The organism is Hydrocarboniphaga effusa AP103 (genome assembly GCF_000271305.1).
Classification (GTDB): domain Bacteria; phylum Pseudomonadota; class Gammaproteobacteria; order Nevskiales; family Nevskiaceae; genus Hydrocarboniphaga; species Hydrocarboniphaga effusa.
On record NZ_AKGD01000002.1, the window covers coordinates 912894 to 968187 of the forward strand.

At 67.1% G+C, this 55294-nt stretch carries 52 protein-coding genes and 2 pseudogenes (2 of these 54 only partly in view); 25 read left to right on the forward strand and 29 right to left on the reverse strand.

What is annotated here, in order from left to right; all coding sequences use genetic code 11:
• A protein-coding gene (gene parC, locus WQQ_RS15415; protein WP_007186150.1) for a DNA topoisomerase IV subunit A crosses the window boundary here: on the forward strand, positions 1 to 787 show its final stretch. The gene continues 1439 nt to the left of window position 1, outside the view; the window shows 787 of its 2226 coding nt (coding positions 1440-2226); the start codon falls outside the window, past its left edge; its stop codon occupies positions 785 to 787.
• Between the two features lie 103 nt (positions 788 to 890).
• Complete coding sequence (gene htpX / locus WQQ_RS15420; protein ID WP_007186151.1) at positions 891 to 1772, forward strand: protease HtpX; 882 nt, start codon at positions 891 to 893, stop codon at positions 1770 to 1772.
• Positions 1773 to 1835: 63 nt separating this feature from the next.
• Here the strand turns inward: htpX and WQQ_RS23155 are convergent, their stop codons facing one another.
• The 7 genes and pseudogenes from WQQ_RS23155 to epmB all read right to left on the reverse strand — a co-directional run bounded on the left by WQQ_RS23155 (position 1836) and on the right by epmB (position 10175).
• Complete coding sequence (locus WQQ_RS23155) at positions 1836 to 3407, reverse strand: hypothetical protein (protein ID WP_007186152.1); 1572 nt, start codon at positions 3405 to 3407, stop codon at positions 1836 to 1838.
• A gap of 163 nt (positions 3408 to 3570) precedes the next feature.
• Complete coding sequence (locus tag WQQ_RS15440; protein WP_007186153.1) at positions 3571 to 4866, reverse strand: hypothetical protein; 1296 nt, start codon at positions 4864 to 4866, stop codon at positions 3571 to 3573.
• A 16-nt stretch (positions 4867 to 4882) separates the two neighbouring features.
• A complete protein-coding gene (locus WQQ_RS15445; protein WP_007186154.1) occupies positions 4883 to 5425 on the reverse strand; it encodes a RidA family protein in 543 nt (180 codons plus the stop codon).
• Positions 5426 to 5435: 10 nt separating this feature from the next.
• The gene (locus WQQ_RS23820; protein WP_007186155.1) at positions 5436 to 6461 is read right to left on the reverse strand and encodes a flavin monoamine oxidase family protein; all 1026 of its coding nucleotides are present in this window, start codon (positions 6459 to 6461) and stop codon (positions 5436 to 5438) included.
• Positions 6394 to 7017 (reverse strand): annotated as a pseudogene (locus WQQ_RS25270) (flavin monoamine oxidase family protein); the annotation flags it as partial. The pseudogene WQQ_RS25270 and the gene WQQ_RS23820, both read right to left, overlap by 68 nt.
• Before the next feature lie 105 nt (positions 7018 to 7122).
• Entirely contained in the window at positions 7123 to 9171 is a 2049-nt protein-coding gene (locus WQQ_RS15455; RefSeq protein WP_007186156.1) for an EAL domain-containing protein, read from the reverse strand.
• Positions 9168 to 10175, reverse strand: a complete 1008-nt coding sequence (epmB, locus tag WQQ_RS15460) for an EF-P beta-lysylation protein EpmB (protein WP_040454223.1) — start codon at positions 10173 to 10175, stop codon at positions 9168 to 9170. The genes WQQ_RS15455 and epmB overlap by 4 nt, the downstream gene beginning before the upstream one ends.
• A gap of 94 nt (positions 10176 to 10269) precedes the next feature.
• Here epmB and efp point away from each other — a divergent pair, with 94 nt between their 5' ends.
• Genes efp through recR form a run of 3 tightly spaced genes read left to right on the forward strand, consistent with a single transcriptional unit; the run spans position 10270 to position 12480 of the window.
• A complete protein-coding gene (efp, locus tag WQQ_RS15465) occupies positions 10270 to 10839 on the forward strand; it encodes an elongation factor P (protein WP_007186158.1) in 570 nt (189 codons plus the stop codon).
• Positions 10839 to 11831, forward strand: coding sequence for an EF-P lysine aminoacylase EpmA (gene epmA, locus WQQ_RS15470; RefSeq protein ID WP_007186159.1), 993 nt, complete (start codon positions 10839 to 10841; stop codon positions 11829 to 11831). The genes efp and epmA overlap by 1 nt, the downstream gene beginning before the upstream one ends.
• A 49-nt stretch (positions 11832 to 11880) precedes the next feature.
• Complete coding sequence (recR, locus tag WQQ_RS15475; RefSeq protein ID WP_007186160.1) at positions 11881 to 12480, forward strand: recombination mediator RecR; 600 nt, start codon at positions 11881 to 11883, stop codon at positions 12478 to 12480.
• Between the two features lie 9 nt (positions 12481 to 12489).
• On the opposite strand, the gene WQQ_RS15480 is transcribed toward recR, so the two are convergent.
• From WQQ_RS15480 to WQQ_RS15490, 3 genes are all read right to left on the reverse strand, one after another.
• Positions 12490 to 12828 carry a 4a-hydroxytetrahydrobiopterin dehydratase gene (locus WQQ_RS15480; protein WP_007186161.1) on the reverse strand — a complete coding sequence of 113 codons (339 nt, stop codon included), beginning with the start codon at positions 12826 to 12828 and terminating at the stop codon, positions 12490 to 12492.
• A 185-nt stretch (positions 12829 to 13013) separates the two neighbouring features.
• The gene (locus WQQ_RS15485) at positions 13014 to 14210 is read right to left on the reverse strand and encodes a trans-sulfuration enzyme family protein (RefSeq protein WP_007186162.1); all 1197 of its coding nucleotides are present in this window, start codon (positions 14208 to 14210) and stop codon (positions 13014 to 13016) included.
• 33 nt (positions 14211 to 14243) lie between these two features.
• The gene (locus tag WQQ_RS15490) at positions 14244 to 15644 is read right to left on the reverse strand and encodes a pyridoxal-phosphate dependent enzyme (RefSeq protein WP_007186163.1); all 1401 of its coding nucleotides are present in this window, start codon (positions 15642 to 15644) and stop codon (positions 14244 to 14246) included.
• Between the two features lie 86 nt (positions 15645 to 15730).
• Here WQQ_RS15490 and orn point away from each other — a divergent pair, with 86 nt between their 5' ends.
• Positions 15731 to 16285, forward strand: a complete 555-nt coding sequence (gene orn, locus WQQ_RS15495; protein WP_007186164.1) for an oligoribonuclease — start codon at positions 15731 to 15733, stop codon at positions 16283 to 16285.
• Positions 16286 to 16430: 145 nt separating this feature from the next.
• Here the strand turns inward: orn and WQQ_RS15500 are convergent, their stop codons facing one another.
• The gene (locus tag WQQ_RS15500; protein ID WP_007186165.1) at positions 16431 to 17354 is read right to left on the reverse strand and encodes a DnaJ C-terminal domain-containing protein; all 924 of its coding nucleotides are present in this window, start codon (positions 17352 to 17354) and stop codon (positions 16431 to 16433) included.
• Positions 17355 to 17600: 246 nt separating this feature from the next.
• Here WQQ_RS15500 and WQQ_RS15505 point away from each other — a divergent pair, with 246 nt between their 5' ends.
• From WQQ_RS15505 to WQQ_RS15525, 5 genes are all read left to right on the forward strand, one after another.
• Positions 17601 to 19130, forward strand: coding sequence for a PilZ domain-containing protein (locus WQQ_RS15505; protein ID WP_083844587.1), 1530 nt, complete (start codon positions 17601 to 17603; stop codon positions 19128 to 19130).
• A 153-nt stretch (positions 19131 to 19283) separates the two neighbouring features.
• On the forward strand, positions 19284 to 20804 hold the full coding sequence (locus WQQ_RS15510; RefSeq protein WP_007186168.1) for a glycosyltransferase: 1521 nt from the start codon (positions 19284 to 19286) through the stop codon (positions 20802 to 20804).
• A 118-nt stretch (positions 20805 to 20922) separates the two neighbouring features.
• Positions 20923 to 21627 (forward strand): polysaccharide lyase, encoded by a 705-nt coding sequence (locus WQQ_RS15515; protein ID WP_157534710.1) that lies wholly within the window; start codon positions 20923 to 20925, stop codon positions 21625 to 21627.
• A gap of 29 nt (positions 21628 to 21656) precedes the next feature.
• Positions 21657 to 23006 carry a class II 3-deoxy-7-phosphoheptulonate synthase gene (locus WQQ_RS15520; RefSeq protein ID WP_050997703.1) on the forward strand — a complete coding sequence of 450 codons (1350 nt, stop codon included), beginning with the start codon at positions 21657 to 21659 and terminating at the stop codon, positions 23004 to 23006.
• A gap of 7 nt (positions 23007 to 23013) precedes the next feature.
• Positions 23014 to 23421: a TfoX/Sxy family protein gene (locus WQQ_RS15525; protein WP_007186171.1), complete on the forward strand. Its 408-nt coding sequence runs from the start codon at positions 23014 to 23016 to the stop codon at positions 23419 to 23421.
• A gap of 117 nt (positions 23422 to 23538) precedes the next feature.
• Here the strand turns inward: WQQ_RS15525 and WQQ_RS15530 are convergent, their stop codons facing one another.
• Both WQQ_RS15530 and WQQ_RS15535 read right to left on the reverse strand, forming a co-directional pair.
• Complete coding sequence (locus WQQ_RS15530; protein ID WP_007186172.1) at positions 23539 to 24558, reverse strand: AI-2E family transporter; 1020 nt, start codon at positions 24556 to 24558, stop codon at positions 23539 to 23541.
• A 25-nt stretch (positions 24559 to 24583) separates the two neighbouring features.
• The gene (locus WQQ_RS15535) at positions 24584 to 26353 is read right to left on the reverse strand and encodes a permease (protein WP_007186173.1); all 1770 of its coding nucleotides are present in this window, start codon (positions 26351 to 26353) and stop codon (positions 24584 to 24586) included.
• A 106-nt stretch (positions 26354 to 26459) separates the two neighbouring features.
• On the opposite strand from WQQ_RS15535, the gene WQQ_RS15540 reads away from it, so the two are divergent.
• The 3 genes from WQQ_RS15540 to WQQ_RS15550 all read left to right on the forward strand — a co-directional run bounded on the left by WQQ_RS15540 (position 26460) and on the right by WQQ_RS15550 (position 28297).
• On the forward strand, positions 26460 to 27503 hold the full coding sequence (locus WQQ_RS15540; protein ID WP_050997723.1) for an NAD-dependent epimerase: 1044 nt from the start codon (positions 26460 to 26462) through the stop codon (positions 27501 to 27503).
• Positions 27504 to 27531: 28 nt separating this feature from the next.
• Positions 27532 to 27894 carry a hypothetical protein gene (locus tag WQQ_RS15545; protein WP_007186175.1) on the forward strand — a complete coding sequence of 121 codons (363 nt, stop codon included), beginning with the start codon at positions 27532 to 27534 and terminating at the stop codon, positions 27892 to 27894.
• A 70-nt stretch (positions 27895 to 27964) separates the two neighbouring features.
• Complete coding sequence (locus tag WQQ_RS15550) at positions 27965 to 28297, forward strand: hypothetical protein (RefSeq protein ID WP_040454228.1); 333 nt, start codon at positions 27965 to 27967, stop codon at positions 28295 to 28297.
• A gap of 182 nt (positions 28298 to 28479) precedes the next feature.
• Here the strand turns inward: WQQ_RS15550 and WQQ_RS15555 are convergent, their stop codons facing one another.
• The 3 genes from WQQ_RS15555 to WQQ_RS15565 all read right to left on the reverse strand — a co-directional run bounded on the left by WQQ_RS15555 (position 28480) and on the right by WQQ_RS15565 (position 31225).
• Positions 28480 to 29079 carry a DUF938 domain-containing protein gene (locus WQQ_RS15555; protein ID WP_007186176.1) on the reverse strand — a complete coding sequence of 200 codons (600 nt, stop codon included), beginning with the start codon at positions 29077 to 29079 and terminating at the stop codon, positions 28480 to 28482.
• A 192-nt stretch (positions 29080 to 29271) separates the two neighbouring features.
• Positions 29272 to 30738: an MFS transporter gene (locus WQQ_RS15560; protein WP_040454638.1), complete on the reverse strand. Its 1467-nt coding sequence runs from the start codon at positions 30736 to 30738 to the stop codon at positions 29272 to 29274.
• Positions 30739 to 30823: 85 nt separating this feature from the next.
• Entirely contained in the window at positions 30824 to 31225 is a 402-nt protein-coding gene (locus tag WQQ_RS15565) for an MAPEG family protein (RefSeq protein WP_007186178.1), read from the reverse strand.
• Positions 31226 to 31323: 98 nt separating this feature from the next.
• Here WQQ_RS15565 and WQQ_RS15570 point away from each other — a divergent pair, with 98 nt between their 5' ends.
• Positions 31324 to 32298, forward strand: coding sequence for a 2-hydroxyacid dehydrogenase (locus tag WQQ_RS15570; RefSeq protein WP_007186179.1), 975 nt, complete (start codon positions 31324 to 31326; stop codon positions 32296 to 32298).
• A 319-nt stretch (positions 32299 to 32617) separates the two neighbouring features.
• Positions 32618 to 33538, forward strand: coding sequence for a DUF72 domain-containing protein (locus WQQ_RS15575; RefSeq protein ID WP_040454230.1), 921 nt, complete (start codon positions 32618 to 32620; stop codon positions 33536 to 33538).
• A gap of 3 nt (positions 33539 to 33541) precedes the next feature.
• On the opposite strand, the gene WQQ_RS15580 is transcribed toward WQQ_RS15575, so the two are convergent.
• The 5 genes from WQQ_RS15580 to WQQ_RS15600 form a co-directional block, all read right to left on the reverse strand.
• Positions 33542 to 34447, reverse strand: a complete 906-nt coding sequence (locus WQQ_RS15580) for a pirin family protein (protein WP_007186181.1) — start codon at positions 34445 to 34447, stop codon at positions 33542 to 33544.
• Between the two features lie 28 nt (positions 34448 to 34475).
• On the reverse strand, positions 34476 to 34880 hold the full coding sequence (locus WQQ_RS15585) for an OsmC family protein (protein WP_007186182.1): 405 nt from the start codon (positions 34878 to 34880) through the stop codon (positions 34476 to 34478).
• Between the two features lie 90 nt (positions 34881 to 34970).
• Positions 34971 to 35684 carry a 23S rRNA pseudouridine(2604) synthase RluF gene (gene rluF / locus WQQ_RS15590; protein WP_040454232.1) on the reverse strand — a complete coding sequence of 238 codons (714 nt, stop codon included), beginning with the start codon at positions 35682 to 35684 and terminating at the stop codon, positions 34971 to 34973.
• A 233-nt stretch (positions 35685 to 35917) separates the two neighbouring features.
• A complete protein-coding gene (locus WQQ_RS15595; RefSeq protein ID WP_007186184.1) occupies positions 35918 to 36664 on the reverse strand; it encodes an alpha/beta fold hydrolase in 747 nt (248 codons plus the stop codon).
• Complete coding sequence (locus WQQ_RS15600; protein ID WP_007186185.1) at positions 36661 to 37710, reverse strand: M14 family zinc carboxypeptidase; 1050 nt, start codon at positions 37708 to 37710, stop codon at positions 36661 to 36663. The genes WQQ_RS15595 and WQQ_RS15600 overlap by 4 nt, the downstream gene beginning before the upstream one ends.
• A gap of 168 nt (positions 37711 to 37878) precedes the next feature.
• Here WQQ_RS15600 and WQQ_RS25120 point away from each other — a divergent pair, with 168 nt between their 5' ends.
• Positions 37879 to 38004, forward strand: a complete 126-nt coding sequence (locus WQQ_RS25120) for a hypothetical protein (protein ID WP_007186186.1) — start codon at positions 37879 to 37881, stop codon at positions 38002 to 38004.
• Positions 38005 to 38097: 93 nt separating this feature from the next.
• On the forward strand, positions 38098 to 39240 hold the full coding sequence (gene rlmC / locus WQQ_RS15605) for a 23S rRNA (uracil(747)-C(5))-methyltransferase RlmC (protein ID WP_007186187.1): 1143 nt from the start codon (positions 38098 to 38100) through the stop codon (positions 39238 to 39240).
• Here rlmC and WQQ_RS15610 read toward each other — a convergent pair.
• Entirely contained in the window at positions 39237 to 40490 is a 1254-nt protein-coding gene (locus tag WQQ_RS15610; protein WP_007186188.1) for a TIGR03862 family flavoprotein, read from the reverse strand. The genes rlmC and WQQ_RS15610 overlap by 4 nt on opposite strands.
• A 106-nt stretch (positions 40491 to 40596) precedes the next feature.
• Between WQQ_RS15610 and WQQ_RS15615 the strand changes: the two genes are divergently transcribed.
• Positions 40597 to 41625, forward strand: a complete 1029-nt coding sequence (locus tag WQQ_RS15615; protein ID WP_007186189.1) for an alpha/beta fold hydrolase — start codon at positions 40597 to 40599, stop codon at positions 41623 to 41625.
• 22 nt (positions 41626 to 41647) lie between these two features.
• Here WQQ_RS15615 and WQQ_RS15620 read toward each other — a convergent pair whose 3' ends face one another.
• Positions 41648 to 42022: a YchJ family protein gene (locus WQQ_RS15620; RefSeq protein WP_007186190.1), complete on the reverse strand. Its 375-nt coding sequence runs from the start codon at positions 42020 to 42022 to the stop codon at positions 41648 to 41650.
• A 34-nt stretch (positions 42023 to 42056) separates the two neighbouring features.
• Positions 42057 to 43208: an acyl-CoA dehydrogenase family protein gene (locus tag WQQ_RS15625; RefSeq protein WP_007186191.1), complete on the reverse strand. Its 1152-nt coding sequence runs from the start codon at positions 43206 to 43208 to the stop codon at positions 42057 to 42059.
• 226 nt (positions 43209 to 43434) lie between these two features.
• Here WQQ_RS15625 and WQQ_RS15630 point away from each other — a divergent pair, with 226 nt between their 5' ends.
• Entirely contained in the window at positions 43435 to 44403 is a 969-nt protein-coding gene (locus WQQ_RS15630; RefSeq protein WP_040454235.1) for a TonB family protein, read from the forward strand.
• 117 nt (positions 44404 to 44520) lie between these two features.
• Here the strand turns inward: WQQ_RS15630 and nth are convergent, their stop codons facing one another.
• The 5 genes and pseudogenes from nth to metG all read right to left on the reverse strand — a co-directional run.
• Positions 44521 to 45183 carry an endonuclease III gene (gene nth, locus WQQ_RS15635; protein WP_007186193.1) on the reverse strand — a complete coding sequence of 221 codons (663 nt, stop codon included), beginning with the start codon at positions 45181 to 45183 and terminating at the stop codon, positions 44521 to 44523.
• A 12-nt stretch (positions 45184 to 45195) separates the two neighbouring features.
• A complete protein-coding gene (locus WQQ_RS15640) occupies positions 45196 to 46674 on the reverse strand; it encodes a 3-deoxy-7-phosphoheptulonate synthase class II (RefSeq protein WP_007186194.1) in 1479 nt (492 codons plus the stop codon).
• A 180-nt stretch (positions 46675 to 46854) separates the two neighbouring features.
• Entirely contained in the window at positions 46855 to 47520 is a 666-nt protein-coding gene (locus WQQ_RS15645; RefSeq protein ID WP_007186196.1) for a hypothetical protein, read from the reverse strand.
• Positions 47521 to 47591: 71 nt separating this feature from the next.
• Positions 47592 to 48176 (reverse strand): RnfABCDGE type electron transport complex subunit B, encoded by a 585-nt coding sequence (locus WQQ_RS15650; RefSeq protein WP_007186197.1) that lies wholly within the window; start codon positions 48174 to 48176, stop codon positions 47592 to 47594.
• A gap of 8 nt (positions 48177 to 48184) precedes the next feature.
• A pseudogene (metG, locus tag WQQ_RS15655) lies at positions 48185 to 50332 on the reverse strand (methionine--tRNA ligase); the annotation flags it as partial.
• A gap of 116 nt (positions 50333 to 50448) precedes the next feature.
• Between metG and WQQ_RS23160 the strand changes: the two are divergent.
• The 5 genes in view from WQQ_RS23160 to apbC are tightly spaced (at most 45 nt apart) and all read left to right on the forward strand, a layout consistent with a single transcriptional unit that may run on beyond the window.
• Entirely contained in the window at positions 50449 to 50955 is a 507-nt protein-coding gene (locus WQQ_RS23160) for a MarR family winged helix-turn-helix transcriptional regulator (protein ID WP_007186199.1), read from the forward strand.
• Positions 50956 to 50979: 24 nt separating this feature from the next.
• On the forward strand, positions 50980 to 52320 hold the full coding sequence (locus tag WQQ_RS15665; protein ID WP_007186200.1) for a TolC family protein: 1341 nt from the start codon (positions 50980 to 50982) through the stop codon (positions 52318 to 52320).
• A 13-nt stretch (positions 52321 to 52333) separates the two neighbouring features.
• Positions 52334 to 53422, forward strand: coding sequence for an HlyD family secretion protein (locus WQQ_RS15670; protein WP_007186201.1), 1089 nt, complete (start codon positions 52334 to 52336; stop codon positions 53420 to 53422).
• Positions 53419 to 54984: a DHA2 family efflux MFS transporter permease subunit gene (locus tag WQQ_RS15675; protein ID WP_202800673.1), complete on the forward strand. Its 1566-nt coding sequence runs from the start codon at positions 53419 to 53421 to the stop codon at positions 54982 to 54984. The genes WQQ_RS15670 and WQQ_RS15675 overlap by 4 nt, the downstream gene beginning before the upstream one ends.
• Positions 54985 to 55029: 45 nt before the next feature.
• Positions 55030 to 55294, forward strand: the beginning of a protein-coding gene (apbC, locus tag WQQ_RS15680; protein ID WP_007186203.1) for an iron-sulfur cluster carrier protein ApbC. 812 nt of this gene lie beyond the right edge of the window; the window shows 265 of its 1077 coding nt (coding positions 1-265); the start codon lies at positions 55030 to 55032; its stop codon lies off the right edge, out of view.

Genomic DNA, 55294 nt, shown 5'->3' on the forward strand with positions numbered 1-55294 from the left:
GCGTCGTTGCCCGATCAACGCCAAGCCGCCGGCCGTGGCGATGACGCAGGCCGAGATCACACCGGCCGAAGCGGTCACCGTGGTGATTTCGAAGGCCGGCTGGATTCGCGCGGGCAAGGGTCACGAGCTCGATCCGACCGCACTGTCGTACAAGGCCGGCGACGAGTATTTCGCGCACGCGGTCGGCAAGACCAACCAGCTGCTGATCCTGCTCGACAGCAAGGGGCGCTGCTACACGCTCAATCCGCGCGAGCTGCCGAGCGCGCGCTCGCAGGGCGAGCCCGTGACGACCAGGCTCGACCTGCAGGACGGCGCGCGCATCGTCGCGCTGCTGATGGGCGAGGAGAGCGATCGCTACGTGCTCGGCGGCACCGACGGCTACGGTTTCCAGACCCGGCTCGGCGAGCTGCAGGCGCGCAACAAGGCCGGCAAGGCGGTGATCACGCTCGAAGGCGCTCCGCTACCGCCGGCGATCACGCGCGACGTGGGCGATCGCTTCGCACTGGTGACCGCAGAAGGCCGTCTGCTGGTGTTCGCGATCGGCGAGCTGCCGGAGCTCGCCAAGGGCAAGGGCAACAAGCTCGTCACCTTGAAGGGCGAAGATCGCATCGTCGCCAGCTGCGTGGTGCCGGTCGGTGCCTCGATCGTCGTCACCAGCGGCAAGCGCACGCTGACGCTCAAGCCTTCGGACGTTGCGGCCTACACCGGCGCGCGCGCCTCGCGCGGCAACCATCTGCCGCGCGGTTACCAGACCGTGGAGCGCATCACGGCGGAGACCAAATCCTGAACCGGATTCCGGGCGCGATCTTGATTGAGGCGTTCCAGACCCCAAGACAGGGAAACCCGGACTCCTCCGGGGCCGCCTTCCACGTTCACAGCCTTCCAACGCCATGAAACGCATTGCTCTGTTCCTGATCACCAACCTGGCCGTGATGCTCGTGCTGTCGGTCGTCGCCTCGCTGCTCGGCGTCAACCGCTACCTGACCGCCAACGGACTCAACTTCGGCGCCCTGCTGGCCTTCTGCGCCATCTTCGGTTTCGGCGGCTCGATCATTTCCTTGCTGATGTCCAAGTGGGTCGCGAAGCGCTCGGTCGGCGCGCAGGTGATCACCGAGCCGCGCAATTCCGCCGAAATGTGGCTGCTGCAGACGGTCGAGCGCCAAGCGCGCGCGGCCGGCATCGGCATGCCCGAAGTCGCGGTCTACGACGCGCCGGAGCCCAATGCTTTCGCCACCGGCGCGAACAAGAACGCGGCCCTCGTCGCGGTGAGCACCGGTTTGATGCGGAGCATGAACCAGGACGAAGTCGAAGCCGTGCTCGGCCACGAAATCAGCCACATCGCCAATGGCGACATGGTGACGCTGACGCTGATTCAGGGCGTGGTGAACACCTTCGTGATGTTTCTGGCGCGCGTGATCGGCTACTTCGTCGACAGCATGCTGTCGGGGCGCAACCAGAACGAATCGCGCAGCTCGATCGGCTTCGGTTACTACATCACCGTGTTCGTGCTTGAAATCGTGTTCGGCATTCTTGCCAGCATGATCGTCGCCTGGTTTTCGCGGCAGCGTGAATTCCGCGCCGACCGCGGCGGTGCGCATCTGGCCGGCAAGCGCAAGATGATCTCGGCGCTGCAGAAGCTCGGCGGCGCCGCCGCCTCCACCTTGCCGCCGCAGCAGATGGCCTTCGGCATCGCCGGCGGCGTCAAGGAATGGTTCTCGACGCCCCCGCCGATCGAAAAGCGCATCGCCGCGCTGCAGGCGGCGACGGGCTGAGCGGTTCGACGATGCGGTAACGAAAAAGGCGGCCTTTCGGCCGCCTTTTTCGTTACCGCGCGACTACTGCCCGAGGCCGGCTTTGACCTCCGCTTTGAGCGCCGGGGCCTGGCCGAGGTTCGAGACCGTCGCCGCGTTCTTGAGCCCGGACGGCGGCACGATCGGTCCGGCTCCTGCGAGTGGGCTTTGCGGCGCCTGGGTCGGAGGCGTGCGGCCGCTGCTGTCGGTCGGTCCCTTGGCTCCGCCGCTGCCCTTGAGGCCCAGCTCCTTGAGATCGCGATCGGTCACCACGACGCCGCCGAGCTTGTCGCGGTTCGGGTTGATCAGGCCGCCGCCGGTGGCCATGCCGAGCCCGCGACGCGCGTCGTTCTGCTCCTTGGTCGTCAGCAGCACGCCGCTGCCTTTGTCGGACTGAGGATCGGGGTTCACGGTGCCGCCGCCATTGGCCTTTAGATCCACACCGCGTCGGGCGTTGGCCGCTTCTGTGCCGCCGAGCCGGCCGCCGGTGGCGGTCGACAGCTCGACGCCGCTGCCGCGCTCCTTCTCCATGCCGGGCGCTCTCGGGGTGCCGCCGGTCGATGCGGTGGGATGGCGCTCGCCGTTCATTTCGAACTCGCCATCGAGCCCGAGATGTTCGATGGGCTCGTCGTCGGCTGCCGTTTCCGTGCCGCCGCCATCGCCTCCTTTGTCGTTGCCCGAGTCGCTGTCGGATGAACTGCTCGACGACCCGCTCGAGCCGCTGCCACCACCTCCGCCACCGCCGGTGTCATCGGCCGGGCCGCCGGGCTCTCCGCCGCCGCCTCCATCGCCATTGCTGCTGGTGCCGTTGCCTCCGCCGTCGCCGGGGCGACGGCTGCCCGATCCCGTCCCCTGGTAACGATCGCTGGCGGCGGTCCTGCCGGATTCGCGGGTTCCCGCGCTCCCGCTTCCGATGCCGGCCGAACCGGGTTTGGCCGCGGCACGCGCGGCGGCCGACTGGGCGGCGGTGTGCTGATCGATGATGGGTTGGATCGTGTCCCGGATCAGGCGATCGGCCTGCAGACCGCCGGTGCCTTGGCGGACGATGCCGGCGAGCAGCGCGTCACCGATCGCGCTGCCGTCTTCGCCGACCAGCTGCAGTTCGCCTCTGGCCTTGACCACCGCGCGGGCGACCTGTCCGGCGCGCCCCGCCGCATTCGCCGGCAGCTGGGCGACGATCTTGGGATCGAGCACGGCCTTGAGTTCGGCTGCCCCGACCAAGGCATCGGCGGCTCCGCCGTTGGTGCCGTCGGTCAGTCGACGCCGGGCGATTTCTTCCGCGATGCGGCCGAAGTCTGCTTCTTCGGCTCCAACCGTTTGCAGGCGAGCGGCCGAATCGGCGATCAGCCGTCCGGTCGCCAGGGCTTCGGCGTCGCCGGCGACGATGCGGGCCGCCAGCTTTTCGGCGCTGGCCCGGCTCATGCCCACGCTTTCGAACTGCGAAATCAGCGTCGCCAGCTCGTCCTTGGACGACTTGGCATTGGCGCTCGAATCGTTTTTGGCGGCAGAAGCTGGGTCAGTCCAGGCTGCTGACAGGCAGCCCAAGGTGGCGAGCGCCATCACGCCAAGCAGGCGGCGAGGGCGAATGAAGCGGTGGTTGCGAGGGCTGCGGTCCATGCGGTTCTCCTGATCGAATCGGATGACCGCAGGCTAGGGCGGCGGAGTTCGGCAGTCCGGACGGAATCCCGACCGTTTTACGACCAATGACGATCGACGCTTCGCGGCAATAAAAAGCCCCGCGTAGCGGGGCTTTGATCGACGCTCGGAGCCGACCGCCATTTCAGCCGGGCGGCAAACGATCGGCGGCGGGTAGCGGAACCGCATCGGCGCTTTTGGCGGCCGGCACGTCGGGCGATGCAGACAGATTCGTCGTCCACGATTCACCCGGCCGCATCGGCGTGGGCGCCGGCAGGTTCGCGAACTGCGCCGAATAATCCGTGCCCGGCAGCAGGCGCTGGAGCACGAACTGCGCGGCGGCCGCCACGCGCGGTTCGCGCACGCGGCCGCGCACGCCCCAGGCGACGATGTAGTCGTCGCCGGACGCTCCGCTGTTGGCCGGGCGGTTGGTGAAGGCGATGTCGCGCTCGATGCCGTAGTGGAACTGCATGAGCGCCTCCTCGGCCATCATCGCGATGTCCTCGGACTGCGTGGAATAGTTGTAGGCGTCGGACGCGCGGTCGGGCGCGAAGGCGTCGGCGACCTCGGACGGCGTCATCGCCCGCTGCGCACTCGACGCCGTGCTGCCGCGATACAGCACGTCGGCGAGCGCTTTCCAGGTTTGCGAGGCCAGGGGATTGCCGGCGACGAGCTCGTCGGAGATGCGATGGCCGCGCTGGGCGTCGATCGCCTGCCTGAGCGTCTGGTTGCGCGCGAGCCCGTCCAGCGCCGCGGGCGGCATGTAATCGCCCGCATGCGTGAGTTCGTGGAACAGCAGCCGGGCGATCGGCAGCCTGATGTCGTAGACCGAGCGCGTGCCGGTGTAGCTGTCGGCGTAGGAGTAATAGGCGTAGCGGTTGTTGCTGACGTAGCGCCACAGCGAGACGAACTGCAGCGCGTTGCCGAAGCCGGCGCGATAGTCCTCCTCGTCGCTGATCGTGGCGCGCTCGGCCTGCGTGAGCCAGAGATATTCGGGGTCGAGGTAGATCGCGCCGGTGGCGGTCGTGTAGAACGAAGGCCGGATCTTGCTGCCGATGACCACCGCGGTCAGCGAGCGCGTCATCCGCAGCGCCGGCTCCGGCAATGTCTGCAGCACTTCGCGAAAGCGCTGCGCCATCCACGGATGCGAGGTGACGACGCGCTCCATGAGCTTGTCGACCGTCACGCTGCCGGTTTCCTGGCCGAGAAACGGCAGGCGTTCGAGCGTGCAGCTGTCGTCGCGCGCTTCGTTGAACGCGCAATCGGCGAGCACCGGCGCATACGGCGCGCCGGCCACCGCGGGCGTGACGGCTTCGTAGATGCCTTCGGTGACCTGCGAATCGGGCTCGCCGTCGCCACCGCCGCCGCAGGCGCTGATCAGACCGAACAGGACGAGCGCGGCCGGCAGACGCCAGCGGCAAGGCGGCAGAAGGGTCTTCATCTGTGAGCGGGAAGGATCAGGGACGCGCGACGATGACTTCGATCTCGACGAGCATGCCCTGCGCCGCGAGTCCAGCCACCTGCACGGTCGTGCGAGCGGGCAGCTTGGGCTGTTCGGCGGTGCCGAAGAACTGCGTGTAGCCCTCCATGAAGCCGGCGAAATCCATCGCCGCGCCGGGCGTGGGCGCGACGACGTAGGCGGTCATCTTCACCACGTCGCCGAGGCCCAGGCCAAGGCTTTCGAGCGTGGCCTTGGTCTTGGTCAGCACCGAAACCGTCTGCGCCTTGGTGTCGCCCCAGTATTCGGCGCTGAATTTCTCGGCCTCGGGATTCGCCGGATCGGGCGTGGTGCCGCTCGGAAACACCAGCACCTTGCTCGCCGGCACCTCGACCGCGCGGGCGATCGGGAACGTGGAATTGGGGATCGGGTAGCGCTGGACGGCCTGCTTTTCCGTCGCCGGCCCGGTCGCCTTGGGGTCGCAGCCGGCGACGCCGAGCAGCAGGATGGCGCAAAGGCTCAGGGCCAGCGGGCGCAAGGCGAAGGGCACGGTGGAAGTCACGCAAGTCTCCTCAGTCGCCGCTGGCGACACGGTGATGGATGTGTTCGACGGCTGCATGAGCCGAGCGTACCGCACCTTCCTGCCAGCCCGAGACGAAGCTCATCTGGTCGCCGACGAGGTAGTGGCGCTGGTTCGGGGTCTGCAAGGTGGGGAAGTGCCTGGCCCGGTCCTCGGGTGTGAATTCGGGCGAGCAGCCCATCTGATACGGCACCTTGCCCCAGGCGATCGAGATGCCTTTCTCGACCAGTTCGCCATAGCCCGGGTGCAGCTTCTCGCCCTGCGCGATCGCCGCGGCGAGCCGCTGTTCGGGCCGCAGCCGGCCCCAGGCCTCGCCTTGCTCGGGATCCCAGGTGTAGCTGCCGAGCAGGATGCCCTTGGCCTTGTGGAAGCCGTGAGCCGGATACCAGAGCTGCATGATCGGCTGGTCGGTCCAGCTGATGCCGCCGTAGATGCGGTCGTCCTCCTCCCAGAAGCGGCGCCTGCCCTGGAAGGCGATCTTGAACAGCTTGCCGGGATGCACCACGGCGAGCGCGTCCCGGTAGGCGCGGCTGAAGTTGTTGCGGATGTCCTTGACCAGGTAGGCCGGCGCGCAGTTGATGCAGAAATCGGCCGTGATCTCGTGCTCCGCGCCGTTATGCCGATACCTCACGCGCACCTTCCTGTCGCCATCGACGATGCGCGTGACCGGCGCCTTGCGGACGATCACGCCGCCGAGCCGCGACTCGAAGCCCTTGACGATCCTGTCCATGCCGCCGACCGGCTGCATCATCGTCGGATGCTGCTCCCAGCCTTCGGCGAATTCCATCTGGAACTGCCAGAACTCCGAGCGCAGCAGTTCGGAAAGATCGATCGGCGGACGCGGCTGGCCGGCCTGCAGGATCTCGTCGCCCAGGTGCCCGCCGCGCGCCGAGCCCTTGTAGAGCAGGTCCGCGTCGAGATCGCCCCAGGCGCGCAGCATCTGGCGCAGCAGCTCGGCGTCGTCGGCCGTGAGCCTGGAATCGAGCGCCGAGGTTTGCGTGGCCTTGGCCAGCAGCATCGGCGATGTGCCCGCGCGAATCGGCCTGGATGGTCTCGCCGCGTATCGGCTTGCCACCGAAGGCCTTGCTCGAATGGAAGTAGCTGCCGCGGTTGTCGTTGATGAAGGGTTCGAGCGCGATGTCGAAGGCTTTCACGTAGGCCAGGATCGCCTCGTGGTGGTAAGGCAGCCGCGCCGGGCCCGCGTTGAAATACAGGTGCGGCTCGGCGTCGAAGCCGCAGACCTGCTCGCTGTCGGTCTCACGGATCACATCACCCGAACGCAGCGTGCGATTGCGCCCGCCCGCGCGCTCGCTGGCTTCGAGCAGCGTGCAGTCGTAGCCGGCCTTGCCGAGTTCGTAGGCGGCGGACAGGCCGCCGATGCCGGCACCGATGATGACCACCTTCCTGCCACGCCCGGAATCCGCCGGCAGCTGCGGCGGCCCGCCCCAGGCGGTCGGAAACGCCAGCAGGCCCATCGCCCGGTAGACCGCGCCGCTGCCGGCGGCCTGGCCCAGGTGCATGAGGAAATCACGACGGCTGAAACCGGACGGCCCCGGACCTTGATTGCGTCGCATCGTCGAACTCCCCCAAGCCGATGTTGCGGTGGTGAAACGAGCCGCGGGTTTCCGGTTCTGCCCGTCGTTCCCGCCGTGGGCGGCGCGACGGGCAGAACCCAGGAATCAGCGGCGGACGGCGTCGGTCGCCAGCAGCACCACGTCGGGCTCCTGGATGTAGTAGCCCTGGATGTAGTCCACACCCATCTGCCACATCCGTGCCATCAGGTTGGCATCTTCGACGTGGCTGACGATGGTCTTGATGCCGCGCTGCTTGGCCGCGCGGATCAGATCGGTCATGCGCTGCTGCGTGTTGGGCTCACCGAACAGGCGCGTGAGCTGGGGAGCGAAGCGCACGAAGCGCAGCGGCAGCTCGTCGAGCAGCGGCACCGACTGCGCGCCGAGCCCGTAATGCTCGAGCGCCAAGCCGGCGCCAAGCTCGTCGAGCGCTTGGGCGAGCTGGGCCGCCTTGCCGAGCTGTCCCTGGGCGACGCTCTCCTGCAGCGTGAAGCAGAGCTCGCGATGCAGCAGCTTGCGCGGCCCGAGCGCGGTCGGAATCCACTCCAGAAAAGCGTCGGCCTCGCGCAGGGTTTCCGCCGAGAGACGGATCAAGAGCAGGGCTGGCAGCGGATTGATCTCGCGCTTGGCCAGCACGCCCAAGGCGCGACCGACGACCCAGCGATCGATCTCGGCCATCAGCCCGAGCTTCTCGGCGGTCGGCAGGAATTCGCTCGCGTGCAGCTCGCGGTTGTGCTCGTCGACCATGCGCACGAGCACGTCGGCGTGCATGCGCGCGTCGCCTTCGAGGCTCGCGATCGACTGGTAGGCGAGGCGCAGGCGATGGTGTTCGAGCGCGGCACGCAGCTGATCGCCGCGCTCCGCGAGGTCACGCGCCTCGGCGCTGTCGCGCGCGGTCTGGCCGAGCATGACCATCTGGCCCGGAGTTTCGGTCGACAGCCGCCGGCCTTCGCGAACCAGCGGCTCGATGACGGCGACCGCGTTCTCCTTGAGCCCGATCGGGTACGCGCAGACCGTCAGCGTGATGCGCGTCTGGTGCGAGCCCGCAGTGTAGAGCGGGGCGGCGAGATCGCGGCACAGGCGCTCGGCGAGCTGCTCGATGTCCGACACGCTGTCGCGATGCAGGATCGCGAGCCACTCGTCGTTCGAGAAGCGGAACAGCGTGTCGCTGTGGCCGAGCAGCGCGGTGATCGCCGAGCCGACGTGGCCGACGAGACGCTCGGCGTCTTCGAGCCCGAGGCTGGCCTCGAGCGCGGAAAAGCCGTCGACGACCAGCAGCAGCGCGGCGCGCGGGCGGCTGTCGGCGGCCGGCACGCCGAGATGGCGGAACAGCGCCAGCCGATCGCCGAGCACCGCGCGTCCGGTCTTGACCGGCGATTCCGGCAGCACGCGCCATTCGACGAAGTCTTCGCCGTCCAGCGAACCGAGCGCGATCTGCAGGCGCACCGGCAGGCTAGCGCCGCTCACGTGCAGCAGCGCGGTGTCGAGACTGCGATCGACGCGATGTCCGCGCAGGAACTGGCGCAGCTCCTCCTTCACGCGCGGCTGCTGTTCGACGGCGACCAGATCGATCAGCGGGCGTCCGAGCAGGCTCGCCGGATCGGCCTCGCCGATCAGCTCGGCGAAGGCCTCGTTGACGAGCGTGACGAGCCCGTCGCTGGCCTGCACGGCCGCGTCGACATTGAGCAGCAGCTGCTCGCGGTGGCGGGCTTCGAACGCGGCGAGACGTGGCCGCAGGCGCTGCAGTTCGCGGCCGAGCCGGCCGCGCTGCGATTCGCGGCGATAGACGTGGTCGAGGTGCTCGAGCGCGTGATCGTCTTCGAGCGTGACGCGGTCCGCCGCGCCGAGCGTGAGCGCGGCCAGCGTCGCGCTGGCGCTGGCCGACGGGCCGAGCGACAGCATCGGCAGGCCCGGCGCGAGGCTGGCGCACAGCGCGATGGATTCCTTCAGCAGGTCGCCGGGCAGGAATTCGAAACAGAACAACAGGTCCGGCAGGCCGCGGCCGAGCGCGTCGCCGAGCTCGTCGAGATCGGCGATCCAGCCGACGCGTATCGCGAGGCCGGCCTGGCGCAGGTCGGCCTCGATGATGCGGGTGTTTTCCTCGGGGCCGCCGAGCACCCAGGCGACGGCCGTGCCCTGGGCGGAAAAGGCGTTCAAGCCAGCACTTGCTTGGCCGCGTCGCCGGCGGTTTCGCGCGCCAGCCGGGGCATCAGATAGCCCGGCAGCTCGGACGCGAGCTCGCGCATGAGGCCCCGGGCGGTGTCTTCGTCGACTTCGAAGTGCGCCGCGCCGTCGACGCGGTCGAGCAGATGCAGGTAATAGGGCAGCACGCCGCATTCGAACAGGCGCTCGGACAGCGCCTTGAGCGCGTCGACGCGATCGTTGACGCGGCGCAGCAGCACCGCCTGGTTCAGCAGCGTCACGCCGATCTGGCGCAGCCGGGCGCAGGCATCGGCGACTTTGGCGTCGAGCTCGTTGGCGTGATTGGCGTGCAGCACGATCACGGTGTCGAGCCGCGTATCGGCGAGGCGCTCGACGAGGCCGTCGTCGACGCGCTCGGGCAGCACCACGATCTGCCGCGTATGCAGGCGCAGCCGTCGCACATGGGCAATGCGGTCGAGGCCGTCGATGAATTCGCCGAGCTTGTCGTCGGACAGCGACAGCGGATCGCCGCCCGACAGGATCACCTCGGTGATCGAGGTGTCGGCCGCGATCTGCGCCAGCGCCTCGCGCCAGTGATCGCGCGCGGCGAGGGCTTCGGAATACGGAAAGTGGCGGCGGAAGCAGTAGCGGCAATGCACGCCGCAGGCGCCGGTGGTCATCACCAGCACGCGGTGCTGGTACTTGTGGACGATGCCGCCGGGCTTGAGCTTGGCCATGTCGCCGACCGCGTCGAGGCCGAAGCCTTCGACCGCGAGCGCCTCGGCACCGCGCGGCCAGACCTGCAGGAACAGCGGATCGTCCGGGTCGCCCTTGCGCATGCGCTCGGCGAAGCCGCGTGGCACCCGCAGCGGGAAATCGGCCAGCCGCTCGGCGTCGAGCACGGGCAGGGCGGGGTCCAGGTCGAGGAAGGCGAGCAGTTCGGCGGGCTTCGAAAAAGCGCCCCTGAGGGCGTGCTGCCAGGCGGGAGCCTGCCGGATTGTGTGACTAGGGGTTATCATGCGCGCCGCATTTTGGCCGCCAGGGTCTCCCCGGGCAACCGGCCAGACAAAACCAAACCGATTTGTTCCTCTTTGAAAGAAAGTGTGACTCGCCATGGCAAACGTCAGCACCAATGAAATGAAGTCCGGCACCAAGGTTCTGGTGGACGGAGAACCCTACGCTGTCGTCGACAACGAATACCGCAAGCCCGGCAAGGGCCAGGCGACCAACACGATCAAGATCCGCAACCTCAAGAACGGCCGCGTTCTCGAGAAGACCCTCAAGTCGGGCGACACCTGGGAGCTCGCCGACATCGAGGAAACCGACATGCAGTACCTGTATTCGGACGGCGAGTTCTGGCACTTCATGAACCCGTCGAGCTTCGAGCAGGTGCAGGCCGGCGCCACCGCCGTCGAAGACGCCGCCAAGTGGCTCAAGGGCGAGGAAAGCTGCAAGGTGCTGTTCTGGAACGGCGTGCCGCTGTCGGTGACGCCGCCGAACTACGTCATCCTGGCGATCACCGAGACCGATCCGGGCCTGCGTGGCGATACCTCGGGCGGCGGCGGCAAGCCGGCGACGCTCGAGACCGGTGCCATCGTGCGCGTGCCGCTGTTCGTGCAGCAGGGCGAGATCGTCAAGGTCGACACCCGCACGGGCGAATACCTGGGCCGCGCCAACAAGTGATGCCGGGAGACGGGGAACGGGGGACGGGAGACGCAAGCTCCTGGCGCCCTTCCGCCGGTCTCGAAACCATCAAGGCGCGGGCGGAGCTCAACGGCTCCGTCCGCGCCTTTTTTGCTGCGCGCGAGGTGCTCGAAGTCGAAACGCCGATCCTGTCCGCGCATGCGACGGTCGACCGGTACATCGACAGCTTTTCGACCCGCGACGGCCAGTGGCTGCAGACCTCGCCCGAGTTTCCGATGAAGCGCCTGCTCGCCGCGGGCTTTGGTGCGATCTTCCAGATCGCGCGCGTGTTTCGCGTCGAGGAGCAGGGGCGGTATCACAACACCGAATTCTCGATGCTCGAGTGGTATCGGCCGGGCTTTTCGATGCACGCGCTGATCGACGAGGTCGAGGCCCTCGTGGAGACGCTCGCGGGCCTGTCCGGGCGCTTCGAGCGGCTCAGTTATCGCGAGGCCTTTCTGCGCCATGCGGGGCTCGATCCGTTCTCGGCCGATGTGGCGAAGCTGCGCACAGCGGCAATCGGATTCGGCCTGATCCAGAGCGTTGATTTCACCGACGAGGTCGAGCCCGATTTCTGGCTCGACCTGCTGATGTCGCTGCGCGTTTCACCGCGGCTCGGTCAGCAAAACCCGAGCTTCCTGTACGACTTCCCGGCCTCGCAGGCGGCGCTGTCGCGCATTCGTCCGGCGCAGGGTAGCGAGCCCGCGGTCGCCGAGCGCTTCGAGCTGTTCTGGCGCGGGATCGAACTTGCCAACGGCTTTCACGAACTCACCGACGCCGACGAACAGCGCGCGCGCTTCGTCGCCGACCAGAACTGGCGCCGTACGCAGGGCAAAGTCGTTCCGCCCTACGACGCGCATCTGATCGACGCGCTCGCGGCCGGCCTGCCCGATTGCAGCGGCGTCGCGCTCGGGCTCGATCGCCTGCTCATGCTCAAGCTCGGCCTGCCCGAACTCGCGGCGACCCTGGCCTTCGATCGCAGGCGCGCCTGATCGCGCGCGGCCCGCTGCACTCGCCGGCGGCGCCCCCGATAATGGGCGCATGAACGTCTATTCCCCCCGCCTGAGCCGACTGATCGATGCCCTTCGCCGCCTGCCCGGCGTGGGCCCGAAATCGGCGCAGCGCATGGCTTTCCACCTGCTCGATCGCGATCGAAACGCAGCGCGCTCGCTCGCGCAGGCGCTCGGCGAGTCGCTCGACCACATCGGCCGCTGCCCGAGCTGCCGCATGTTCTGCGAGGACGAGGCCTGCCGCTATTGCAGCGCCGCGCGCACCGCGAGCGGGCAGTTATGCGTAGTCGAAGGGCCGGCCGATCTCATGGCGATCGAAGGCGGAACTTCGTATCGCGGACGCTACTTCGTGCTGATGGGCCGGCTGTCGCCGCTCGACGGCATCGGCCCCGACGAACTCGGGCTCGACCTGCTGCAGAGCCAGCTCGCGAGCGGTGATTTCAATGAGCTCATCATCGCCACCAATCCGACCGTCGAAGGCGAAGCGACCGCGCACTATCTCGCCGAAATGGCGCGCGCGCAGAACGTCGCGGTGTCGCGCATCGCGCACGGCGTGCCGATGGGCGGCGAGCTCGAATACGTCGACGGCGGAACGCTCGCGCATGCGCTGAGCGGCCGCAGGCCGGTCTGATCGCGGCGCTTATTCGGCCAGCAGGCGATCGATCTTCGCCGCGCAGATGAAGTCGTTCTCGGACAGCCCGTCGATCGCGTGCGTCCAGTAGCGGATGCGGACTTCCTGGTAGCCGAATTCGATCAGCGGGTGATGGTCTTCCTGGATTGCGATCCAGGCCACCGCGTTGGTGAACGCGAGCACGCGCGCATAAGTGCGGAACTCGATTTTGGTTTCGATCGCGCGGCCCTGGTCGACGATCTTCCAGCGCTCGTTCAGTTGCTCGTGAAGGCGAATGGCGGCGGCGAGGTCGAGCGGCGGAACGCCGCCTTCGCAGGGCACGCATTTCTTCTCGGACAACTGGGCCATGGCGCCTCCGCGGGGCCGACGCGGGAAGGCGTCGGGGCGCGCATGCTGCCGCGTCGTCCGGCGGAAGTAAACCGGGTCACGATCTGAGCCGGGTCTCTCGATGAAACGCTCCCGCATGCGCGTTACCGAATGCGCGAGCCGCGGGTGCCGGTTCGAGTTTCCCATCCGACCGGACCGCTGCCGACTCAGACCGCGCTCAAGGCCCGTTCGAGGTCGTGGCGCAGGTCGGCGATGTCCTCGATGCCCACCGAGAGCCGGCACAGCGAGTCGCTGATGCCGAGCGCGGCGCGATTCTCGGCCGGCACGCTCGCGTGGGTCATGATCGCCGGATGCTCGATCAGGCTTTCGACGCCGCCGAGCGACTCGGCCAGCGAGAACAGCGAGCAGGCTTCGAGAAAGCGCCGGCTGCCGGCCAGGTCGGTCGCAAGCTCCACCGAAATCATGCCGCCGAAGGCCGGCTCGCCGCTGCGCGGATCGCGCATCTGCCGGCGCGCGAGCTCGTGCTGCGGGTGCGAGGCCAGCCCTGGGTAATGCACGCGCGCGACTTTCGGATGCGCTTCGAGCCAGCGCGCGAGTTCGAGCGCGTTTTCGCAGTGGCGCTGCATGCGTACCGACAGCGTCTTCACGCCGCGCAATGCGAGAAACGAATCGAACGGCCCGGCGACCGCGCCGACCGCGTTCTGCAGAAACGCGAGGCGCTCGGCGATCTCGGGCCGGTCGCCCGCGATCAGCAGGCCGTTGACCACGTCCGAATGCCCATTGATGTACTTGGTCGCCGAGTGCATGACGAGGTCAAAGCCATGCTCGATCGGCCGTTGCAGGTAGGGGCTCGCGAAGGTGTTGTCGGCCGCCGCGAGCACGCCGTGCCGGCGCGCGATGGCCGCGATCGCCGAGAGGTCGGCGAGCTTGAGCATCGGGTTGGTCGGCGTTTCGACCCAGATCATGCGCGTGCGCGTTTCGATGGCGTTTTCGATCGCGGCCGGATCGCGCATGTCGACGAACGAAAAGCGCAGCCCGGCCGATTGATGGCGCACGCGCGCGAACAGGCGATAACTGCCGCCGTAGAGATCGTCGCTCGCGATGATGTGATCGCCCGGCGCGAACAGGTCGAGCAGGGTCGAAGTGGCCGCGAGGCCCGATGCGAACGCGTAGGCGCGCGAGCCGTGTTCGAGATCGGCGATGCAGCGCTCGTAGGCGAAGCGCGTCGGATTCTGCGAGCGCGAATACTCGAAGCCCTGGTGCACGCCCGGCGAGGACTGCACGTAGGTCGAAGTCGCGTAGATCGGCGGCATGATCGCGCCGGTCGAGGCATCGGGCTGCTGGCCCGCATGGATCACGCGCGTGGCGAAGGCCTGGGCCTGTGATTGTTTGTCGTTGGACATGTCGTGTGTGCGTTGTTTATTCGGGTATGCGCATCAAAGCTGCTTGCGCAGGTAGTTGAGCAGGTCGATCTTGGTGATCAGGCCGACGAAGCGCGAGCCGTCGGCGACGATGGCGACGTGATCGCGCTGGAACACGGGCAACAGGTCGGCGATCGGCGCATTCACCGCGATGGTCTCCACGCGCGTGACCATCGCGGTCGAAACCTTGTCGTTGAAATGCGTCGGGTCGGCCTGCACGTGCACGAGCAGATCGGATTCGTCGAGGATGCCGACGACGCGATCGCCGATCATCACCGGCAGCTGCGAGACGTCGAACAGCCGCATGCGCCGATACGCCTGCAGCAGGCTGTCGTCGGGCGCCAGCGTCACCGCTCCGCCTTCGTGATAGCGACGCACGATCAGGTCGAGCAGATTGCCTTCGTGCGGACGCGCGAGCAGGCCGTGCTCGAACATCCAGAAGTCGTTGTACATCTTCGTGAGGTACTTGTTGCCGCTGTCGCAGACGAAGGTCACGACGCGCTTGGGCGTGGTCTGTTCGCGGCAATAGCGCAGCGCCGCGGCGAGCAGCGTGCCGGTGCTCGATCCGCCGAGCAGGCCTTCCCTGGACAGCAGCTCGCGCGCGGTGTGGAAGCTCTCGGCGTCGTCGATCTCGTACGCATGCTTCACGCGAGCGAGATCGCAATTGGGCGGAACGAAATCTTCGCCGATGCCTTCGACGAGCCAGCTCCCGGCCTCTTTACGCGGCGCGCCGGTCTGCACGATGTCGGCGAGGATCGAGCCCTTGGGATCGGCGAGCACCATCTGCAACTCGGGCGCCACGCGTGCGAAGTAGCGCGACAGCCCGGTCAGCGTGCCGCCGCTGCCGACGCCGACGACGACCGCATCGAGACGCTGCTGCATCTGCTCCCAGATCTCGGGGCCGGTGGTGGTTTCGTGCGCGAGCGGGTTGGCCGGATTGGCGAACTGGTTGACGTAGAAGCTGCCCGGAATCTCGCGCGACAGGCGCTCGGCGATGTCCTGGTAATACTCGGGGTGGCCCTTGCCGACGTCGCTGCGCGTGATGTGCGTCTGCGCACCGAGCGCGCGCAGGTGCAGGATCTTCTCCTGCGACATCTTGTCGGGAATCACGAGGATCAGCTTGTAGCCTTTCTGCGCGGCGACCAGCGCGAGCCCCAGCCCGGTGTTGCCGGCGGTGGCTTCGATCAGCGTGTCGCCGGGCTTGATGCGGCCTTCGCGTTCGGCGCCCTCGATCATCGACAGGCCGATGCGGTCCTTGATCGAGCCCGTGGGATTCTGGTTTTCGAGCTTGACGAACAGCTGGCAACAGCCGGTGTCGAGCCGCGTGAGTTCGACGAGCGGCGTGTTGCCGATGGCGGCCAGCGCGCCCTTGGCGGCAGTGGCTGCGGTCTCGTGCGCACCTGGGGTTTTTCGCATCGCTGCTTCTCCTCGGGGTGTGCGGGCACGGTAGCACGCTCGCCGATCGGCAGGCTTTGTTATTGTTCGGCCCCAAAAGGAGCCTCATGAGCGCACACGCAAGCCACCTGATCTGGATCGATCTCGAGATGACCGGGCTGATTCCCGAGCGTCATCGCATCATCGAGATCGCGACCATCGTCACCGACGTGCACCTGAACATCCTCGCCGAAGGCCCGGTGATCGCAGTGCACCAGAGCGAGGAGGAACTCGCCGCGATGGACGACTGGAACACGCGCCAGCACGGAGGCTCGGGCCTCGCCAAGCGCGTACGCGAAAGCCACAGCACCGAGGCCGAAGCCGAGGCCAGGACGATCGACTTCCTCAAGCAGTGGGCCGTTCCGGGACGCTCACCGATGTGCGGCAATTCGATCTGCCAGGACCGACGCTTTCTCGCGCGCTACATGCCGGCGCTCGAACGCTTCTTCCACTATCGCAATCTCGACGTGTCGACGGTCAAGGAGCTGTGCCAGCGCTGGACGCCCGAGATCGCGCGCGGTTTCTCGAAGGAGTCGTCGCATCTCGCGCTCAACGACATCCGCGATTCGATCACCGAGCTGCGGTATTACCGGCAGCATTTTCTGCGCGTGCCGATGGTGTGAATTCGCTTTGCGTCCCTCTCCCGCCGGGAGAGGGATCGAGGGTGAGGCTGCCTTCGGGATAACCGTTTTTGCTATCCCGGCAAGTCCCTCATCCGGCGCTACGCGCCAGCATCGAACGGAGGGGGAAGGCCTTTTTCGACCGCTTTCAACCGCGCGGCTTGAAGCTCTCGAAGCGCCGCTGCATGTCGCGATAAAAAGCCTTGTCGGCCTCGTTGTCCGCGGCCGGCGTGACGATCTGGATCGTCACGAACTGGTCGCCCGGCGTCGAACCGGGCAGGCCGCGGCCCTTGAGGCGCAGCTTGCGGCCGGCGGCGGTTCCGGCCGGCAGGTTCAGCTCCACGGTGCCGCCGAGCGTCGGCACGTCGACCTTCGCTCCGAGCGCCGCTTCCCAGGGCGCGATCGACACCGTGGCGCTGACGTCGCGGCCGTCGATCTTGAACAGCGGATGCGGGCTGAACTCCATCTCGAGCAGCAGATCGCCACCGCGCGCGCCCTGCTCGGCGAGCCGGATGGTCTGGCCGGCCGCGATGCCTTTGGGAATCTGCACGTTGAGCGTGCGCCCGTTGGAAAGGCTGACCTGGCGCGAGCCGCCGTTGTAGGAGTCTTCGAGCGTGATCGCGAGCTTGGCGCGCTGTGGCTGGACCGCGAAATCGTCTTCGAATCCACTGCTGCCGAACCCGCTCATGCCCGGGCCGCCGGCACCGCCAGCGCCGCCGAACAGTGTCGAGAAGAAGTCCGAGAAACCGGCGCCGCCGCCCATTCCGCCCATGTCCTGGCCGCGACGGCCTCGACCCGCGCTTCCGCGGAACTGCTGCTCCCAGCCCGGCGGCGGGGTGAACTGCGAGCCGGCCTTCCAGTTGGCGCCGAGCGCGTCGTAGGAGCGGCGCTTTTCGGGATCGGACAGCACCTCGTTGGCTTCGTTGATCTGCTTGAAGCGCTCTTCCGCACCCTTGGCCTTGTTGCGGTCGGGGTGGAATTCACGCGCCAGCTTGCGATACGCCTTCTTGATCTCGTCGGCCGTAGCGGTCCGCGAGACGCCGAGTATCTGGTAGTAGTCCTTGTAGTCCATGACGCATTATCGAGCATGTGACCGGTCGCCGGGGCGGTGGCGAGGTCTGGAAATGGGCCAACGAAAAAGGCGCCTCAAGCGCCCGTCACTGACCCAGAATGTGGCTCGCGGCTGTGCTTTCAAGGGTCCGGCCCGGCGGGCAGATGGCCGATCCGCCGGGCCGATCAGGTTTCTGTGCATGTTTGCCCCACTGCCGCCTGCCTCGCCTCGCCCACTAGGGTTCGCCATCGAGGGGCGGGAAAGCGCATGGGGGATAGCCAGGCAGTGCAGGTGGGAGGGGCCGTCGTCACGGCCTTCAAGAGCCCATCCGGCAAGCGAGCCGAACCCCGCGTCAGCTTGCCGCTCGCCGTCGAGGTCTCGGGCCAGACGCTGCCCGCGCAGGACTGGTCGCTCGGCGGCCTGTCGCTGAACCAGCCGCTGCCTGCGCTCACGCGCGGCGACGTGGTGACGCTGAACCTGCGCTTCGGCGCCGGCGATGCGCAGATCACGCTCAACGGCATCGAGGCGCAGGTGGTGCGGGCCGCGCCCGACGTGGCGCCGGCCTTCGAATTCCTCACGCTCAAGCCTGCCCACCGTCGGCTGCTCGACCGCATCGTGTCCGAGTATCTGTCGGGTCAGCTCGTCAGCTTCGAAGAGCTGCTTGCGAGCGCTCCGCGCTACAACACCGTGGTGCGACGCGCGCCGCGCTCGGTGCGCGTGGTGCTGGCCTGCGTCGGCCTGCTGCTCGCGCTCGCGGCGCTCGGCTTCATCGCGTATCGGGCGCTGTTCACGGCGCGCTCGGACTATGCGGCGGTCAGCGTTCCGTTCGTCAACGTCAGCGCTCCGATCGCCGGCACCGTGGTGCTCGAAGCGCCGCCGCCGAACCAGATCTACGAGGCCGGCGCGCCGCTGTTCCAGATTCGCCCGCTGGTCGGGCAGAGCGAGGCCGATCGCCTGCAGATCGAGCGCACCGGTCTGCTCGCGCGGCGCACCTTGCTGCAGCGCCAGCTGCAGGAATCCGGGCAGATGGTGTCGGCGCTGCGCTCGGTGTATCGCACGCAGCGCGTCGCGGCGGACCGGCGCAGCCAAAGTCTCGAAGCCGAGCTCGAACTCAAGTCGGCGATGCTCTCGCGCATGGCCGCGCTCGCCGAGCAGGGCGATATCTCCAAGCTCGAACTGCAGAAGCAGCAGTCCGACGTGTCGATGCTGCAACGCCAGCTCGCCGACGCGTCCAGCGAGCGCAACAACCTCGATACGCAGATCCGGCTGTCGTCCGCAGGTCTGCTCAGCACGAGCCTCAACGATCTGTCGCAAACACCGGGTCGCCTGCGCGAAGAGCTGCTCGGCATCGAGCAGAACCTCGCCGCGATCGACGCGTCGCTCGCGAGCCTGCAGCTGCGCCAGACTTTCACCAGTCCGTGCTACTGCATGCTGCAGAGCCTGCAGCTGCGCGATGGTGCGATGGTGCAGCCCGCGCAGACGGTGCTGCAGCTGCGCAAGGTCGGAGAGCGCACGATGGTGCGTGCGCTCGTGAGCACGCATGCGGCGCGCCGGCTCAGGAACGGCTCGACCGCCGATGTCGAGCTCAGCGACGGCCGCGTCATCGAAGGCGGCAAGGTCGATCGCGTGAGTTACCGCGCCACGCCCGAGGACTGGGCCGCGCTGCCGATCGGCCGCGAAACCCTGCTCGGCATGGCGGCCGTCGACATCACGCTGCCGACGCTGCTGCCCGACAGCGCCGACGGCATGCTCGCCGATGTGCGCTTCCACATGCCGTTTTCGCTGCGCTGGCGCTGAGGACACTCTGATCAAGCGACTGCGCTCCGCATCTCGCCCGAGGGCGGTGCCCGGAATCCTCACGTACATCTGCGTACGCTGCGGTTCCTGCGCTCCGTCCTCGGGCGACCTGCGTGCGCTCGCGACGCTTGATCAGGGTTTCCCCAGTCATCCATGAGCGCGGACAGCGCCGCCGCGCGCACGCCGAGTTCACTCTCCGGATTCACCGCGGGCTCGACGTTCACACAAAGCCTGCCCGGCACACTGGTCTATCTGGCGCCGCTGATCGCGCTGCTGCTGCCGATCGCCTCGCACTGGTTCTCGCAGCACGGCGCGATGCTGCTCGGGCTCGGCCTGATCGGCATCTGGCGCTACAGCTGGGCCAGCGCGCATTACCTGCGTGCGTGGATCTATCGCGCGTATCGCTTTCCGATGATTCGCGCGGCCACCGACCCGCAGCGCGATCGCTTCGATCACGTCGCGGTGCTGATCACGAGCTTTCGCATCGATGCCGAAGTCAACGCGGCCGTCTATGCGGCGCTGTTCCGCGAGCTGCTCGACTACGGCGCGCGCGCCACCGTGGTCGCCTGCGTGACCGATCCGGCCGACGCGCAGCTGTTGCAGGCAGTGGGCCGCGCCTGCGGCTGCGACGGGCGCATGGACGTGATGGTGATGGCGCAGGCGGGGCTCGGCAAGCGCCATGCGATGGGCCGCGCGCTGCGCCATCTGGCCTCGCGATCCTTGCCGTCGAACGCAGCCGTCGTGCTCATGGACGGCGACACGCTGCTGCGCGCGGGCACGCTCGAGCGCTGCCTGCCGGTGCTGCAGCGCAATCCGCAGGTCGGCGCGATCACCACCGACAACCTGCCGCTCGTGCGCGGCACCGCGATCAGCCGCGAGTGGTACCGCCTGCGCATGGCGCAGCGTCACCTGCTCATGTGTTCGATCTCGCTGTCGAATCGCCTGCTGGTGCTCACCGGGCGTTTCTCGGTGTTTCGCGCATCGGTCGCCTGCCAGCCGGGCTTCGCCTCGCAGATCGCCGAAGACGAGGTCAAGCACTGGCGCTTCGGCAGCATCCAGATGCTGTCGGGCGACGACAAATCGAGCTGGTACTGGGTGCTCTCGCGCGGCTGGAAAATGCTCTACGTGCCCGACGTGACGGTGTATTGCCTCGAAGAATTGCCGTCGAAATCGTTCTTCGCAGGCACCACCTCGCTCATGAAGCGCTGGTTCGGCAACATGGTGCGCAACAGCGGCCGCGCGCTCGATCTGGGCGCCAAGCGCACCGGCGTGTTTCCGTGGTTCGCGTTGCTCGATCAGCGTCTGTCGCTGTGGACCGCGCTGGTCGGGCCGACGCTGTGCCTGGCGCTCACGGCGCTGCAAGGTCCGCAGGTGCTCGTGCTGTACCTGATCTGGGTGATCTTCGTGCGCAGCGTGCAGGCGCTGCTGATCGGCCTGTTCGCCGGGCGCTTCAACGTCTGGTTCCCGCTGCTGCTGTACTACGGGCAGATGGTCGGTTCGGCGGTGAAGATCTGGGCGACGTTCCACCCGAACGTGCAGAAGTGGACGCGCCAGAGCATCTCCGGCGCCGATGCCACGCCGCGCGCGAGTTCGACGCTGCTCATGTGGCTCACGCTGCTGGTGTTCGTGGCGGGCGTGATCGTGATCGGCGGCGTGCTCGACCGTGCGCTTTGAGAAGATTCGTGCCGGGCTGCGGATGAGTGACAAGGCACTTCGCGGTGTCGCGATCGCGCTGTTGTCGTTTCACGCCGCGTCTCAAGCTTGCGATGGTGCGCCGAGCGCGGCGCTACAAATGGGCGCTTCGAGGAACGGCACCGAACTCGCCGGGCTCTGGCGCGCTGCAGGTTTCGAGCGGCTCTGGGGCGTGGCCGAGAATCTCTCGCTCGTCGCGGGCGAGCCGCCCGTCTTGCGGCTGCGCTATCCGGCCGGCTCATACGCACCCTCGGCAACGGACGCACCGCGCGGCGGCGCCGGCTTTCTCGCGCCATTGCTGAAATCACAGGCTGCAAGCACCACGCGCGCCTGCCTGCATTACGAAATTCGCGTGCCCGAAGGTTTTCGCTACGCCAAGGGCGGCAAGCTGCCCGGGCTCTACGGCGGCGACGCGCCGAGCGGCGGCCAGTCCGCAGGCGAAGGCGGCTTTTCGATGCGCCTGATGTGGCGTGCGCAAGGCGCGCTCGAAGCCTACGCCTACGTCGCCGGCCTCAAGCCGGGCAGCAGTATCGGCCGCGGTTCGGCGAGCCTCGCGACAGGCCGCTGGACCGCGATCGATCTGGAGATCTCGCTCAACGATCCGCAGCAGGCGAACGGTTCGCTGAGGCTCAGCGTCGACGGCCGGCTCGCGATCGAGCGCCAGGATTTGCGCTACCGCGACAGCGCCGCGATCGGCATCGACGGGCTCATGTTCAGCAGCTTCTTCGGCGGCGACGATCCGGGCTGGGCTTCGCCGGTCGATCAGGCCATCGAATTCCGCGATTTCGTACTCTACCGACAGTAGCCGGTCGCGGCCCTATACTGCGGCCGCATATGAGCTCTCCAATCCAAGACTGGCATCCCCGCAGCTGGACCGCGCGTCCGGCCGTGCAGCAGCCCACTTATCCGAACCGCGCCGCGCTCGACGATGCGCTCGCGCGCCTGTCGAAGCTGCCTCCGCTGGTGACGTCGTGGGAGGTCGAGTCGCTGCGCGAGCAACTCGCCGAGGCCGAAGCGGGCAAGCGCTTCGTGCTGCAAGGCGGCGATTGCGCCGAATCGTTCGCCGATTGCGCGCCCGACACCATCACCAACCGGCTGAAGGTGTTGCTGCAGATGTCGCTCGTGCTCGTGCATGGCCTGCAAGGGCCGGTCACGCGCATCGGCCGCTTCGCGGGCCAGTACGCCAAGCCGCGCTCGGCCGACACCGAGACCAGGAACGGCGTGACGCTGCCCGCGTACCGTGGCGACATCGTCAACGCGCCGGACTTCACCGAAGCCGCGCGCGTGCCCGATCCCGAGCGCTTGCTGCAGGCGCATGCGCTGTCGGCGATGACGATGAACTTCACGCGCGGGCTCATCGACGGCGGCTTCGCCGACCTGCATCACCCGGAATACTGGGACCTGGCCTGGGTCAAGCATTCGCTGCTTGCGGCCGATTACCAGAAGCGCGTCGACGCCATCGGCGATTCGCTGCGCTTCATGGAAACGCTCGCGGGCGGTGCGATACACGAATTCAGCCGCGTCGATTTCTTCACGAGCCACGAAGCGCTGCTGCTCGACTACGAAGCCGCGCATACGCGCACGGTTCCGCGCAAGAGCGGCTGGTACAACCTCTCCACGCATTTTCCGTGGATCGGCATGCGCACGGCCGCGCTCGACGGCGCGCACGTCGAGTATTGCCGCGGCATCCGCAACCCGGTCGGCGTGAAGATCGGGCCGAGCATCGACATCGACTGGCTGCTCGGCCTGTGCCGCGCGCTCAATCCGGACAACGAGGCCGGCAAGCTCGTGCTGATCCATCGCATGGGCGCGGCCAAGATCACCGAGCATCTGCCGCGCCTGATCGAGGCCGTGCGCGGCGCCGGGCACAAGGCACTGTGGCTCTGCGACCCCATGCACGGCAACACGCAATCGACTTCCACGGGCATCAAGACGCGCAAGTTCGACGACATCCTCGCCGAAGTGAACCTGGCCTTCGATCTGCATCGAACGAACGGCTCACGGCTCGGCGGCGTGCATCTGGAGCTGACCGGCGAAGATGTCACCGAATGCCTCGGCGGCGCGCGCGACCTGACCGAGAAGGATCTCGAGCGCGCGTATCGCTCGACCGTCGATCCGCGCCTGAACTACGAGCAGGCGCTCGAACTCGCGCTCGAAATCGTCTCACGCCAGCGCCGCGCCTGAGGGCGACATGAGCTCCTTCGTCGATCATCTGCTCGGACTGCTCGCGGACTTCGCTCCGGTGCGGGCCAAGCGCATGTTCGGCGGGCATGGCCTTTTCATCGATGAGCTGATGATCGCGATCGTCATCGACGACGTGCTGTATCTGAAAGTCGACGACGACAATCGCGAGCGCTTCGTCGAGCGCGGACTTGCGCCGTTCGAATACGAGGCGCGCGGCAGGCGGGTTTCGCTGTCGTACTACCGCGCGCCCGAGGAGCTGTTCGACGAAGCCGAGATCGCGATCGAATGGGCGCGCTCGGCGTTCGAAGCCGCGCTGCGCTCGCGCGCCGCGCCCAAGCCGCGCGCGGCCCGCAAGGTCGCAGCCAAGAAAATCGCGCCCCGCAAAGTGGCGAAGCAGCCGACGAAGAAGCGCTGATCTCTTTATTGCCGTCATTCCCGCGAAGGCGGGAATCCGGTCGGCAGTCCGAGAAAAAGTACTCGATTCCCGCGATTCCCGCCTTCGCGGGAATGAGATGCAGTGTTTGCCGTGGGGCTAGACCAGCTCGCGCGCCGCGAGCTCGTTCTTCAGATACGCGTAATAGATCGGCGCCGCGATGAGCCCGACCAGGCCGAAGGCCGCTTCCATCACGAGCATCGCGATCAGCAGTTCCCAGGCGCGCGCCTGGATGCGCGAGCCGATGATGCGCGCGTTGAGGAAGTATTCGAGCTTGTGGATCACCATGAGGTAGACCAGCGAACTCGCGGCGATGACCACCGAGTGCGACAGGCTCACGATCACGATCACCGTGTTCGAGATCAGGTTGCCGAGCACCGGCAGCAGGCCGGCGACGAAGGTCACCAGCAGCATGGTCTTGATCAGCGGCAGTTCGACGCCTACCAGTGGCAGCGCCACGCCGAGATACAGGCCGGTGAAGAAGGTGTTGATCGTCGCGATGCGGAATTGCGCGAACACCACGCGGCGGAACGAGGTCGACAGGCGCTCGGCGCGTTCGCCGAGTGCGGCCGCGAGCGGGCGATGCACGATGTTGCTCTTGGCCTCGCGCAGTGACAGCAGGCCGCCGATGACCATGCCGATGAGGATGTGCACGATCGCGCGCACCACGTTTTGGCCGAGCCCCTGCAGCGCACCGGCGTTCTTGCGCAGCCAGCCCGAGACCGCGTTGCCGAGCTCGTCCGCAGTGTCCGGGACGTAGGGCAGCGCCCACTCGGGCAGGCGGCCGCGCGAATCGTCGAGAATCTGCGCGAGCCATTTGAGCAGGCTCGACAGGTTGCCGGCCTCGCTGCGAAAGAACGCGAGCAGACCGAAGATCAGGCCCGTGAGCGCCGTGACCACGAGCACCGCGATCAGCGCGATGACGATCACCTTGGCGAGCTCGGCCTCGCTGGGCCGCGAGCGGATGAACGGCGCCAGGCCGCGCACCAGTTCGTAGACGAGCAGGCCGCCGAGCAGCGCGGGCAGCAGATGCAGCTTGAGCACGCAGACCAGCGCGAGTCCGGTGAGGATCCAGGTGGCGATCTCGATGCGGCTGACACTGTGCGGATGCGGGCTCATGGCGGCTCGAATAGTCGTTATCGGTTTAGAGCGCTTTGGGGAAGAACAGCGTGGCGAACAGCTCGCGTCCGCCCCGGCGCAACAGGGCGACCACCGCGAGCAGCAGCAGCAGGCCCAGGCAGATCAGATGCAGCATGCCGGGCTCGGCGTGGGCGCGAGCGGACGGTACGGCGACGAACCGGTCGAGCAGCAGGCCGATGACGCAGGCCCCGAGGATGAAGCAGGCCGCATGAACGCTCGCGAAGCGGCGCCCGTGCAGGCTGCGCAGCAAGGGCCAGCGGCGCGGCAAGGCGGCGCCCGAGGCCACCAGCAGGCCGAGCGCGACGCCCGCGGGCGCGCCGGTGGCGAGCAGCATCGCGGCGATCGGCACGGCGCCGATCGCGGTAGCGCCAAGCAGCGCGCCGATGCCGACCGCGAGCGCGAGCTGCAGGCCCGGCGGCAGGCTCAGCCACAGGCCTTCGTTCAGATACGGCAGGCCCAGGGTGGCGACCAGCAGGCCGCAGATCAGCCAGGGCAGCTGCGATTCGAACGGCCACAGCCGGTCGGCGCTCGGCGTGGCCGGCGGCGCCGGATTGATCGAGCGCAGCGGCGCTCGCGCGGGGGCGGCGATCGTGAACGGCGAGACGTGGTCGTGAAGATCGCAGGCGCGGCCGACGATGGGCTCGGGCGCGAATTCGAAGCGCGGCTGGCTCGCATCGCGGAACAACCGCGGCAACACGAGCCCGGTGACCAGGCTCAGCAGCAGCACGCAGCCGGCCGCGAGCACGGTCATCGGCAGGCCGAGCAGGGCCAGCGACAGCGCCAGCCCGGCCAGCGTCAGCTGCGGCCCGGCGGCGAGCTGCAGCAGCCCGCGCAGCAGCGATTCACCGCTGGCCGCGTGCCGGCGATAGAGCGGCTCCGACGGCAGGCCGCAGAGCAGGTCGAGCCAGCCGGAGCGCCCGGCCGGACTGCGGCTGCGGCGCGCGTTCCAGACCGCCAGCGCGAGCGTCAGCGCGAACGCGGCGAGCAACGCGGGCGCGCTGTCGAGCACGAGGTCGACGAGCGGGTGCAGGTAGTCCGCATGGCCGGCGTGGCCGCCGTGTCCCGCGTGCTCCTCGGCCGGATGCAGGTTTTCGAGCAGCAGCAGGGCGGCGACGGCGATGACGTTGCCCGAGCCTTCGAATAGCGGATGCGTGAGCCGCTCGTTGGAGCCGCGCTCGAGGTGCGGACGGCCGAACACCACATGCAGGATCGAGCCGGCGACGAGCGCCTGCAGCCAGGCCCAGCCGGTGGCTCCGAGCCAGCCGCCGAGCGTGTCCGCGAAGGCGTAGCCGGCCACGGTGCCTGCGGCCATCGCCGCGATCGACAGCGCCGGCACCGCGTAGCCGAATACCGGGTACAGCAGCCACCAGACCGCCAGGCCGACCGGAATGCTGTGCACGCAGATGGCCAGCGCGAGCGCGAGGTGGATCTCGCCGTGGTGCTGCGGGGCCAGCGCGGTGCCGTCGCCGACGCTGTGCATGACCAGGCCGGCGATCGACAGCGCCAAGGTGGCGACATGCGCCCGGCGCGCGTGGTGCAGCTGGTTTTCGAGCACCGTGGGGCCCAGCGCGCCGAGCGCCAGGAACACCAGCGCCCAGAACCCGCCCGATTCGAGCGTGGCCGGCAGCACTTCGAGCAGCACCAGGCCGCTGATCGCCACGAGCACGAAGCCGTCGAGAAAGGCGAGCAGGCCCAGCCGCCGCCGCGCCGCCACATAGAGCACGGGGCCGGCCGCCAGCGCGAACAGGGATGCCGAAAGCAGAAGCAGGTTCATCGAGCTGGGGGCGAGCCTTGGGCCTTCGGTCGGAGCATGAAGAAAGAATCGGAAGCCATTGTACGCAAGGGGCATAATGCGCGGCATGACGACCGAGCCGGAATCGATGCTGGACCACGGACAGGAGCAGGCGAGCGGCCTGCGTCGCGTCCTGGTCACCGGAGCCGCGGGCTTCGTCGGCTTCCACGTCGCGCAGCGCTTGCTCGGACAGGGCGTGGAGGTCGTCGGGCTCGACAACCTCAACAGTTATTACAGTGTCGCGCTCAAGCGCGAGCGCCTGCGCTGGCTCACCGACAAGCCCGGCTTCGTGTTCCACGAACTCGATCTAGCCGATGACGCCGCGCTCGATGCGCTGTTCGCCGGGCCGCGATTCGACGCCGTGATCCACCTCGCCGCGCAGGCCGGCGTGCGCTATTCGCTGAGCAACCCCAAGGCCTACGTGCAAAGCAACCTGGTCGGCTTCGCCAACCTGCTCGAAGCCTGCCGCCACCACGGCCTGCCGCCGCTGCTGTATGCGTCCTCGTCATCGGTCTACGGGGCCAACGAGCGCCTGCCGTGGGCGGTGGCCGACAACGTCGACCATCCGGTGTCGCTCTACGCGGCGACGAAGAAGTCGAACGAACTCATGGCGCACACCTATGCGCACTTGTACGGGCTGCCGTGCACGGGCCTGCGTTTCTTCACCGTCTACGGGCCCTGGGGCCGGCCCGACATGGCGTATTACAGGTTCACCCAGGCGATCCTCGAAGGCCGGCCGATCGAGGTCTACAACCACGGACAGATGCGGCGCGACTTCACCTACATCGACGACGTCGTCGAATCGGTGCTGCGCCTCGCCGCGCGCCCGGCCGAGCCGAATGCGGACTGGAACGCGCTGAGTCCCGACCCGGCATCGAGCCGCGCCCCGTACCGGCTTTACAACATCGGCAATCACAAGCCGGTGGAACTGCTCGAGTTCATCGCCACGCTCGAGCGCGTGCTCGACAAACCCGCGCAGATCGAACTGCTGCCGATGCAGCCCGGCGACGTCGTCGCCACCTATGCCGATACCGAAGCCCTGCGGCGCGACGCCGGTTTTGCGCCGAGCACGCCGCTCGAAGACGGACTGCGACGCTTCGTCGACTGGTTCCGGCACTACCATGAAGCTTGAGCAAAGCTCGAGCGAAGCCTGAGCAACCGTGGCGGCGCCCGCACAACGCACGCTGTTCGAAGCCGCCACCACGCGTGCGCGCATCGTGCGGCACCTCGACATCGTCTGCCTGATCATCGACGCCGGCGGCGCGATGATCATCCCGATGCAGGATTTCGTGCAGGCGCAGAAATGGGCCTCGTCGCGCATCGCCAGCGGCAACCTGCTCAACGATCGCGGACGCTTCCTGGAGCGCATGCAAAGCCTCGTCTCACGCCCCGGCAGCCTCGCGCCGACACGCGGCAACCCGAAGCAACTCGAAGCGATCGTCCGCTCGATGCGGGCCGCGGGTTATGACATCGGAGAGTGGTCGCTGCCGGCGGAGATCAGGAATCCGCCGGTGGGGCGGTGAGGGCCTTGCTCTTTCTGGCCCACTGAAGAAAAGATTCCCCTCGTTGTTACGAAGAATCCACAGGTGCCAGATGGACGAAATCAGTGCTGAATTACGCGAAAGTCCGATCTGGGCAGTTGCTTATCTTCGAACTACTCCTGCTGAGCTGGAAACGAGTTGCCAGCTCAAGTTCGAGCGGCTTGTCGATGATTTAGGTCCACTGATTTTTTGTTCAGTCTCGCTTTCAGGCGCAGATGTCCTGTTAAAGCGATATGAGGAAGAAAAGCCAGAGAATGAATTGGGTGTGTTCATGAAGCTATACGCCGACTACACCCCACTCATGCGGGAGCTGTTGGAGACATTGAATTTGGATGATCGTGCCGTCGTGTGGAAGAGCACCGACCTGCCTTTTAGTGAGAGGTAAATCAAGCCTTGATGCATCGTCGGAGTCGCTTCGAAACCTTGCAACACGACGGCTGCGTGATCAGCGGCTGGGAAACTCTGGTCATCGGCTTCCGTGCGAGGCACTGAAGATGGAAGCATCCTCCTGAAGCTAAGCTGGTCTCCGAAGCCCCGCCGCTGCCCAGACGTCATTCACGGTCTGGTTCATGGCATCGTCAACGTCTGCCATACCGCACACCGATTGTTCGCAGGCATCGCTCGATCTTCCAGCAAGCCAAACCCAGCAGCTCGAGCGAGCGCATTGACATCCTCGAAGTCGCGAATGCCGCTCTGCGGATCGCGTGCCTTGAGCCAGCCGTCGAAGTCGCGATTGCTGTCGCTCGTGTGGCGGCCGTGATAGTTGAAGGGGCCGTAGACGATCAGTTTCGCGTCGGGTGTGACGATGCCCGGCAAGCGCTCGAACAATTGCTGCACCGATTCCCAGCTCATGATGTGCAAGGTGTTCGAGGTGAACACGAGGTCGTAGCGTGCCTCGGGCCATGTGCCGCGTACGTCGAGCGTGATCGGCGGCAAGACGTTGCTCAGGCCAGACTCGTCGATCCACGCGCGAATGCCGGCGTGGTGTTCCGGCAGCTCCGAAGTCTGCCAGCGCAAATGCGGCAGGGCGGCGCCGAAATGAACGGCGTGCTGGCCTGTTCCACTGCCGATCTCGAGCGCTTCGCGACGATCGGCGCAGTGATCGCGCAGCACGTCGAGGATCGGATCGCGATTGCGGTGGCAGGATGGAGCGTCGGGCTTGTTCATGGCGCATTGTAGTCCGCTTGGCTGGCTGTCCCCTCTCCCGTGGGCGGGAGAGGGTGGTGCGTCAGCGACGGGTGAGGGAATACGCTTCGACATGGTGCCTGTTCCCAGCAGCGTTCCCTCACTCCCCGCCTTCGGCGGGACTCTCTCCCGCTCGCGGGAGAGAGGACAGAAAATCTCAGCAGAGTGGTGGTGCTACTTCGACGGAGCCCTGCTCGACAAAGGCTTTGCGAGTGATTCGAGCGAGCGTCGTTCCGCCGCGAGGCCCCAACGCCAAGCCACGCCGGCCGCGATGATCATGAGCACTGCGCCGAAGCCGTAGCCGGCTGCGATCGCGGAGCGTTCGCCGGTACCGATCAGCGTGCCGAATAGCCATGGCCCGGCGATGCCGCCCGCGCCGGTGCCGAGCGTGTAGAACGCGGCGATCGCGAGCGCGCGAATTTCGAGCGGGAAGCTCTCGCCGACGGTCAGATACGCCGAGCTCGCGGCGGCCGAGGCGAAGAAGAACACCACCGACCAGGCCAGTGTCTGCGTCGTCGCGCTGAGCAGGCCGCGATCGAACAGCACGGCCGTGACGGTCAGCAGGATGCCCGACATCGCATACGTGAACGCGATCATCGGCCGGCGTCCGACGCTGTCGAACAGGCGGCCGAGCAGTAGCGGACCGAGGAAATTGCCGATCGCGAACGGCAGGATGTAGAGCCCGACCTTGTCGGGCGAGATGCCGTAGAAGGTGCCGAGCACGAGCGCGTAGGTGAAGAAAATGGCGTTGTAGAAAAACGCCTGCGAGGTCATCAGCACGAAGCTCACGGCCGCGCGCTGCGGATAGTGCTTGAACAGGCTTTCGAACAGATGGCGCACGCCGAAGTTCTCGTCGCGCGGATGGATCTCGACACGATGCGGCGGCACGTCGGCCATCGGCTCGTGTGCATGCGCAAGTGCTCGCGCCTCGATGCTCGCGACGATGGCTTCGGCCTCGGCGATGCGTCCGCGCGTCATGAGCCAGCGCGGACTCTCGGGCAGCATGCTTCGCAGCAGCAACACGCCCAGGCCGAGAACCGCGCCGATGCCGAAAGCGACGCGCCAGCCCATATCGGGCGGCAGCAGGCCGGGCTGCAGCAGCACGATGGCGCCGAGCGCACCGAGCGCCGCGCCGACCCAGAAGCTGCCGTTGATGACCAGATCGGTGTGGCCGCGATAGCGCGCCGGGATCAGCTCCTGGATCGCCGAGTTGATTGCCGAATATTCACCGCCGATGCCGGCGCCCGTGAAGAATCGGCAGAGCAGAAAAAACATGAAGTTGTTCGAGAACGCGGTCGCCGCCGTCGCGGCGAGATAGACCAGCAGCGTGATCGTGAACAGCTTCTTGCGCCCAAGCCGGTCAGCGAGCCAGCCGAACACCAGCGAGCCGCTCACTGCGCCGAGTACGTAGGCGCTCGCGCTGATGCCGACCTGCATGTCGGTGAACGCGAGTGCCGGGCTTTCCTTGAGCGCGCCCGACACCGAACCGGCGAGCGTGACTTCGAGCCCGTCGAGTATCCAGGTGATGCCGAGCGCAACGACGACGAGCGTGTGGAAGCGGCTCCAGGGCAGGCGGTCGAGGCGCCACGGGATATCTGTGGTAATCGCCGTACCGCTCGCGGTCTGGGTGGAACTCTGCATGCTCGCCGTCCTTGGCTCGATGGTGCGGATTGCGGTGCCGATCGACCGATGCATTCGCCGGCCGTTCAGAGGCGCATGATCCCGCCTACAAAGTGAACGGGGCCAGACCGCGCCAGACACAGAGCACCGCCGCGATCGCCAGCGAGGCGAAGGTCAGCAGGATGCCGGCCGCGCGACCGAGGAACCATTTTTCGGTGAAGGCCAACGCGATGCCGTGCAGCACGCGACCCACGAACAGCATCAGGCCGATCGCATGCAGCACCCATGGCGCGAGCACGCCGCCGGTTTCGAGCATCGCCATCATCAACAGCACGAGCGGCACGTACTCGGCGAAATTGGCGTGTGCGCGAATCGCGCGCAGCACCTCTGGCCTGCCGCCGTCGCCCAGGTTGATGCCGCCGGTGCGGAAGCGAACGACATGAATGCTCAGCACCAGAAACCACAAGGCCAGCAGGCCGGCGTAGAGCGGCGTGATCGTGAGCATCATTTTTGTTTCTCCCCTTTGCTTGGAAATGGTTTGGAAATGGATTGGACTGGACTCGAACCAGCCCGGAACGATTCGAGCCCAGACTCTACAATGCGCGCATGAAAAAGACCGTCGTCGCTTATGCGGCCCTGCCGCCTTCCTGCATCGCGCGCCTTGCCCAGACCTTCGACCTGCGCGATTTCACGGGTCAGTCCGGGTTGTCGCGCAAGCCCGCGTTCGCAACCGCGCTCGCCGAAGCCGAGGGCGTGATCGGCGCGGGCCTGCTGTGGGACAGGACGCGCATCGAGGCCTGCCCGAAACTGCGCGTGGTATCGACGGTGACGGTGGGCTACGACCTCTACGACGTCGAAGCGCTCACCGAGCGCCGCATCCTGCTGTGCAACACGCCCGACGTATTGACCGAGAGCGTCGCCGATCTGTCGCTCGCGCTGATGCTGAGTTGCGCGCGCCGCATCGGCGAACTCGAACGGATGGTTCGCAGCGGCCACTGGAAGCGCAGCGTCGATGCGCCGGAGTTCGGCAGCGATGCCTACGGCAAAACGCTCGGCATCATCGGCATGGGCCGCATCGGCGCGGCGGTGGTGCGTCGTGCGGCGCTGGGCTTCGGCATGCGCGTGCTCTACGACGCGCGCAGCGACAAGCCGCAGGTGGAGCGCGATTACGGAGCGCAGCGACGCTCGCTCGACGACTTGCTGCGCGAATCGGATTTCGTCTGCGTGCTGGCCCCGTTGACGCCCGAAACCGAGAACCTGCTCGGTGCGCGCGAATTCGCGCTCATGAAGCCGACCGCGTTCCTGATCAACGTGGCGCGCGGCAAGGTCATCGACGAATCCGCATTGGCCGTTGCGCTGCGCGAGCGGCGTATTGCCGGCGCCGGGCTCGATGTCTTCGTGCGCGAGCCGCTCGCGGTGGATTCACCGCTGATGTTGCTCGACAACGTCGTGCTCGTTCCGCACATCGGCTCGGCGACGCATGAGACGCGGCAGGCGATGGCGGACATGGCGACCGACAATCTGATCGCGGCGCTGACAGGCGGTGAGCCGCGGGCGATGGTGAATCCGCAGGTGCGTTAGGAAGCTGCCTGCGGCGGTTTTTTTGCGTGTCCCCTCTCCCGCTTGCGGGAGAGGGTGGTCCGAAGGACCGGGAGAGGGGACGCCCGGAAAGGGCGCTCACTTTGCGGATGAACCCTCTCTCCCCGCCTTCGGCGGGACTCTCTCCCGCAAGCGTGCGAGTGCCCCCCGGAAAGAAGCGCTTACTTGCCGATGAACCCTCTCTCCCCGCCTTCGGCGGGACTCTCTCCCGCAAGCGGGAGAGAGGAACGGCAGAGCGCTCCTTGAGTAAGAATCCGCGACGTTCGGCGAAAGTTCATCGCCCACGAACACTCTGTTGCACATGAGCAAGCAGACAGGCCGCGTTCGCATCGGGATTTCGGGTTGGCGCTACACGCCGTGGCGGGGAGTGTTCTACCCGAAGAAGCTCGCGCAGCGGCGCGAGCTCGAATACGCCTCGCGCCAGTTTCCGAGCATCGAACTCAACGGCTCGTTCTACGCGCTGCAGCGGCCCAAGAGCTACGCGCAGTGGTACGCTGATACGCCGGACGATTTCGTGTTCTCGATCAAGGGCAGCCGCTACATCACGCATATCCGGCGCTTGCGTGACGTCGAAGAGCCGCTCGCGAGTTTCTTCGCGTCCGGGCTGTTCGAACTCAAGGAAAAGCTCGGCCCGTTCCTGTGGCAGTTCCCGCCGAGCATGCATTTCGACGAAGCGCTGTTCGACTCGTTTCTGAGCCTGCTTCCGCACACGACGGCCGAGGCGCAGACGCTCGCGCGACGCCATGCGCGGCACATGGCCAAGGATCGAGTGAGTTTGGAGACCGATGCCGACCGGCCGCTGCGGCATGCGGTGGAGATCCGTAACGAGAGCTTCGTCGACCCGGCGTTCATTCGTTTGCTGCGCAAGCACCGGGTTGCGCTCGTATTCGCGGACACCGCCGGCAAATGGCCTTATGCCGAAGACCTGACGGCCGATTTCGTCTACCTGCGCCTGCACGGCGACATCGAGCTCTACAAGAGCGGCTATGGCGACGCGGCGATCGCGCGCTGGGCTAAGCGCATCGATCGCTGGCGCCGCGGTGAGGCTGCGGCGCAGGCCAAGACCATCGACGAGGCCAGCGGCCGGCCGCGCGCCAAGCGCGACGTCTACTGCTATTTCGACAACGACGTGAAGGTCAAGGCGCCCGTCGATGCGGCTTCTTTGATGCAAAAGCTCGGAGTCGAGTGGACGCCCGACGCCAAGCGCGAGGAAGCGGCCTGAGGCTCATTGCGGCTCGTGTTCGATCCACGGCGGCACCGGCGCGCTGAGCCGCTTGCCGTAGGGGTAGCCGTGAACTTCACCGAACTCGCCTTTGCCGGCGTTCCATTCGTGCACGGATTTGAGGATTTCGGCCTTCTCGCGTGCGACGAAATTCCACCACATCAGAATCGGTGATTCGAAAGGCTTGCCGCCGATCAGCATGAAGCGCGAGGGTTTCTCGCTGCGCAACGACAGCACATTGCGCCCGCTGCCGAGATAGACCAGCGCATTCGGCGCCAGCGTTTCGCCGCCGACTTCGGCCGATCCCGTGAGCATGAAGGCGGCGTACTCGAAATCTTCACGCAGGGGCAGGTCGAGCGCAGCGCCGCCGGCGGTGACGACATCGAGCCCGAGCGTTGGCCAGAAACTGCGTGCGGGCGATTGCTCGCCGAGCGCGTCGCCTTCGATCACGGTGAAGTGAAAGCCGCCGCGATCGACGATCGGCAGCTGCGCGTAGTGATCGAACATCGGCTCGACGTGACGCGATTCGTCCGGCAGCGCGATCCAGAACTGCACGCCATGCATGTTCGGTGAAGCCGGGTCGGGCGATTCCTCCGAATGCGAGATCGCGCGTCCGCTCGTCATCACGTTGAGCTGGCCCGGGCGGATCAGCTGCTCAGTGCCGAGGCTGTCGCGATGGAAGATTTCGCCTTCGATGAGCCAGGTCACCGTCTGCAAGCCGGTGTGCGGATGCGGGCCGACGTGCAGCGGGCCGCTCTGATCCAGCGTCGCCGGGCCGATGTGATCGAGGAAGCACCACGGTCCGACCATGCGGCGCAGGCGCGAGGGCAGCGCGCGATGGATCGGCATGCCATCGCCGACGATCTCGGCGCGCGCTTCGATGAGTTGCAGCTCGGGTCCGCTGGTCATGACGGTCCTCCTGGCGTGTGGGTTGTTGTCAGATCAACGCGGTCGAAATATCGATGCGCGCGCTCAGAATCTTGTGCACCGGGCAGGCATTGGCCACTTGCAGCAGGCGCTCGCGCTGCTCCGCGTCGAGTTCGCCGAGCAGCGTGATCTTGCGCGAGATCAGCGAACTGCCGTCGGCCGGCTTGCCGGCCGGATTCAAGGCCAGCTCCACTTCGACGCCTTGCAGCGGCCACTGCTTGCGATCCGCGTACATGCGCAGCGTGATCGAGGTGCAGCTGCCGAGTGCGGAGAGCAGCAGATGATCGGGCGTCGGGCCCAGATCGGCGCCGCCGAGGCTGGCCGGCTCGTCGGCGAGCCATTCGTGCGCGCCGCTGCGATTGGTCGCGGTGTAGGGCTTGCTGCCGATGCGGGTGCTGACTTCCACGGTCGCCATGGGTATGTCCTGTTTGGATGTTGAGCGGAATGGTGCCTCAGAGCGGGGGACGGCTGCATCCCACCATCCGTAAACGATGGCCTTGCCGAGTCACCAGCGGGTGCGCTGCGGCAGCAGGGAGCGCAGCTCATCGGCTGTCAGGTCGCGCCAGCGGCCGACTCTCAACGCACCGAGCCGCAGGTTGATGATGCGCACGCGCTGCAGCCTGCGCACTTCGTAACCGAACACCTCGCACATGCGCCGGATCTGCCGGTTGAGACCCTGCGTGAGCACGATGCGGAACGCGCGATCGGGCCGTGCCTCGAAGCGCGTGACCTTGCAGCGCTTGGTCGTCACGTCGAGTTCGGGCAGGCGCACGCCGCGGCTCATGCCGTCGAGAAACGCATCGGTGATCGGCTTGTCGACCATGACGATGTATTCCTTCTCGTGCTGGTTCTCGCTGCGCAGGATTTCGTTGACGATGTCGCCGTTGCTCGTCAGCAGGATCAGGCCTTCGGATTCCTTGTCGAGGCGGCCGATCGGAAAGATGCGTTCCTTGTGCTTGACGAAGTCGATGATGTTGCCGTCGATGTGGCGCTCGGTGGTGCAGGTGATGCCGACCGGTTTGTTGAGCGCGATGTAGACGTGCTGTTTGCTGCGCGCGCCGATGGCCTTGCCGTCGACGCGCACCTCGTCGCCTTCGTTGACCTGCGTGCCGAGCTCCGCGCGCTTGCCGTTGACGCTGACGCGCCCGCGTTCGATCCAGCTGTCGGCCTCGCGACGGGAGCAGATGCCGGTTTCGCTGATGAACTTGTTGAGGCGCATGCGCGGAAGGCGTGTTGGAGCAATCGCCATATTATGGGAGTCATGCCTTGTTGGCGCGTCTCTGCTCCAGCCGAGCGCTGAGAGAGTTGCCCTCTGTAAGGCCAAGGGTTCGCTTCGCCTTGTTTTTGTCCTCTCTCCCGCTTGCGGGAGAGAGTCCCTGCGAAGCAGGGGAGAGAGGGGCCGTTCGATGTACTAACCGCTACTCGTCCACAGTCGCTACTTGTGCGCAGCCCTCACCCCGCCCAGCGTCGCACGGTTTCGATCACCCACTCGCCATCGTCGAGCGGCAGATCGTGCCCTGCGCTCGGATGCACGATGAGCTCGCGGTTCCATCGCGCCGCGAGCCGCTCGGAACAGCTCGGATGCACGAGCGCATCGCCGGCTCCGCTGAGCAACAGCAGTTTTTCCAGCGGCGCCTGCCCGGGCGCCCGATAGCGCACGGCGGCCGCCAGCTGGCGCAGCGCGTTGGTTCGACTGACGGGATGCTCCCGGCGCCAAGCGACCCAATCGTCGATCACCGCTTCGGGGCGCGTGGTGGTGGTCAGCTGCAGGATGCCGCGTTCGATCTCGCGCTCGCTCGGCTTGCCGAGCGCGAGCCTCGCGAAGCCCGCATAGGCGCGCGGTTGCAGCCGGCGATAGAACGGCGAGAACGGGCGCAGGCTGGTGTTGACGAGCACGGCGCGTTCGATATCGTGCGGATACCGCTGCGCCCAGGCGACCGCGACCATCGCCCCCATCGACATCGCGAGCAGGTTCCAGGGCTCGCGCAGGCCGAGCCGATGCAAGGCGTCGCGCGCCGCATCGGCCATGCCTTCGATCGTGCCGGGACTGGTGTCGGCGTAGCGCTCGCCGTTGCCGGGCAGGTCGATCAGCACCACGCGCAGGCCGAGCGCTTCGGCGAAAGCCTGCGGGAACGCGCCCCAGTGACGCGCCTCGCGCATGAGCCCGCGCAGCAGCACCCAGGTGCCGGGCTCGCTCATATGTGGCCTCGTCCCCGATACCAGAGATCGAGCGCGGCGGCACGATGCTGCTCGCGCAGCTCCTGGGCCTGCGGCAGCCAGCGTTCGAAGCTGCTCGCGGCGCGCGTGAAGAAATCGAGCAGGCCGATCTGCCGGCGCATCACGCGCCGCTGCCGATGCGCGATCAGCGGGTTGAAGATGCCGTAGCGCGAGAACAGCTGGCGCGGGTTCTTCTTGATCCACAGCCACGAACCCATTTCGAGCGTGAGCGGCAGAAAGCGATGCTGCGTGTCTTCGATCGAGCGCAAGTAGATGTAATCCCAGAGATCGCCGTGCGTCAGATATTGCAGGCTCTGCGGCTCGAACACATACGGGTGATGCGCCTGGCTGCGCGCGAAGATGTCCCACAGCGCGTGCACATCGGCCAGGTGCGGAATCGGCTTGAAGGTGTGGGCGTACGGAAACCAGATGCGGTCCTGCACGCCGAAGCCCGAGTGGCAATCGATGGCGAGGCTGAACGGGCGTCCGAGCAGCTCCTGCTGCACGAACGCGCACAGCGCGGCACTCTCGGGTTCCATCGCCGAGCCCGCGGCCCCGCGATACCAGGGCAGGCCGGCGCTGACGCGCTGGCCTCCGACCATGAACGGCACCGGATCGGTCGCATCGACCGGCGCGTTGCGCATCAGATCCACGCCACGCGGATTGGCGCGCGTGCCTAGCGCCAGGCCGCCCGGATTGACCAGCGGCATGAATACCAGGCGCAGGTTCTGCAATTGCTGCACGAGCAGGGTGTCCCACGACAGCCGCGATACCAGGCTGGCCAGATAGGCGATCACCACTTCGGCGCCGATGCGCTCGAGTCCGTGCACGCCGCCGAAGAAGCCCACGGCCGGAACCTCCGGCGACGGATTGCCGAGCGTGATCGCGTGCACCGGCAGCTGGCGCTTGCCGGCCTTGACCTCGCAGAGTACGCGCGCCTCCAGGTGCGGTCGCCCGGCTTCGATCAGCCGCTCGATCTCGTCGAGCTCGGGCGTCGGACGCTGCAACAGCTGAAGGGGAACGGCCATCGGGTCGGGAAGGCTCAGGTATCGAAACGGTGCAACGTAAGCGGCGCCTGTTGCAGTGTGTTGACGTGCGCCGTCATGAAGCCGCCATCAGGCTGTCATCCCGGGGCACTAGCCTGAGCCCTCGTGATTCGTTCAGCTTCCGCGTCGGGAGCCGGTGAGGAGAACCACATGAGCCGTCTCGTCCGCAAGATCAGCGTGTCCCGCCCGGTGACGCTCGGCGCCGTCGTGCTGCTCGGCGTGGTGGAATTCGTCGCCCTGCGCCGTACCCAGCTACTCGGCCAGCAGCAGGCCTGAGCCGCATCGCGGACCTTGGTTCGCGGCCCTGACCGGGTCGCTTGAGACCGGGCGCCGATCCGATCAAACGGTCACCGCGCGTAGAATGCGCGCGTGCATTGCTCCCATTTCACCGCCCGCCGCTGCCTCTCCTGCACCGAGCTGGCGACCGCCTATCCCGATCAGCTGAGCGCCAAGCAGCGGCATTGCGCCGGCCTGCTGTCGGCCTGGCCGCGCATCGATTGGTTGCCGCCTGTCGCGAGCGCCGAGTCCGGCTTTCGCAACAAGGCCAAGATGGTCGTCAGCGGCAGTGCGCGGCGGCCCGTGCTCGGCATACTCGGAGCCGATGGCAAGGGCGTCGATCTGCGCGATTGCGGCCTCTACTCGGCCTCGCTGCAGGCGAGCTTCGAGGCGATGGCCGATTTCATTCGCGACGCCGGCCTGACGCCTTACGACGTTGCCCAGCGCCGCGGCGAACTCAAGTTCCTGCTCGTCACCGAATCGCCCGATGGCGAGCTGATGCTGCGCCTGGTCATGCGGTCCGAGGCGCAGCTGCCGGCCCTGCGCGCCGGCCTGCCGGCGCTGCTGCAGCGGCTGCCGAAGCTCGCGGTGGTGTCGGTGAACCTGCAGCCCGAGCACAAGGCCGTGCTCGAAGGCGAGCGCGAGATTCTGCTGAGCGAACATGGCGACCTGCGCATGCCGGTCAACGATCGCGTGCTGCACCTGCGTCCGCAGAGTTTCTTCCAGACCCATACCGACATCGCCGCTGCGCTGTATCGCCAGGCACGCGATTGGGTCGAGGAGATCCGGCCCACGTCGATCTGGGATCTGTACTGCGGGGTCGGCGGCTTCGCGCTGCATTGCGCCGGACCGTGGCGCAAGGTCACCGGCATCGAGTTGAGCGCCGAGGCGATCGCGAGCGCGATCCGCAGCCGCGATGAGCTCGGGCTCGCGCGCATGGAGTTCATCGTCGGCGATGCGACTGACTACGTGCGCCAGGCGAGCGAGCGGCCGGATCTGGTCATCGTCAATCCGCCGCGCCGCGGCATCGGCGAGCCGCTCGCCAGGCTGCTCGACGAATCGCCCGCCGTGGAATCGGTGATCTATTCGAGCTGCAACGCCGAATCGCTCGCACGCGACCTGCGCTCGATGCCCGCGTTCGAGCCCGTGCGGGCACGGCTGCTCGACATGTTTCCGCACACCGGGCACTACGAGGTGATCGTGCTGCTGCGGCGTCGCGAGGTGTCGTCGACTTAGGGCTTGTTGTCGAGCAGCCAGCGCGCGGCGGCCAGGCCGGCGCGATGCCCGCTCGCGAAGCAGGCCGTCAGCAGATAGCCGCCGGTCGGCGCTTCCCAGTCGAGCATTTCGCCTGCGCAGAACAGTCCCGGTTGCGTGCGGCTCATGAGCGCGTCGTCGAGCGCATCGAGGCGCACGCCGCCGGCGCTGCTGATGGCTTCCTCGATCGGGCGCGTGCGCAGCAGCGTGAGCGGCAGGCGCTTGATCGTCTCGGCGGTGCGCTGCGCATCGCCCAGGCCGTCCTTGCCGAGCACTTCGAAGAGCAGGCCGACACGCAGCGCATCGAGGTGCGCGGCCCGGCGCAGGTGTTCGCTCATCGAGCGCTTGCCGCGCGGGCTCGCGATCGCGCGTTGCAGTTCGGCGGCGCTGCGCTGCGGCGCGAGATCGAGCACGAGCTGCACCGAGCCCTGCGCTTCGAGCAGATCGCGCAGGCCCGCCGACAGCGCATAGAGCAGCCCGCCTTCGAGCCCCTGCGCGGTGATCATGAGCTCGCCCTGCTGAGACTGCTCGACGCCGCTCGCATCGCGGTAGCGCGCGGCCACGGGCTTGATCGGCGCGCCTGCGAAGCGCGTCGAGAAGTGCTCGCTCCAGTCCACTTCGAAACCGCAGTTCGCGGGCCGCAGCGCCCGAATCGGCAGGCCTTGCAGCCAGCCGGTCCAGCGGCCGTTCGAGCCGAGCTCCGGCCAGCTCGCGCCGCCGAGCGCGAGCAGCACCGCGTCCGCTTGCGCGAGGTGCTCGCCCGCGCTCGTGCGCAGGCTCAGCTCGTAGCCGTCGGCGAGCGCGCGCAAGCCGGTGCAGTCGTGCTCGACGTGAAAGCGCACGCCCTGAGCGCGCAGCCGGCGCACCCAACCGCGCAGCAGCGGAGCGGCTTTGAAATCGGCCGGAAACACGCGGCCCGAGCTGCCGACGAGGGTCTCGACGCCGAGGCCGCGAGCCCACTCGCGCAGGGCCTGCGCGTCGAAGCCGTCGAGCCAGCGGCCGACGGTTTCACGCTGCCCGTAATAGCGCGAATCGAACGCGGGCCGCGGCTCCGAATGCGTGAGGTTGAGCCCGCCCTTGCCGGCGATCAGGAACTTGCGGCCGACCGAGCCCATGCGCTCGTAGAGATCGACCTCGATGCCCTGCGCACGCGCGACCTCGGCGGCCATGAGGCCGGCCGGGCCTCCGCCGACGATGGCGAGGCTGGGGGTTTTCGAAGCGGGGACGGGCATGGCAGCCGATTATCGCCGATCGCCGCCGGGCGCTGGCTTCGCGCTCCGCGTGAATTCATCGGATGGCGCTAGGCTGCGCCGCACGACCCGCGCTTCGAGAGCCGCCATGATCCGCACGATGACCGCGACGCTGCTGACCTGCCTGGCGCTGCCTGCATTCGCGACGCCGCCGCCCGACAATCCGCCGGCCATGCGCGCCGAGGCCCAGCCGAGCCCGGCGCTCGGCATGGAAGGCTTCGCGTATCCGTTCCTGGTTCGCGGCTTCGCGTTCGAAACCCAGCGCCAGGGCCTGCAAATGGCGTACATGGACGTGGCACCGACCGGCAAGCCCAACGGTCGCACGGTCGTGCTGCTGCACGGCAAGAACTTCTGCGCCGCGACCTGGGAGGCGCAGATGCGCTCGCTGCTGGCGGCGGGCTACCGCGTGGTGGCGCCCGACCAGATCGGCTTCTGCAAATCGAGCAAGCCGGCGAGCTATCAGTACAGCCTCGCGCAGCTCGCGGCGAATACGCATGCGCTGACGCAGAAGCTCGGCCTGCAGCGCATCACGCTGATCGGCCATTCGATGGGCGGCATGCTCGCGATGCGCTATGCGCTGATGTATCCGCAGCAGCTCGAAAAGCTTGTGCTCGTGAACCCGATCGGGCTCGAAGACTGGCTGGCCGAAGGCGTGCCGTACCTGGGCATCGACGCGTACTACGAGAAAGAGCTCAAGACCAGCGCCGAGAGCATCAAGCAGTATCAGCTGAAGACCTACTACGACGGCAAATGGAAGCCCGAGTACGACCGCTGGGTGCGGATGCTCGCGGATCAGTACGACGGCGTGGACGGCAAGCTCACGGCCTGGAACCAGGCGCTGACCACCGACATGCTGCTCACGCAGCCCGTGATCCGCGAGATCGATCGCATTCGCGTGCCGACGCTGCTGATGATCGGCCAGCGCGACAACACCGCCATCGGCAAGGACGCGGCGCCGGCGTCGGTGGCGAAGCGGCTCGGCCAATACCCGAAGCTCGGACGCGAGGCCGCGCAGCGCATCGCGGGCTCGGAGCTCGTGAGCTTCGACGATCTCGGCCACTCGCCGCAGGTGCAGGATGCGGCGCGCTTCGATGCGGAGCTGCTCAAGCGACTGTGAGGCGGGCTCGCAGTGCCGCGACTCAGCTCAGATCGCCGTCGACGTAGAACCAACGCGCGTCCTCGCGCACGAAACGGCTGACTTCGTGCAGCCGCTGCGCGCTGCCGCCGCCGAGCTTGAACTTGGCGACGAACTCGACGATGGCCGTATCGCCGTGGCTCTCGTGGCGCAGAACCTTGAGTGCCAGCCATTTCGGCGGCGGCGTTTCGGCCGCCAGGTCGAGACTCGCCGGCCGCGTGCTCGCATGCCAGCTCGCGAGCAGATAAGGCTCGAGCCTGAGCACGTAGGCGCTGTAGCGCGAGCGCATGAGCGCTTCGGCCGTCGGCGCCGCGGCGCCCTGATGAAAAGGCTCGCAGCAGCGCGCGTAGAGGCGCTGCTCGTCGCAGGGGCATTTCATCCCGCGACGCTCGCGCCCGATACCAGGCGGAGCATCAGCGCCCGACCAGCGAGCGCGCGATGATCTCCTTCATGATCTCGCTGGTTCCGCCGTAGATGCGCTGGATGCGCGCGTCGGTCCAGTAGCGGCTGATCGGGTATTCGGTCATGTAGCCGTAGCCGCCGAACAGCTGCAGGCAGGCGTCGGTGACGCGGCCTTCGAGTTCGGTGGTGGCGAGCTTGGCCATCGCGCCGGTGACCGGGTCGAGCGTGCCTTCGGCGTATTGCGCCGCGCATTTTTCGATGAAGGCGCGATGCACTTCGATGTCGGTCTTCATCTTCGCGAGTTCGAAGCGCGTGTTCTGCAGGCTGGCGATGCTGGCACCGAAGGCCTTGCGCTGCGTGACGTAGTCGATGGTCTTGTCGAGCGCGCCCTGCGCATGCCAGACCGCGCTGATCGCCAGCGCCAGCCGCTCGCGTGGCAGCTCGTCGATCAAGTGGCCGAAGCCGCCGCCGACGCGCCCGAGCACCTCGCTCGCGTGGATGCGCAGGTTGTCGAAGAACAGCTCGCTGGTGTCGGCCGAATGCAGGCCGATCTTGTCGAGATTGCGACCGCGCTTGAAGCCCGGCAGCGCGGTGTCGACCGTGAACAGCGTGGTGCCCTTGGCGCCGGCCTTCGGATCGGTCTTGGTCGCCAGCACCACGACGCCGGCGTGCTGGCCGTTGGTGATGAAGGTCTTGCTGCCGTTGACGACGAAGTGATCGCCATCCGCGGTCGCGCTGGTCTTCATGCCCTGCAGGTCCGAGCCCGCGCCGGGCTCGGTCATGCCGATCGCGCCGATGCATTCGCCGCTCGCCATGCGCGGCAGGTACTTGCGCTTCTGCTCTTCGCTGCCCAGATGCAGGATGTACGGCGCGGCGATGTCCGAATGCACCGTGAGGTTCGACGCCAGCGCCAGAAAGCCCATGCGCGAGACTTCTTCGATCACCACCATCGAGAACGCGAACGGAGCGCCCGAGCCGCCGTATTCCTCGGGCTGGTCGACGCAGAGCAGGCCGTTGGCGCCGAGCGCCAGATACAGCTCCTTCGGAAAGATGCCCGCCTTTTCCCAGCTTTCGTAATGCGGCTCGACCTCGTCGGTCAGAAAGCGGCGCACGTTGTCGCGGAACAGATCGAGCTCTTCATTGCCGGCCGTCATCGTCTTCATCCTCCAGTCCAATAGCGAATGCAGCGATTATCGCGATGACGGCCCCGCGCGTCGCCCTTCGGATGGGTGGGGTGCAGTACGGTCTAGAGGCTTCGACTCAGCAGGCCAGTGGCAGGATCACGTAGGTGGTCGGATCTGAGCGTGCGGATCGGTAGCGCCAAGCTTGGCGAAATCCCGGCAGGCGGTGATATACAAGCGAAGTCTTCATGCGATCGGGGGATCGTGCATGCGGTGTTTCGTAGGGAGCCTCATCCGCACCGCCGTGCTCGCGAGCGTTCTGTTTGTGCAATCGACCGCCGCTTTCGCACTGGAGTTTCCTGAGCAGTTGGCTCCGGTTGCCGAAACCGATCGTGCAGATGTTCGCGTCGAGATGAAGCTCGCGGCGGATGGCAGGGTGCTGCGCGTGAAAGTGCTGTCGTCGAGTCAGCCCGAATTGGATAAGGAAGTGATCGAGACGCTGCGCGGATGGCACTTCTCCCCGCAGGTCAAGAATGGCGTGGATGTCGAGGCGACGGTGCTGCGTGGCTTCGTCTTTGCGGAGGGTGCGCCGGTTGATAGCGAGCCCAGGCTGTCGCAGTCGCCCGGGGCCTTGTCGTATCGACGAGGGGACCCGGAGCCGCAGCGGACTTATCCGATGCAGTCGATCTTCATCGAAGACGATCCGGCCGATACGCCCGTTGCACTGCCGAACGAGATCTGGCTCGGGTACTCCCTGAAGAGCGCGAGCGCAGAACGCAAACTGGGCCAGGGCGTGCTACTCGACGTGGTGACGGACGCTTCGGGAGCCGTGATGGCGGCCCGCGATGCGGGCAGTGCGCCGGCGATACTGTTGAAAAGGGCGCTGCCATCCGGCTTCTGGAGGAATGCTCGTTTTGAGCCTGGATATCGTGGAACTGCCCCAGTGGCGGCGCGAGTCCGTGTTCCCGTGCGTTTCTATCTGCCAACCAACCCGATGCGTCTCAAGGAGCCGGAGCATCCGCGAGAGATGAACGGTGTCGCAGGCAGGGTGGCGTTCAGACTCATCGTCGAGGCCGACGGGCAAGTTCACGACCTCAAGATCCTGGCTTCGACGGACCCGCGATTCGAAGCCAGCATCATCGAAGCCTTCAGCCAACGCCAAGAGCCAGCCGAGCGCCTCGGCAAGCCCGTGGCGATGTCGGTGGAGCTTCGATATACCTTTCGCCCTCGGTCGTAGAGCTTCGATTCCGGGCTCGAACGACCACGCCGCTGTACTCTCGGCGATCAGGCTCATCGCCACATGACGGTCAGGCAAAACGATCGCGGAGCTTGTTGACCCGGCACTCGGCCTCGATCAGACCGTCGCCGACCGGACCGGCGCTTCGGGCAGCGTCTTGTGCTTGTACTCGCACAGATCGACGATGCCGCAGCGTCCGCATTCGGGCTTGCGGGCCTTGCAGATATAGCGGCCGTGCAGGATCAGCCAGTGATGCGCATCGCGGGCGAATTCGTCGGCGGTGAACTTGACGAGCCGGTCTTCGACCTGGCGCACGTTGCTGCCGGGCGCCAGCCCGGTGCGGTTGGCGACGCGAAAGATGTGCGTGTCGACCGCGATGGTGTGTTCGCCGAACGCGGTGTTGAGCACCACGTTGGCGGTCTTGCGGCCGACGCCGGGCAGCTTCTCGAGCGATTCGCGATCGCGTGGCACTTCGCCGCCGTGCTCGCGCAGCAGGATCTCGCACAGCGCGATCACGTTCTTGGCCTTGGCATTGAACAGGCCGATGGTCTTGATGTGCTCGCGCAGGCCTTCGAGCCCGAGATCGAGGATTTTCTGCGGCGTGTTCGCGACCGGGAACAATCGCGCGGTGGCCTTGTTGACGCCGACGTCGGTGGCCTGCGCGGACAGCACCACGGCCACCAGCAGCTCGAACGGCGTGGTGTAGCGCAGCTCGGTGGTCGGGTGCGGGTTGGCTGCACGCAGGCGCTCATAGATCGCGCGGCGCTTGGCTGGGTTCATCGTGGCGGGCTTTCAGGTGACAAGCAGCGGTTCTGTCTCGGCAGGCGATTGTGGCAGTTCGCGGCGGGCCTTGTCGGTGTTCGCGGCCTGCGACGACGCGAGCTCCGAACGTGCGACAGCGGCCAGCGCGAGCGCCTGCACCGCGTTGAGCCGCGGATCGCAATGCGTCTGGTAGCGCAGCGGCAGGTCCTGCTCCGACAGTTGCTGCGGCCCGCCCGTGCATTCGGTGACGTTCTTGCCGGTCATCTCCAGGTGCAGGCCGCCGGCGTGGCTGCCCAGCGCACGATGCACTTCGAAGTAGCCGCGCACCTCTTCGGCGACACGCTCGAAAGGCCGCGTCTTGTAGCCGCCGGTCGCGGTTTGCGTGTTGCCGTGCATCGGATCGCAGATCCAGACCGCGGGCCGGCCTTCGCGTTGCAAGGCGCGCACGAGCGCAGGCAGCTGGTCGCGAACGCCATCGGCGCCCATGCGCGAGATCAGCGTGATGCGTCCGGGCTCGCGCCGCGGGTCGAGCACGTCGAGTACGCGCAGCAGTTCGTCGGGCGTCATCGAGGGCCCGCACTTGAGCCCGAGCGGGTTGGCGATGCCGCGGCAGAACTCCAGGTGCGCGCCGCCGAGCTGGCGCGTGCGATCGCCGATCCAGAGCAGGTGCGCGGAGCAGTCGTACCAGTCTCCGCTGACGCTGTCTCGATGCGTCGACGCGGCTTCGTACGGCAACAACAGCGCTTCGTGGCTCGTGTAGAGACGCGATTGCCTTGCGATGGAGGCTCCGTCGAGCGCGCGCAACAGGTTCAGCGTGATCGCCGATTGCTGGTAAGCGCGCAGCATGCGCTGCGGATCGGGCGCCCGGCTTTGGGCGTCGAAGGCCGGGCCGTTGACGATATCGCCGCGATAGCTCGGCAGTTCGACATCGCCGATCTTTTCGGCCGCGGACGAACGCGGCTTGGCGAACTGCCCGGCGATGCGACCCACCGTGACGACGGGCAAATGTGTGCTCAGTGCGATCGCCATTTCGCGCAGCGTGCGATGTGTATCGCGCAGGCTGCTGGCCGAGAATTCGGCGAAGGATTCGGCGCAGTCGCCGCCCTGCAACAACAGTGCTTCGCCATGGGCGACGCGAGCGAGCTGCGCTTTGAGCGCACGAACTTCATCGGCGAGCACGAGCGGAGGCAGCTGTCGCAGCTGCGCGATCACGCGCGCATGCGCATCGGCATCGGGATATTCGGGCGCCTGGCGAATCGGATGCGCCTTCCAGCTCTGCGGGTGCCAGGCGTCGGCGCCGCTGCCGGGTGATCGTCTTCGCGGCGTGGAAGCCGCGTCGGCGGCGGCGATCGAATCGCCGGTGATGACATCGTGGTCTAGATTGAACACTGCCTTTGCTCCAGGTGTGGAGCCGCTTCCGCGGTGGCAATCGTTCGAGATGAGTTCGTTGGAGCTCGGACCTCTGGAAACACGAAAGCCGCCTGTTCGGAGGCGGCTTTCGTTGAACAACGGAAATCAGCCGCCGGCTATCGATACGGGCGGTAGTACCAAAATCGTGCGGTGTGGGCGGCGAGGGCCGTCGGGTTCTTCATGGCGGCGCACAGGTTAGTCAGGCCTTCCGCAAACGGCAAGCGGAAATTCTTCATCGACGCGATAGCGAATGCGAATGCCGAAGATCGTGTCGGCCCATCACGGCGACTGCGCGTCCGAGAAGCCGCTCAGGATCTGGTAGCGAATGCTTTGATTGTCGGCCTGCAGCACCTTGAAGCGCGCATCGCGATAGCGGATTTCGGTCGGTGCTTTCGGGTCCAGCGTATAGCTCAGCGTCTGCTCGTAGCTCGGCAGGCTCAGGCTGTTGGCGTAGTCGCGATAGCGCAGCGTCAGCACGTCGCCGGCGCGGCCCTGATAGATCAGCTCGGATTTGAAGCCGCGCATCGTCGAGCCCGGGCCGAGATCGTATTTCACTGCCGGCTCCAGCGGCTGCTTGGAGCTGACGATGCCGAGGTTGCTGACGAGTACGTGATCGAGATCGCCATTGCGGTCGAGGTCGTAGAAGCAGGCGAAGCTCGACTCGATCGGCGTGCAATAGGCGCGTTCGCCGTCGACGTCGCGGGCGACGAGCCGCGTGCTGATGGCGACTCCGCGTCGCCCCGGAGCCGGCGGAATGCTCGCCCTGGTAAAGGCTTCGGGCGCCGACGTGTAGCGCGCCTGATCGAACATCACCTCGCCGATGCGCGCGGTTGCCGTTTCGCCGACACGGTAGCGGCCGCCTTCATGCGAATCGGAGACGTCGCGGATGGTGGTGCAGGCCGCGAGCGCGAAGCAGGCGGTCGATAAAGCCAGAAATCGTTTCATGGTTATGACTGCATCATCATGCGAGCGCCGCTCGCGGACTCCAGCTGCAGACCGCGACGGCGCCCGGGCGTTCAACGCTGGCGCGCACGCGCGAGTGCGGCCGCCACGGGATCGAGCGCGGCGCTCGGGCTCGGGCGCAAGCGGCGACGGCGCTCGGCGTCTTCGTCGGCCCAGTGCTTCAACCGCGCCTTGCGAGCCTCGTGGAGCGAACGGAATTCGCCGCTGCGCGTGCGCGGCAGCGGTAGCGCCGGTGCCTCTTCCATGACGATGCAATCGACCGGGCAGGGCGGAATGCAGAGCTCGCAGCCCGTGCACTGCGCTTCGATGATCGTGTGCATGAGATTGGCGGCGCCGACGATCGCATCGACCGGACAGGCCTGGATGCACTTGGTGCAGCCGATGCAATCGGCTTCGACGACGCGGGCGACGCGCGCCACGGGCCAGTCTTCGCCGCAATCCCGGTCGAGAGCCAGCGCGGGCTTCTGCAGCAGCGCGGCGAGCGCGGCGATGGTTTCGTCACCACCCGGCGGGCAGCGATTGAGTTCGGTCGCATCGCTTGCGAGCGCTTCGGCATACGGACGGCAGGCGTCGAAGCCGCAGCGCGTGCATTGCGTCTGCGGCAGCAGGGCGTCGATGGCGTCGGCTGTCGCGCCCATTCGTGTCGTTACTTGACGCGCATTCCGGGTTGCGCACCGGAGTCGGGCGACAGCAGGAACGGCGCGCCGCCTTCGGCGCTCGCGGCGAGCACCATGCCTTCACTCATGCCGAACTTCATCTTGCGTGGGGCGAGGTTGGCGACGCAGATCGTCAAGCGACCCACGAGCGTTTCGGGCGCATACGCGGACTTGATGCCCGCGAACACCTGGCGCTTGCCGAGTTCGCCGAGATCGAGCGTCAGACGCAGCAGCTTGTCGGCGCCTTCGACGTGATCGGCGGTTTCGATGCGGGCGATGCGCAGTTCGACCTTGGTGAAATCGTCGATCGAGATGGTGTTGTTTTCCGCTCCCCCGCTTGCGGGAGAGGGTGGTGCGGTAGCGCCGGGTGAGGGAGCGCTCTTGGCCGACTTCGCAACGCCGGCTTTGCCGGCGCCCCCCTCATCCTGGCCCTCTCCCCCCGCTGCGCGGGTGGAGATGGAAGTTTCGTTTGCCGGCGGCGCTTCTTCTGCGAGCATCGCGTCGATCGCCTTCTGCTCGATGCGCAGCGCGAGCGGCTGGTAGGCGTTGATCGGATGATCGAGCAGCGGGGTGGCCGCATCGGCCCACTGCAGCGGCGCGACGCCGAGAAACAGTTCGGCCTGCGCGGCGATCTTCGGCAGCAACGGCTTCAGATAAATCGTGATCTGGCGGAAGGCGTTCAAGAAGCTCGTGCAGACGCGATGCAGTTCGGTCGCACGCTCGGAATCCTTCGCCATCGTCCACGGCGCGAGGCGCTGGATTTCGGCGTTGGCGTCATCGGCCATCAGCATGATCTCGCGCACGGCGGCCGCGTAGTCACCGGCCTCGAACAGCCCGCGCAGGCGATCGGCTTCCTCCGCGAAGTCCTTGAACAAGGCATCGTCGTGCAACTGGTCGGCGAGCCGGCCGCCGAACAGCTTGTGAACGAAGCCCGCGCAGCGGCTCGCGATGTTCACGTACTTGCCGACGATGTCGCTGTCGATGCGCGCCTTGAAATCGGCGAGATCGAGATCGAGATCGTCGACGCCGCTGCCGAGCTTGGCGGCGAAGTAGTAGCGCAGATAATCCGAATCGAGATGCTTCAGATAGCTGCGCGCCTTGATGAAGGTGCCGCGGCTCTTGCTCATCTTGGCGCCGTTGACGGTCAGGTAACCGTTGACGTGCAGCTTGGTCGGCGTGCGGTGGCCCGAGCCTTCGAGCATCGCCGGCCAGAACAGGCCGTGGAAGTTGACGATGTCCTTGCCGATGAAGTGATGCAGTTCGGTGGTCGAGCCGGCGTTCCACCAATGGCCGAAGTCGAGATTCTGCTGCTCGCACCAGCGCGCGAAGCTGCCCATGTAGCCGATCGGCGCATCGAGCCAGACGTAGAAGAATTTGCCGGTCGTGCCCGGAATCGCGAAGCCGAAGTACGGCGCATCGCGCGAGACGTCCCAGTCCTTGAGGCCGGCCGCGAACCATTCCTTGAGCTTGGCGACGACGGACGGCTGCGCCACCTCGGCATCGCCGCCCTGCGATAGCCAGCCTTCGAGAAAGCCCTGGAACTTGCCGAGCTCGAAGAAGTAATGCTCGGAATCGCGCATCACCGGCGTCGCGCCCGAGACCACCGAGCGCGGGTTCTTGAGATCGGTCGGCGAATAGGCCTTGCCGCAGACTTCGCAGTTGTCGCCGTACTGGTCGGGCGAGCCGCAGTTGGGACATTCGCCCTTGATGTAGCGATCCGGCAGGAACATTTCGCGCGTCGGATCGTAGAGCTGCTGGATCGTGCGCGCGGCGATCACGCCTCGCTCCTTGAGGCGGCTCCAGATCAGCTCGCTGTAGCGCTGCGTCTCGGGCGAGTGCGTGCTGTGGTAGCAGTCGTGGATCACCGAGAAGTCGCGGAAATCCGCCTCGTGGCTGGTCTTGATCTCGGCGACGAAGGCCTCGGGCGCCACGCCGGCCTTCTCGGCCGCGAGCATGATCGGGGTTCCGTGCGCGTCCTCGCCGGCGACGAAGTGCACCTCGTGCCCGCACATGCGCTGGAAGCGCACCCAGATGTCGGTCTGGACATAGCCCACCATGTGGCCGAGGTGCAGCGGACCGTTGGCGTAGGGCAGGGCGTGGGTGACCAGGATTTGGCGCATGGCGGGGGCGTGGCGGCGGGCTTTGCGAAAGGGGTCGCGATTTTACACCTCGGGTGGTGACACGCCGCCTCGCCGTCCCGGTGCACGGGCGGAACGCGCGACCGCGTTGCGACTGGTGGAATGAATACTCAATAATGCTGAGTATCTTTCGACGCTGCCCGCCCGTGCCCGACTCCCATCCCCAGGCGCCCTCCGCGTTCTCCCTGCCCGCCGAGTTCAACGGCCACCTGGGCGTGCTGCTGACGCGCTGCCGCCAGCGGCTGATCGAGCGGCTCGACTCGATGCTCGAGTCCGATCGGCTCGGCATCCGCCACTTCGCGGTCGTCAGCCTGCTCGAGCGCGCCGAGGGGATCAGTCAGGTCCAGATCGGCGAGGCGATGGGTTATGACCGCACCACGACGATGAAACTCATTGACGAGCTGCAGCAGCGCGGCATGGTCGAGCGGCGGCGCCAGCACCGCGATCGCCGGGCCAACGCCATCGCCCTGACCGTCCAGGGACGGCAGTGGTGGGAATCGAAAAAGCCGCTCGTGATGGGGCAGGAGGCCTTGTTCATGGCGGCCCTGACACCGGGCGAGCAACTGCTGCTCAAGGAACTGCTGAGCCGGCTGGTGTACGGGCCGACGGCCAAAACGTCTTGAAACCGTTCATAGGGGATCGTCACCATGGCTGAACATTCGAGCTGGAGGCCTCGCCTCGCGGGCCTGTCGCTGCTGGCGGCTTCGCTGCTCGGCGCGCCGGCTGCCGTGCTCGCCCAGCAGGACACGGCGGCGCTGAGCCTCGCCGAGCTGATCGAGCGCGCACTGCAGAATTCGCCGGTCCAGGGCCTGGCCGACCGCGGGCTGGCGCTCGCCCAGGCGCAGCGCGACATCAGCCGCGGCGCGCTGCTGCCGCAGCTCGACCTGCAGGCCATGCAGGCGCGCCAGACCAGCAATCCGGCCGCCATGGGCTTCGAGTTTCCGGGGCTTCCGGAGCTCATCGGCCCGTTCTCGGTGTTCGATGCGCGCGTGCGCCTGTCGCAGAAGCTGCTCGATCTGTCGACGATGAGCGAAGTCAGCAGTCGCAACTTCGCGGTCGATGCGGCGCGCGCGCAGGTCGAAGTGCAGCGCGAGCAGCTCGCGGCCCAGGTGGCGGTGTCGTTCATTCGCGTGCTGGCCGGCGAGCAGGCGCTGGAGTCGGCCAAGGCCGATCTGGCGCTCGCCGAAGACCTGCTGGTGCAGGCGCGCGACCAGCGCCAGGCCGGCGTCGCGGCGGGCGTGGATGTATCGCGCTCCGAAACCGCGGTGGCGCAGGACCGCTACGCGGTGTCCGAAGCGCAGACCGCGATCGCGCAATCGCGCCTGCAATTGCAGCGGCTCGCGAGCCTGCCGATGGGCCAGGCGATCGTCTTGTCGGGTGACCTGAAAGCCGATGGCTCGCTCGCTCCAGGTGCCGACGACGCGCTCGCCGTGGCGCGCAGCGATCGCGCCGATCTGGCGCTGGTGCAGGCCCAGCTCAAGCAGGCCGAAGCCGCGCTGCAGGCGGCGCGGCGCCGGGTGTTGCCGACCGTTTCGGCCTTTGCCGACTATGGCCTGTCGGCCAACACGCCGAACAAGAACGAGCAGGACACCTACCGCTACGGCGCGCAGATCCAGATGCCGCTCTACGCGGGCGGTGCGGTCAGCGCCGGCAAAGCCGCGGCCGAGCTGCAGGTGGAGCAGCAGCGCCTGCGCCTCGACGACCTGCGCGAGCAGATCGAGCAGGACGTGCGCCTGGCCGTGGTCACGGTGGCCAACACGCGTGAGCAGATGGCCGCAGCCGAAGCGGCGCTGGCCTTCGCCGAGCGCGAGCTCGAACTCGCGCGCGACCGCTTTCTGAATGGCATCGCCAACAACGTCGATGTCGTCACCGCGCAGGCCAACCTCGCGCGGGCCCGCACGCAGGTGGTGTCCGCGCAGGCCGCGTACCAGCAGGCCCGCGTGAACCTCGCCTCCGCGCAGGGACATGCGCGGCAGTTCCGTCTTTGAGTTTCCCGAAACCATGAACGACAGCACCCCTCCGCAGAAAACCTCCAAAGCCCCGATCGCCATCGCGGTGCTCGCGGCCGCCGCCATCGGTGCCGGCATCTGGTGGTGGACTTCGCGCGGCTACGAATCCACCGACGACGCCTTCATCCAGGCCGACGTGACGATGGTCGCGCCGCGCGTTTCGGGTACGGTGACCAAGGTCTACGTCAGCGACAACCAGATCGTCGCCGCAGGCGCGTTGCTGTTCGAGCTCGATGCCGAAGATTTCAAAGCCCGGCTGCGCCAGGCGCAGGCCAATCTCGCCGCCGCCAAGGCGCAGGCGCTGTCGGCGCAGGCCGATCTCGAGCTGACGCGCACGCGCGCTCCGGCCGGCGTGACGCAGGCGCAGGCGGGCCTCGCCGCGGCGCGCGCTCAAGCCGATCGGGCGAAATCCGACGTCACGCGCTACGAGGCGCTCTACGCCAAGGACGAAGTCTCCAAGCAGATTCTCGAACAGGCGCAGACCAACTACCGCGCGATGCGCGCGCAGGCCGATCAGGCCGTCGCCGCGCTGACCTCGGCCCGAACCACGCCCGAGCAGATCGCCGCCAAGGAAGCGCAGCTCGCGAGCGCGCAGGCCGCCGAGGCGCAGGCGCAGGCCGCGGTCGACCAGAGCGCACTGCAGCTCGGCTACACGCAGGTCAAGGCGCCGAGCGCGGGCCGCGTCACGCGCAAGAACGTGCAGCTGGGTTCGCAGTTGCAGGCCGGCGCGCCGGTGCTCGCGCTGGTCGGCAACGCGCCCTGGATCGTCGCCAACTTCAAGGAAACGCAGCTCGAGCATCTGCGCGTCGGCCAGCCGGTGGACGTGAAGGTCGATGCGTATCCGGGCCAGCATTTCACCGCGCGCGTGCAAAGCCTGCAGGCCGGAACCGGCTCGGCCTTCAGCCTGCTGCCGGCCGAGAACGCCACCGGCAATTTCGTCAAGGTGGTGCAGCGCGTACCGGTGAAGCTGGTGTTCGATCCGGCGCCCGACGCGGCGCTGCATCTGGCTCCGGGCATGTCGGTGGTGCCGCGCGTGGACGTGCGGCACGAAGATGGAACCCGGCTGGCCGCCGCGCAGTGAGGCAACCCGCTGCCGCCGCGTGGAACCCACGGCCGAAGCTGCTCGCGGCGGTGGTCGGCTTCGCTGCGTTCATGGAGGTGCTCGACACCTCCATCGCCAATGTTTCGCTGGCGCACATCGGCGGCTCGCTGTCGGCGAGCCAGGACGAGGCGACCTGGGTGCTGACCTCGTATCTGGTCGCCAACGCCATCATCCTGCCGATGACGGGCTGGCTCGCGAACAGCATCGGCCGGCGCCGCTACTACATCCTCTCGATCATCCTGTTCACGCTGGCCTCGGTGCTTTGCGGGCTGGCGCCGTCGCTGCCGGTGCTGATCGCCGCGCGCATCCTGCAGGGGCTCGCGGGCGGTGCGCTGCAGCCGGTTTCGCAGGCGATCCTGGCCGATGCGTTTCCACCCGAGAAACGCGGCGCCTCGATGGCGATCTATGGCATGGCGATCGTCTGCGGGCCCGCCATCGGCCCGCCGCTCGGCGGCTTCATCACCGACAGCTACAGCTGGCACTGGATCTTCCTGGTCAACGCGCCGATCGGCCTGCTGCTCGCGTTCGCCGCGATGCGCCTCGTGCACGATTCGCCGGCGCAGCTCGAAGCGCAGCGCCGCCGGCGCGAAGAGCCGTTTTCGGTCGACTATTTCGGCTTCGCGCTGATCGCCATCGGCATGGGCGCGATGCAGGTCATGTTCGACAAGGGCCAGCAGGAAGACTGGTTCGATTCGGCGTTCATCCGCGGCTGCCTGACGGTCTGCGTGGCCGCGCTGGCGACGCTGGTCTGGTGGGAGCTTCGCCACCCGCATCCGATCATCAACCTGCGCCTGTTCCGCAATCGCAATTTCGTCGCGGCCAACGTGCTGATCTTCGGCGTCGGCGTGGTGATGTTCGGGGCCATCGTGCTGTTGCCGCAGTTCGCGCAGTCGGTGCTCGGCTATTCGGCGATGGACGCGGGCCTGGTGATGTCGCCGGGCTCCCTTCTGCTGATCCTGCTGATGCCGCTCGGGGCCCGGCTGGCCGCCAAGCTTGATCCGCGGCTGATGGTCTGCCTGGGCTTCGTCTCGACCGGCATCGCCATGATCGTCAGCGCTCACTACATGAGCGCATCGGCCTCGCAGGGACAGATGGTGATGTTGCGCTGCCTGCAGAGCTTCGGCATGGCGTTCCTGATGGTGCCGATCAACGTGCTCGCCTACGTCGGCCTGCCGCCGACCGAAGGCGGCAACGCGGCCGCGCTGATCAATCTCATGCGCAACATCGGGTCGAGCGTCGGCATCTCGCTCGCGGTGACCTGGCTTGCGCGCGGAATGCAGCTGCATCAGTCGCAGCTGGTCGATCGCGTGAGCGTGCTGGACCCGGCGTATCAGCAGACGATGGCCGCCATGAACGGAAGCTTCGACACGGTCTCCGCCCAGGCGGTGATCGCCGGCCAGGTTGCGCAGCAGGCGGCGCTGTTGAGCTATGCGGACGATTTCTACTTCTTCGGCGCTGTTGCGCTGCTGATCGCGCCGCTGATCTGGATGTCCAAGCGGCCGCCGGCCGGGGCGGTGGCGCCGCCTCCGGAAGCTCACTGAGCTAGACTCGGCGCCCGCTTTTTCGGGTTTTTTTCAGGGCGCCGCATGTCTCAGGTTCATCAGCAGCTGCAATCCGCACTCTCCTCGTTCGTCGACCCGCTGATCGGGCGTGACCTGATGTCGGCCGGCGTGTTGCGCCGTACCGAGATCGCGGGAAAGCGGGCGCTGATCGACCTGGAGCTCGGCTTTCCGGCGCAGCGCCACGAACAGGCCTTGCGCACCGCGCTGGCGGCGCACGTACAGCAGGCGACCGGGCTCGACGCGCAAGTCACGGTGCGCTGGAAAGTGAGCGCGCACGCGGTACAAAGCA

What these genes read in the sequence shown, in the direction of transcription:
- htpX (WP_007186151.1), top strand. Translation starts at nt 891, where the DNA reads ATGAAACGCATTGCTCTGTTCCTGATCACCAACCTGGCCGTGATGCTC.
- WQQ_RS23155 (WP_007186152.1), bottom strand. Translation starts at nt 3,407, where the DNA reads ATGGACCGCAGCCCTCGCAACCACCGCTTCATTCGCCCTCGCCGCCTG.
- WQQ_RS15440 (WP_007186153.1), bottom strand. Translation starts at nt 4,866, where the DNA reads ATGAAGACCCTTCTGCCGCCTTGCCGCTGGCGTCTGCCGGCCGCGCTC.
- WQQ_RS23820 (WP_007186155.1), bottom strand. Translation starts at nt 6,461, where the DNA reads ATGCTGCTGGCCAAGGCCACGCAAACCTCGGCGCTCGATTCCAGGCTC.
- epmB (WP_040454223.1), bottom strand. Translation starts at nt 10,175, where the DNA reads ATGATAACCCCTAGTCACACAATCCGGCAGGCTCCCGCCTGGCAGCAC.
- efp (WP_007186158.1), top strand. Translation starts at nt 10,270, where the DNA reads ATGGCAAACGTCAGCACCAATGAAATGAAGTCCGGCACCAAGGTTCTG.
- epmA (WP_007186159.1), top strand. Translation starts at nt 10,839, where the DNA reads ATGCCGGGAGACGGGGAACGGGGGACGGGAGACGCAAGCTCCTGGCGC.
- recR (WP_007186160.1), top strand. Translation starts at nt 11,881, where the DNA reads ATGAACGTCTATTCCCCCCGCCTGAGCCGACTGATCGATGCCCTTCGC.
- WQQ_RS15480 (WP_007186161.1), bottom strand. Translation starts at nt 12,828, where the DNA reads ATGGCCCAGTTGTCCGAGAAGAAATGCGTGCCCTGCGAAGGCGGCGTT.
- WQQ_RS15485 (WP_007186162.1), bottom strand. Translation starts at nt 14,210, where the DNA reads ATGTCCAACGACAAACAATCACAGGCCCAGGCCTTCGCCACGCGCGTG.
- WQQ_RS15490 (WP_007186163.1), bottom strand. Translation starts at nt 15,644, where the DNA reads ATGCGAAAAACCCCAGGTGCGCACGAGACCGCAGCCACTGCCGCCAAG.
- orn (WP_007186164.1), top strand. Translation starts at nt 15,731, where the DNA reads ATGAGCGCACACGCAAGCCACCTGATCTGGATCGATCTCGAGATGACC.
- WQQ_RS15500 (WP_007186165.1), bottom strand. Translation starts at nt 17,354, where the DNA reads ATGGACTACAAGGACTACTACCAGATACTCGGCGTCTCGCGGACCGCT.
- WQQ_RS15505 (WP_083844587.1), top strand. Translation starts at nt 17,601, where the DNA reads ATGGGGGATAGCCAGGCAGTGCAGGTGGGAGGGGCCGTCGTCACGGCC.
- WQQ_RS15510 (WP_007186168.1), top strand. Translation starts at nt 19,284, where the DNA reads ATGAGCGCGGACAGCGCCGCCGCGCGCACGCCGAGTTCACTCTCCGGA.
- WQQ_RS15515 (WP_157534710.1), top strand. Translation starts at nt 20,923, where the DNA reads ATGGGCGCTTCGAGGAACGGCACCGAACTCGCCGGGCTCTGGCGCGCT.
- WQQ_RS15520 (WP_050997703.1), top strand. Translation starts at nt 21,657, where the DNA reads ATGAGCTCTCCAATCCAAGACTGGCATCCCCGCAGCTGGACCGCGCGT.
- WQQ_RS15525 (WP_007186171.1), top strand. Translation starts at nt 23,014, where the DNA reads ATGAGCTCCTTCGTCGATCATCTGCTCGGACTGCTCGCGGACTTCGCT.
- WQQ_RS15530 (WP_007186172.1), bottom strand. Translation starts at nt 24,558, where the DNA reads ATGAGCCCGCATCCGCACAGTGTCAGCCGCATCGAGATCGCCACCTGG.
- WQQ_RS15535 (WP_007186173.1), bottom strand. Translation starts at nt 26,353, where the DNA reads ATGAACCTGCTTCTGCTTTCGGCATCCCTGTTCGCGCTGGCGGCCGGC.
- WQQ_RS15540 (WP_050997723.1), top strand. Translation starts at nt 26,460, where the DNA reads ATGCTGGACCACGGACAGGAGCAGGCGAGCGGCCTGCGTCGCGTCCTG.
- WQQ_RS15550 (WP_040454228.1), top strand. Translation starts at nt 27,965, where the DNA reads ATGGACGAAATCAGTGCTGAATTACGCGAAAGTCCGATCTGGGCAGTT.
- WQQ_RS15555 (WP_007186176.1), bottom strand. Translation starts at nt 29,079, where the DNA reads ATGAACAAGCCCGACGCTCCATCCTGCCACCGCAATCGCGATCCGATC.
- WQQ_RS15560 (WP_040454638.1), bottom strand. Translation starts at nt 30,738, where the DNA reads ATGCAGAGTTCCACCCAGACCGCGAGCGGTACGGCGATTACCACAGAT.
- WQQ_RS15565 (WP_007186178.1), bottom strand. Translation starts at nt 31,225, where the DNA reads ATGATGCTCACGATCACGCCGCTCTACGCCGGCCTGCTGGCCTTGTGG.
- WQQ_RS15570 (WP_007186179.1), top strand. Translation starts at nt 31,324, where the DNA reads ATGAAAAAGACCGTCGTCGCTTATGCGGCCCTGCCGCCTTCCTGCATC.
- WQQ_RS15575 (WP_040454230.1), top strand. Translation starts at nt 32,618, where the DNA reads ATGAGCAAGCAGACAGGCCGCGTTCGCATCGGGATTTCGGGTTGGCGC.
- WQQ_RS15580 (WP_007186181.1), bottom strand. Translation starts at nt 34,447, where the DNA reads ATGACCAGCGGACCCGAGCTGCAACTCATCGAAGCGCGCGCCGAGATC.
- WQQ_RS15585 (WP_007186182.1), bottom strand. Translation starts at nt 34,880, where the DNA reads ATGGCGACCGTGGAAGTCAGCACCCGCATCGGCAGCAAGCCCTACACC.
- rluF (WP_040454232.1), bottom strand. Translation starts at nt 35,684, where the DNA reads ATGCGCCTCAACAAGTTCATCAGCGAAACCGGCATCTGCTCCCGTCGC.
- WQQ_RS15595 (WP_007186184.1), bottom strand. Translation starts at nt 36,664, where the DNA reads ATGAGCGAGCCCGGCACCTGGGTGCTGCTGCGCGGGCTCATGCGCGAG.
- WQQ_RS15600 (WP_007186185.1), bottom strand. Translation starts at nt 37,710, where the DNA reads ATGGCCGTTCCCCTTCAGCTGTTGCAGCGTCCGACGCCCGAGCTCGAC.
- WQQ_RS25120 (WP_007186186.1), top strand. Translation starts at nt 37,879, where the DNA reads ATGAGCCGTCTCGTCCGCAAGATCAGCGTGTCCCGCCCGGTGACGCTC.
- WQQ_RS15610 (WP_007186188.1), bottom strand. Translation starts at nt 40,490, where the DNA reads ATGCCCGTCCCCGCTTCGAAAACCCCCAGCCTCGCCATCGTCGGCGGA.
- WQQ_RS15615 (WP_007186189.1), top strand. Translation starts at nt 40,597, where the DNA reads ATGATCCGCACGATGACCGCGACGCTGCTGACCTGCCTGGCGCTGCCT.
- WQQ_RS15620 (WP_007186190.1), bottom strand. Translation starts at nt 42,022, where the DNA reads ATGAAATGCCCCTGCGACGAGCAGCGCCTCTACGCGCGCTGCTGCGAG.
- WQQ_RS15625 (WP_007186191.1), bottom strand. Translation starts at nt 43,208, where the DNA reads ATGAAGACGATGACGGCCGGCAATGAAGAGCTCGATCTGTTCCGCGAC.
- WQQ_RS15630 (WP_040454235.1), top strand. Translation starts at nt 43,435, where the DNA reads ATGCGGTGTTTCGTAGGGAGCCTCATCCGCACCGCCGTGCTCGCGAGC.
- nth (WP_007186193.1), bottom strand. Translation starts at nt 45,183, where the DNA reads ATGAACCCAGCCAAGCGCCGCGCGATCTATGAGCGCCTGCGTGCAGCC.
- WQQ_RS15645 (WP_007186196.1), bottom strand. Translation starts at nt 47,520, where the DNA reads ATGAAACGATTTCTGGCTTTATCGACCGCCTGCTTCGCGCTCGCGGCC.
- WQQ_RS15650 (WP_007186197.1), bottom strand. Translation starts at nt 48,176, where the DNA reads ATGGGCGCGACAGCCGACGCCATCGACGCCCTGCTGCCGCAGACGCAA.
- WQQ_RS23160 (WP_007186199.1), top strand. Translation starts at nt 50,449, where the DNA reads ATGCTGAGTATCTTTCGACGCTGCCCGCCCGTGCCCGACTCCCATCCC.
- WQQ_RS15665 (WP_007186200.1), top strand. Translation starts at nt 50,980, where the DNA reads ATGGCTGAACATTCGAGCTGGAGGCCTCGCCTCGCGGGCCTGTCGCTG.
- WQQ_RS15670 (WP_007186201.1), top strand. Translation starts at nt 52,334, where the DNA reads ATGAACGACAGCACCCCTCCGCAGAAAACCTCCAAAGCCCCGATCGCC.